General features: G+C 61.8%; 60 protein-coding genes (2 of these 60 running past the window's edge). 47 read left to right on the top strand and 13 right to left on the bottom strand.

What is annotated here, in order from left to right; all coding sequences use genetic code 11:
• The 8 genes from rpoB to PV760_RS00770 all read left to right on the top strand — a co-directional run.
• On the top strand, positions 1-3,346 hold the 3' portion of the coding sequence (rpoB, locus tag PV760_RS00805) for a DNA-directed RNA polymerase subunit beta (protein WP_026267008.1). It extends 161 nt beyond the left edge of the window; the window shows 3,346 of its 3,507 coding nt (coding positions 162-3,507); its start codon lies off the left edge, out of view; the stop codon is at positions 3,344-3,346.
• Between the two features lie 104 nt (positions 3,347-3,450).
• Positions 3,451-7,350 carry a DNA-directed RNA polymerase subunit beta' gene (locus tag PV760_RS00800; RefSeq protein WP_018776691.1) on the top strand — a complete coding sequence of 1,300 codons (3,900 nt, stop codon included), beginning with the start codon at positions 3,451-3,453 and terminating at the stop codon, positions 7,348-7,350.
• A gap of 413 nt (positions 7,351-7,763) precedes the next feature.
• On the top strand, positions 7,764-8,138 hold the full coding sequence (gene rpsL, locus PV760_RS00795) for a 30S ribosomal protein S12 (protein ID WP_009358312.1): 375 nt from the start codon (positions 7,764-7,766) through the stop codon (positions 8,136-8,138).
• Between the two features lies 1 nt (position 8,139).
• The gene (gene rpsG, locus PV760_RS00790; protein ID WP_003803829.1) at positions 8,140-8,610 is read left to right on the top strand and encodes a 30S ribosomal protein S7; all 471 of its coding nucleotides are present in this window, start codon (positions 8,140-8,142) and stop codon (positions 8,608-8,610) included.
• Positions 8,611-8,679: 69 nt separating this feature from the next.
• Positions 8,680-10,794 (top strand): elongation factor G, encoded by a 2,115-nt coding sequence (gene fusA / locus PV760_RS00785; protein WP_354626922.1) that lies wholly within the window; start codon positions 8,680-8,682, stop codon positions 10,792-10,794.
• A gap of 231 nt (positions 10,795-11,025) precedes the next feature.
• Positions 11,026-12,216 carry an elongation factor Tu gene (gene tuf, locus PV760_RS00780; RefSeq protein ID WP_018776689.1) on the top strand — a complete coding sequence of 397 codons (1,191 nt, stop codon included), beginning with the start codon at positions 11,026-11,028 and terminating at the stop codon, positions 12,214-12,216.
• Positions 12,217-12,372: 156 nt separating this feature from the next.
• Positions 12,373-16,569 carry a hypothetical protein gene (locus PV760_RS00775; RefSeq protein ID WP_354626921.1) on the top strand — a complete coding sequence of 1,399 codons (4,197 nt, stop codon included), beginning with the start codon at positions 12,373-12,375 and terminating at the stop codon, positions 16,567-16,569.
• A gap of 28 nt (positions 16,570-16,597) precedes the next feature.
• Positions 16,598-16,723, top strand: coding sequence for a hypothetical protein (locus PV760_RS00770; RefSeq protein WP_255520211.1), 126 nt, complete (start codon positions 16,598-16,600; stop codon positions 16,721-16,723).
• An 87-nt stretch (positions 16,724-16,810) separates the two neighbouring features.
• On the opposite strand, the gene PV760_RS00765 is transcribed toward PV760_RS00770, so the two are convergent.
• Positions 16,811-18,244, bottom strand: coding sequence for a GH1 family beta-glucosidase (locus PV760_RS00765; protein ID WP_018776686.1), 1,434 nt, complete (start codon positions 18,242-18,244; stop codon positions 16,811-16,813).
• A gap of 383 nt (positions 18,245-18,627) precedes the next feature.
• On the opposite strand from PV760_RS00765, the gene rpsJ reads away from it, so the two are divergent.
• The 28 genes from rpsJ (at position 18,628) to map (ending at position 37,137) form a co-directional block, all read left to right on the top strand.
• Entirely contained in the window at positions 18,628-18,936 is a 309-nt protein-coding gene (rpsJ, locus tag PV760_RS00760) for a 30S ribosomal protein S10 (protein WP_003803825.1), read from the top strand.
• Positions 18,937-18,953: 17 nt separating this feature from the next.
• Positions 18,954-19,604: a 50S ribosomal protein L3 gene (gene rplC, locus PV760_RS00755; RefSeq protein ID WP_018776685.1), complete on the top strand. Its 651-nt coding sequence runs from the start codon at positions 18,954-18,956 to the stop codon at positions 19,602-19,604.
• A gap of 4 nt (positions 19,605-19,608) precedes the next feature.
• Positions 19,609-20,226 carry a 50S ribosomal protein L4 gene (rplD, locus tag PV760_RS00750; protein ID WP_018776684.1) on the top strand — a complete coding sequence of 206 codons (618 nt, stop codon included), beginning with the start codon at positions 19,609-19,611 and terminating at the stop codon, positions 20,224-20,226.
• Complete coding sequence (gene rplW / locus PV760_RS00745; protein ID WP_011775593.1) at positions 20,223-20,528, top strand: 50S ribosomal protein L23; 306 nt, start codon at positions 20,223-20,225, stop codon at positions 20,526-20,528. Before rplD ends, rplW begins: the two co-directional genes overlap by 4 nt.
• 29 nt (positions 20,529-20,557) lie before the next feature.
• Positions 20,558-21,397: a 50S ribosomal protein L2 gene (gene rplB / locus PV760_RS00740; protein WP_011775592.1), complete on the top strand. Its 840-nt coding sequence runs from the start codon at positions 20,558-20,560 to the stop codon at positions 21,395-21,397.
• A gap of 12 nt (positions 21,398-21,409) precedes the next feature.
• Entirely contained in the window at positions 21,410-21,691 is a 282-nt protein-coding gene (gene rpsS / locus PV760_RS00735) for a 30S ribosomal protein S19 (RefSeq protein WP_011775591.1), read from the top strand.
• Positions 21,692-21,730: 39 nt separating this feature from the next.
• Entirely contained in the window at positions 21,731-22,096 is a 366-nt protein-coding gene (gene rplV / locus PV760_RS00730; protein WP_018776683.1) for a 50S ribosomal protein L22, read from the top strand.
• On the top strand, positions 22,097-22,918 hold the full coding sequence (rpsC, locus tag PV760_RS00725) for a 30S ribosomal protein S3 (protein WP_011775589.1): 822 nt from the start codon (positions 22,097-22,099) through the stop codon (positions 22,916-22,918).
• On the top strand, positions 22,919-23,335 hold the full coding sequence (rplP, locus tag PV760_RS00720; protein ID WP_003803795.1) for a 50S ribosomal protein L16: 417 nt from the start codon (positions 22,919-22,921) through the stop codon (positions 23,333-23,335).
• 2 nt (positions 23,336-23,337) lie between these two features.
• A complete protein-coding gene (rpmC, locus tag PV760_RS00715) occupies positions 23,338-23,658 on the top strand; it encodes a 50S ribosomal protein L29 (RefSeq protein ID WP_014922387.1) in 321 nt (106 codons plus the stop codon).
• The gene (gene rpsQ, locus PV760_RS00710; protein ID WP_011775587.1) at positions 23,655-23,951 is read left to right on the top strand and encodes a 30S ribosomal protein S17; all 297 of its coding nucleotides are present in this window, start codon (positions 23,655-23,657) and stop codon (positions 23,949-23,951) included. Before rpmC ends, rpsQ begins: the two co-directional genes overlap by 4 nt.
• Positions 23,952-24,304: 353 nt before the next feature.
• Positions 24,305-24,673: a 50S ribosomal protein L14 gene (rplN, locus tag PV760_RS00705; RefSeq protein ID WP_003803789.1), complete on the top strand. Its 369-nt coding sequence runs from the start codon at positions 24,305-24,307 to the stop codon at positions 24,671-24,673.
• Positions 24,674-24,676: 3 nt separating this feature from the next.
• Complete coding sequence (gene rplX, locus PV760_RS00700) at positions 24,677-25,036, top strand: 50S ribosomal protein L24 (RefSeq protein WP_018776682.1); 360 nt, start codon at positions 24,677-24,679, stop codon at positions 25,034-25,036.
• Positions 25,036-25,623, top strand: coding sequence for a 50S ribosomal protein L5 (rplE, locus tag PV760_RS00695; protein ID WP_018776681.1), 588 nt, complete (start codon positions 25,036-25,038; stop codon positions 25,621-25,623). The genes rplX and rplE overlap by 1 nt, the downstream gene beginning before the upstream one ends.
• A gap of 78 nt (positions 25,624-25,701) precedes the next feature.
• Positions 25,702-26,100 carry a 30S ribosomal protein S8 gene (gene rpsH, locus PV760_RS00690; protein WP_011775584.1) on the top strand — a complete coding sequence of 133 codons (399 nt, stop codon included), beginning with the start codon at positions 25,702-25,704 and terminating at the stop codon, positions 26,098-26,100.
• An 18-nt stretch (positions 26,101-26,118) separates the two neighbouring features.
• Positions 26,119-26,655: a 50S ribosomal protein L6 gene (gene rplF / locus PV760_RS00685; protein ID WP_018776680.1), complete on the top strand. Its 537-nt coding sequence runs from the start codon at positions 26,119-26,121 to the stop codon at positions 26,653-26,655.
• Positions 26,656-26,658: 3 nt separating this feature from the next.
• Positions 26,659-27,042 (top strand): 50S ribosomal protein L18, encoded by a 384-nt coding sequence (gene rplR, locus PV760_RS00680; protein WP_018776679.1) that lies wholly within the window; start codon positions 26,659-26,661, stop codon positions 27,040-27,042.
• A gap of 29 nt (positions 27,043-27,071) precedes the next feature.
• Positions 27,072-27,743 (top strand): 30S ribosomal protein S5, encoded by a 672-nt coding sequence (gene rpsE, locus PV760_RS00675; RefSeq protein WP_179128297.1) that lies wholly within the window; start codon positions 27,072-27,074, stop codon positions 27,741-27,743.
• Between the two features lie 2 nt (positions 27,744-27,745).
• Positions 27,746-27,952, top strand: a complete 207-nt coding sequence (gene rpmD, locus PV760_RS00670) for a 50S ribosomal protein L30 (protein ID WP_018776677.1) — start codon at positions 27,746-27,748, stop codon at positions 27,950-27,952.
• Positions 27,952-28,434: a 50S ribosomal protein L15 gene (rplO, locus tag PV760_RS00665; RefSeq protein ID WP_354626920.1), complete on the top strand. Its 483-nt coding sequence runs from the start codon at positions 27,952-27,954 to the stop codon at positions 28,432-28,434. Before rpmD ends, rplO begins: the two co-directional genes overlap by 1 nt.
• Positions 28,435-28,621: 187 nt before the next feature.
• Positions 28,622-29,932, top strand: a complete 1,311-nt coding sequence (secY, locus tag PV760_RS00660) for a preprotein translocase subunit SecY (RefSeq protein ID WP_039242402.1) — start codon at positions 28,622-28,624, stop codon at positions 29,930-29,932.
• Between the two features lie 5 nt (positions 29,933-29,937).
• On the top strand, positions 29,938-30,507 hold the full coding sequence (locus PV760_RS00655; protein ID WP_018776674.1) for an adenylate kinase: 570 nt from the start codon (positions 29,938-29,940) through the stop codon (positions 30,505-30,507).
• A 110-nt stretch (positions 30,508-30,617) separates the two neighbouring features.
• A complete protein-coding gene (locus tag PV760_RS00650) occupies positions 30,618-31,661 on the top strand; it encodes a 3-oxoacyl-ACP synthase III family protein (RefSeq protein WP_354626919.1) in 1,044 nt (347 codons plus the stop codon).
• Entirely contained in the window at positions 31,658-32,455 is a 798-nt protein-coding gene (locus tag PV760_RS00645) for a glycosyltransferase family 2 protein (RefSeq protein ID WP_502921414.1), read from the top strand. The genes PV760_RS00650 and PV760_RS00645 overlap by 4 nt, the downstream gene beginning before the upstream one ends.
• The gene (locus PV760_RS00640; protein WP_354626917.1) at positions 32,455-33,654 is read left to right on the top strand and encodes a cytochrome P450; all 1,200 of its coding nucleotides are present in this window, start codon (positions 32,455-32,457) and stop codon (positions 33,652-33,654) included. The genes PV760_RS00645 and PV760_RS00640 overlap by 1 nt, the downstream gene beginning before the upstream one ends.
• Positions 33,647-35,368 carry a class I adenylate-forming enzyme family protein gene (locus PV760_RS00635; RefSeq protein WP_354626916.1) on the top strand — a complete coding sequence of 574 codons (1,722 nt, stop codon included), beginning with the start codon at positions 33,647-33,649 and terminating at the stop codon, positions 35,366-35,368. The genes PV760_RS00640 and PV760_RS00635 overlap by 8 nt, the downstream gene beginning before the upstream one ends.
• Positions 35,365-36,276, top strand: coding sequence for an NAD-dependent epimerase/dehydratase family protein (locus PV760_RS00630; protein ID WP_354626915.1), 912 nt, complete (start codon positions 35,365-35,367; stop codon positions 36,274-36,276). Before PV760_RS00635 ends, PV760_RS00630 begins: the two co-directional genes overlap by 4 nt.
• 33 nt (positions 36,277-36,309) lie before the next feature.
• On the top strand, positions 36,310-37,137 hold the full coding sequence (gene map, locus PV760_RS00625; protein ID WP_018776668.1) for a type I methionyl aminopeptidase: 828 nt from the start codon (positions 36,310-36,312) through the stop codon (positions 37,135-37,137).
• Between the two features lie 63 nt (positions 37,138-37,200).
• On the opposite strand, the gene PV760_RS00620 is transcribed toward map, so the two are convergent.
• The 3 genes from PV760_RS00620 to PV760_RS00610 are packed head-to-tail and all read right to left on the bottom strand — an operon-like array spanning position 37,201 to position 40,428.
• Positions 37,201-38,547 (bottom strand): ABC transporter substrate-binding protein, encoded by a 1,347-nt coding sequence (locus PV760_RS00620; protein ID WP_018776667.1) that lies wholly within the window; start codon positions 38,545-38,547, stop codon positions 37,201-37,203.
• A 49-nt stretch (positions 38,548-38,596) separates the two neighbouring features.
• A complete protein-coding gene (locus tag PV760_RS00615; RefSeq protein ID WP_039242392.1) occupies positions 38,597-39,517 on the bottom strand; it encodes a carbohydrate ABC transporter permease in 921 nt (306 codons plus the stop codon).
• Positions 39,514-40,428 (bottom strand): carbohydrate ABC transporter permease, encoded by a 915-nt coding sequence (locus tag PV760_RS00610; RefSeq protein ID WP_018776665.1) that lies wholly within the window; start codon positions 40,426-40,428, stop codon positions 39,514-39,516. The genes PV760_RS00615 and PV760_RS00610 overlap by 4 nt, the downstream gene beginning before the upstream one ends.
• A 239-nt stretch (positions 40,429-40,667) precedes the next feature.
• Between PV760_RS00610 and PV760_RS00605 the strand changes: the two genes are divergently transcribed.
• The 8 genes from PV760_RS00605 to PV760_RS00570 all read left to right on the top strand — a co-directional run bounded on the left by PV760_RS00605 (position 40,668) and on the right by PV760_RS00570 (position 46,031).
• Positions 40,668-41,681, top strand: coding sequence for a P1 family peptidase (locus PV760_RS00605; protein WP_354626914.1), 1,014 nt, complete (start codon positions 40,668-40,670; stop codon positions 41,679-41,681).
• Between the two features lie 196 nt (positions 41,682-41,877).
• The gene (infA, locus tag PV760_RS00600; RefSeq protein ID WP_011775571.1) at positions 41,878-42,099 is read left to right on the top strand and encodes a translation initiation factor IF-1; all 222 of its coding nucleotides are present in this window, start codon (positions 41,878-41,880) and stop codon (positions 42,097-42,099) included.
• A gap of 72 nt (positions 42,100-42,171) precedes the next feature.
• The gene (rpmJ, locus tag PV760_RS00595; RefSeq protein ID WP_011775570.1) at positions 42,172-42,285 is read left to right on the top strand and encodes a 50S ribosomal protein L36; all 114 of its coding nucleotides are present in this window, start codon (positions 42,172-42,174) and stop codon (positions 42,283-42,285) included.
• Positions 42,286-42,481: 196 nt separating this feature from the next.
• Positions 42,482-42,859 carry a 30S ribosomal protein S13 gene (gene rpsM, locus PV760_RS00590; RefSeq protein ID WP_011775569.1) on the top strand — a complete coding sequence of 126 codons (378 nt, stop codon included), beginning with the start codon at positions 42,482-42,484 and terminating at the stop codon, positions 42,857-42,859.
• 51 nt (positions 42,860-42,910) lie between these two features.
• Complete coding sequence (gene rpsK, locus PV760_RS00585) at positions 42,911-43,312, top strand: 30S ribosomal protein S11 (RefSeq protein ID WP_014922380.1); 402 nt, start codon at positions 42,911-42,913, stop codon at positions 43,310-43,312.
• Positions 43,313-43,458: 146 nt separating this feature from the next.
• Positions 43,459-44,469, top strand: coding sequence for a DNA-directed RNA polymerase subunit alpha (locus PV760_RS00580; RefSeq protein ID WP_011775567.1), 1,011 nt, complete (start codon positions 43,459-43,461; stop codon positions 44,467-44,469).
• 66 nt (positions 44,470-44,535) lie between these two features.
• The gene (gene rplQ / locus PV760_RS00575; RefSeq protein WP_026267001.1) at positions 44,536-45,108 is read left to right on the top strand and encodes a 50S ribosomal protein L17; all 573 of its coding nucleotides are present in this window, start codon (positions 44,536-44,538) and stop codon (positions 45,106-45,108) included.
• A 32-nt stretch (positions 45,109-45,140) separates the two neighbouring features.
• On the top strand, positions 45,141-46,031 hold the full coding sequence (locus PV760_RS00570) for a tRNA pseudouridine synthase A (RefSeq protein WP_227453537.1): 891 nt from the start codon (positions 45,141-45,143) through the stop codon (positions 46,029-46,031).
• Between the two features lie 128 nt (positions 46,032-46,159).
• On the opposite strand, the gene PV760_RS00565 is transcribed toward PV760_RS00570, so the two are convergent.
• The 9 genes from PV760_RS00565 to PV760_RS00525 form a co-directional block, all read right to left on the bottom strand.
• A complete protein-coding gene (locus PV760_RS00565; protein ID WP_079580733.1) occupies positions 46,160-47,038 on the bottom strand; it encodes a type II secretion system F family protein in 879 nt (292 codons plus the stop codon).
• A 12-nt stretch (positions 47,039-47,050) separates the two neighbouring features.
• Positions 47,051-47,992, bottom strand: coding sequence for a type II secretion system F family protein (locus tag PV760_RS00560; protein WP_079580731.1), 942 nt, complete (start codon positions 47,990-47,992; stop codon positions 47,051-47,053).
• A 2-nt stretch (positions 47,993-47,994) separates the two neighbouring features.
• Positions 47,995-49,314, bottom strand: coding sequence for a TadA family conjugal transfer-associated ATPase (locus PV760_RS00555; RefSeq protein WP_227453729.1), 1,320 nt, complete (start codon positions 49,312-49,314; stop codon positions 47,995-47,997).
• A 119-nt stretch (positions 49,315-49,433) separates the two neighbouring features.
• Positions 49,434-50,633, bottom strand: coding sequence for a CpaE/TadZ family protein (locus PV760_RS00550; RefSeq protein WP_079580727.1), 1,200 nt, complete (start codon positions 50,631-50,633; stop codon positions 49,434-49,436).
• Positions 50,630-51,397, bottom strand: a complete 768-nt coding sequence (gene cpaB, locus PV760_RS00545; protein WP_079580725.1) for a Flp pilus assembly protein CpaB — start codon at positions 51,395-51,397, stop codon at positions 50,630-50,632. Before cpaB ends, PV760_RS00550 begins: the two co-directional genes overlap by 4 nt.
• Before the next feature lie 55 nt (positions 51,398-51,452).
• The gene (locus PV760_RS00540) at positions 51,453-52,490 is read right to left on the bottom strand and encodes a pilus assembly protein TadG-related protein (protein WP_110503836.1); all 1,038 of its coding nucleotides are present in this window, start codon (positions 52,488-52,490) and stop codon (positions 51,453-51,455) included.
• Entirely contained in the window at positions 52,478-52,876 is a 399-nt protein-coding gene (locus PV760_RS00535; protein WP_354626913.1) for a TadE/TadG family type IV pilus assembly protein, read from the bottom strand. Before PV760_RS00535 ends, PV760_RS00540 begins: the two co-directional genes overlap by 13 nt.
• Before the next feature lie 97 nt (positions 52,877-52,973).
• The gene (locus tag PV760_RS00530) at positions 52,974-53,159 is read right to left on the bottom strand and encodes a Flp family type IVb pilin (protein ID WP_110503837.1); all 186 of its coding nucleotides are present in this window, start codon (positions 53,157-53,159) and stop codon (positions 52,974-52,976) included.
• A 319-nt stretch (positions 53,160-53,478) separates the two neighbouring features.
• A complete protein-coding gene (locus PV760_RS00525) occupies positions 53,479-54,105 on the bottom strand; it encodes a prepilin peptidase (RefSeq protein ID WP_502921416.1) in 627 nt (208 codons plus the stop codon).
• Between the two features lie 305 nt (positions 54,106-54,410).
• On the opposite strand from PV760_RS00525, the gene rplM reads away from it, so the two are divergent.
• The 3 genes from rplM to glmM all read left to right on the top strand — a co-directional run.
• On the top strand, positions 54,411-54,854 hold the full coding sequence (gene rplM / locus PV760_RS00520; RefSeq protein WP_011775554.1) for a 50S ribosomal protein L13: 444 nt from the start codon (positions 54,411-54,413) through the stop codon (positions 54,852-54,854).
• Positions 54,855-54,893: 39 nt separating this feature from the next.
• Complete coding sequence (rpsI, locus tag PV760_RS00515; RefSeq protein WP_018776652.1) at positions 54,894-55,403, top strand: 30S ribosomal protein S9; 510 nt, start codon at positions 54,894-54,896, stop codon at positions 55,401-55,403.
• Positions 55,404-55,570: 167 nt separating this feature from the next.
• Positions 55,571-56,103 carry the 5' portion of a phosphoglucosamine mutase gene (gene glmM / locus PV760_RS00510; RefSeq protein ID WP_026266997.1) on the top strand. It continues 832 nt past the right edge of the window, so the window shows 533 of its 1,365 coding nt (coding positions 1-533); the start codon lies at positions 55,571-55,573; its stop codon lies beyond the right edge, outside the window.

Below are 56,103 nucleotides of genomic sequence, written 5' to 3'. Positions count from 1 at the left end.
CTGGCAGGCGCGGGTAGCGAAGGCTGTCGAGGAGGGCGACCTCAGCGTCGCCACCACCTCCGGACTTGCCGACATCTTCGAAGAGATCTCCCCTATCGAGGACTTCCAGGGCACCATGTCCCTGAGCTTCTCCGAGCCGGAGTTCGCTGACCCGAAGTACACCATGGCCGAATGCAAAGACCGTGACGCCACCTACTCGGCCCCGCTGTATGTCAAGGCCGAGTTCATGAACAACAACACGGGCGAAATCAAGCAGCAGACCGTGTTCATGGGCGACTTCCCCCTCATGACTGAGAAGGGAACGTTCGTCGTCAACGGCACCGAGCGTGTCGTTGTCTCCCAGTTGGTCCGTTCGCCGGGCGCCTACTTCGAGCGCACTGCAGACAAGACCAGTGACAAGGACATCTTCACTGCGAAGATCATCCCGTCCCGCGGTGCCTGGTTCGAACTCGAAATCGACAAGCGCGACCAGGTGGGCGTACGCCTTGACCGCAAGCGCAAGCAGTCGGTCACGGTTCTCCTGAAGGCCCTCGGCTGGACCGAAGGCCAGATCCTGGAAGAGTTCGGCCAGTACGACTCCATGCGCGCAACGCTGGAGAAGGACGCCACCGAGACCCGCGAAGACGCGCTTCTGGACATCTACCGCAAGCTGCGTCCGGGCGAGCCGCCCACAGTCGAGGCTGCCCAGTCCCTGCTGGACAACCTGTACTTCAACGCCAAGCGCTACGATCTTGCCAAGGTTGGCCGTTACAAGATCAACCGCAAGCTCGGCATCGACCGCTCCCTTGGTGACAAGGAAGCTTCGGTCCTGCACGTTGAAGACATCGTTGCCATGATCAAGTTCCTCGTTGCGCTCCACGCCGGCGAGAAGACCATCATGGGCAAGCGCGACGGCGAAGACCACGAGCTCCGCGTCGACATCGATGACATCGACCACTTCGGCAACCGTCGCATCCGCGCCGTCGGCGAACTGATCGAGAACCAGGTCCGCACCGGTCTTTCCCGTATGGAACGCGTCGTCCGCGAACGCATGACCACGCAGGACGTCGAGGCCATCACGCCGCAGACGCTGATCAACATCCGTCCCGTTGTGGCAGCCATCAAGGAGTTCTTCGGAACCTCCCAGCTGTCGCAGTTCATGGACCAGAACAACCCGCTCTCGGGTCTGACCCACAAGCGTCGTCTGTCGGCACTTGGCCCGGGTGGTCTGTCCCGTGACCGCGCAGGCATGGAAGTCCGTGACGTTCACCCGTCCCACTATGGACGTATGTGCCCCATCGAAACTCCTGAAGGCCCGAACATTGGTCTGATCGGTTCGTTGGCTTCCTACGGCCGCATCAACCCGTTCGGCTTCATCGAGACCCCTTACCGCTTGGTTTCCAACGGTGTTGTCTCGGACGAGGTCCAGTACCTCACGGCCGATGACGAAGCCGAGGTCCTGATCGCACAGGCCAACGCTCCGCTGGATGCCGACAAGAAGTTCTCCGAAGAGACCGTTCTTGTCCGTGCCCGTGGTGGTGGAGGCGAGCCCGTCCTGGTTCCCGCTGCAGACGTTCAGTTCATGGACGTTTCCCCGCGCCAGATGGTGTCCGTGGCAACGGCATTGATCCCGTTCCTCGAGCATGACGATGCCAACCGTGCACTCATGGGTGCCAACATGCAGCGCCAGGCTGTGCCGCTGGTCCGCTCCGAGGCTCCTTTCGTGGGCACCGGCATGGAACGTGCAGCAGCCGTCGACGCAGGTGACGTTGTCATCGCTAAGAAGGCCGGTGTGGTCACCGAGGTTTCCGCTGAACTCGTTGTCATGATCAACGACGACGGCACCGAGACCAACTACCGCATCAACAAGTTCGCCCGTTCCAACCAGGGCAACTGCTACAACCACCGTGTCCTGGTCAACGAAGGCCAGCGCCTGGAGGTTGGCGGCATCATCGCTGACGGTCCCGCAACGGACCAGGGTGAGCTTGCCCTCGGTAAGAACCTGCTCGTGGCATTCATGTCATGGGAAGGCCACAACTTCGAGGACGCCATCATCCTGTCCCAGCGCATTGTTGCTGAGGACGTCCTTTCCTCCATCCACATCGAGGAGCACGAAATCGATGCCCGCGACACCAAGCTTGGTGCCGAGGAAATCACCCGTGACATCCCGAACGTGTCCGAGGAAGTCCTGGCAGGCCTGGACGAGCGCGGCATCATCCACATCGGTGCCGAGGTTGAAGCAGGCGACATCCTGGTAGGCAAGGTCACCCCCAAGGGTGAAACCGAGCTGACCCCGGAAGAGCGGCTCCTCCGCGCCATCTTCGGTGAGAAGTCCCGCGAAGTCCGCGATACCTCGCTGAAGGTTCCCCACGGCGAGTCCGGTACGGTCATCGGCGTTCGCGTCTTCGACCGCGACAACGACGACGAGCTGCCCCCGGGCGTGAACCAGCTGGTCCGCGTCTACGTTGCAGCCAAGCGCAAGATCACCGACGGCGACAAGCTCGCCGGCCGTCACGGCAACAAGGGTGTTATCTCCAAGATCCTCCCGATCGAGGACATGCCCTTCCTTGCAGACGGTACCCCGGTGGACATCGTCCTGAACCCGCTTGGTGTTCCGGGTCGAATGAACGTTGGCCAGGTCCTGGAAACCCACCTCGGTTGGGTTGCCAAGACCGGTTGGAAGATCGAAGGCGAGCCGGAGTGGGTCAAGAACCTCCCGAACCTGCCCCGTGAAACCGGCCAGACCACCGTTGCCACCCCGGTGTTCGACGGCGCCCGCGAAGAAGAAATCACGGGCCTGCTTGACTCCACCAACGTGACCCGCGATGGCGACCGCCTGATCGACTCCTCCGGCAAGACCCGTCTGTTCGACGGCCGCTCCGGCGAGCCGTTCCCGGACCCGATCTCCGTCGGTTACATGTACATCCTGAAGCTCCACCACCTGGTGGACGACAAGATCCACGCGCGCTCTACCGGCCCGTACTCCATGATCACGCAGCAGCCGCTGGGTGGTAAGGCTCAGTTCGGTGGCCAGCGCTTCGGTGAAATGGAAGTGTGGGCGCTCGAAGCTTACGGTGCCGCCTACACGCTTCAGGAACTCCTCACGATCAAGTCGGATGACATCCATGGTCGTGTGAAGGTCTACGAAGCCATCGTCAAGGGCGAGAACATCCCTGAGCCTGGCGTTCCCGAGTCCTTCAAGGTCTTGATCAAGGAAATGCAGTCGTTGTGCCTGAACGTGGAAGTTCTTTCCACCGACGGAACCACGATCGAAATGCGTGACTCTGATGACGCAGTCTTCACGGCTGCGGAAGAACTGGGCATCGATCTGTCTCGCGCAGAGCCCAGTTCCGTAGAAGAGGTCTAGCAGCCGTTCCGGCGGGCACCACTTTGTGGCTGCCCGCCGGGACAGCTCCCTCTTCCCGTAACCAAGACTTCAGAATTTAGAGAACAAGAGAGAACAGGGACCATATGTCCAGCGAATCCTCCTTCGGCCTCATGCAGATCGGCCTCGCCACCGCGGAAGACATCCGTGGCTGGTCTTACGGTGAGGTCAAGAAGCCGGAAACCATCAACTACCGCACGCTCAAGCCTGAGAAGGACGGCCTCTTCTGCGAGAAGATCTTCGGCCCGTCCCGCGACTGGGAATGCTACTGCGGCAAGTACAAGCGCGTGCGCTTCAAGGGCATCATTTGCGAGCGTTGTGGCGTTGAAGTCACCCGCGCCAAGGTGCGTCGTGAGCGCATGGGCCACATCGAACTGGCCGCGCCTGTAACCCACATCTGGTACTTCAAGGGCGTTCCCTCGCGCTTGGGCTACCTCTTGGACCTGGCACCGAAGGACCTTGAGAAGGTCATCTACTTCGCTGCCTACATGATCACCAGCGTTGACACCGAAAGCCGTCACGCCGAACTGCCGAACCTCCAGGTTGAGCACGACCTCGAGAAGAAGCAGATGATCGACAACCGCGACAGCGACATCGCCACGATCGCCCGCGACCTTGAAGACGAGCTTGCCCGTCTCGAAGGCGAAGGCGCCAAGGCTGCCGACAAGAAGAAGGCCCGCGACTCTGCCGACCGCCAGATGGCGAACGTCCGTAAGCGTGCCGACGCCGACATCGAGCGCCTTGAGCAGGTCTGGGACCGCTTCAAGAACCTCAAGGTCGCCGACCTTGAAGGCGACGAGGGCCTGTACCGCGAACTGCGCGACCGTTACGGTCTGTACTTCGAGGGCTCCATGGGCGCCGAGGCAATCAAGAAGCGCCTCGAAACCTTTGACATGCAGGCTGAGGCCGAGTCCCTGCGCGACACCATCCAGAACGGCAAGGGCCAGCGCAAGACGCGTGCCCTGAAGCGCCTGAAGGTTGTCAACGCATTCCTGACCACCAACAACAGCCCCCTGGGCATGGTTCTGGACGCCGTCCCGGTGATCCCGCCGGAACTGCGCCCGATGGTCCAGCTGGATGGTGGCCGCTTCGCGACCTCCGACCTCAACGACCTCTACCGTCGTGTGATCAACCGCAACAACCGCCTCAAGCGACTGCTTGACCTGGGTGCTCCGGAGATCATCGTCAACAACGAGAAGCGCATGCTTCAGGAAGCTGTTGACAGCCTCTTCGACAACGGCCGTCGTGGCCGCCCCGTCACGGGTCCGGGCAACCGTCCCCTGAAGTCCCTGAGCGACATGCTCAAGGGCAAGCAGGGCCGCTTCCGCCAGAACCTGCTCGGCAAGCGCGTCGACTACTCCGGCCGTTCGGTCATCGTTGTCGGTCCGCAGCTGAAGCTGCACCAGTGTGGTCTGCCCAAGCAGATGGCCCTGGAGCTCTTCAAGCCGTTCGTGATGAAGCGCCTGGTTGACCTCAACCACGCCCAGAACATCAAGTCGGCGAAGCGCATGGTTGAGCGTTACCGTCCGCAGGTCTGGGACGTGCTGGAAGAGATCATCACCGAACACCCGGTGCTGCTCAACCGTGCACCTACCCTGCACCGCCTCGGCATCCAGGCCTTCGAACCGCAGCTTGTGGAAGGCAAGGCAATCCAGCTTCACCCGCTGGTTTGTGGCGCCTTCAACGCTGACTTCGACGGCGACCAGATGGCAGTCCACCTGCCGCTGAGCCCGGAAGCCCAGGCCGAAGCACGCATCCTGATGCTGTCCTCGAACAACATCCTGAAGCCGTCCGATGGCCGCCCGGTGACCCTGCCTTCGCAGGATATGATCATCGGTCTTTACCACCTGACCACCAAGCGTGTCGGTTCTGCCGGCGAAGGCCGTATCTTCTCCTCGGTTTCGGAAGCAATCATGGCGTACGACGCCCGTGAGCTGCACCTGAACTCCCAGGTCAAGATCCGCCTGGACGACTTCGTGCCGTACGCAGGTTGGGAAGCTCCGGAAGGTTGGGAGCCCGGTCAGCCGGCTCTCGTCGAAACCTCCCTCGGCCAGGTCATCTTCAACCAGACGCTGCCTGAGGATTACCCCTGGGTTGAGGCTGTTGCCGACAAGGGCGAACTGTCCCGGATCGTCAACGACCTTGCAGAGCGCTACCCGAAGGTTGTTACGGCGGCAACGCTGGATAACCTGAAGGATGCCGGTTTCTACTGGGCCACCCGTTCGGGTGTCACTGTGGCAATCTCCGACATCGAGGTGCCGACTTCCAAGCCCGCCATCCTGGCTGGTTACGAGAACATGGCTGCCAAGATCCAGGGCCAGTACGACAAGGGCCTGATCGACGACGACGAGCGTCGCCAGGAACTGATCGAGATCTGGAACAAGGCAACCAACGAGATCGCCCAGGCGATGCGCGACAGCCTGTCCCCGATGAACACCATCAACCGCATGGTGTCCTCCGGTGCACGTGGTAACTGGATGCAGGTCCGCCAGATCGCGGGTATCCGTGGTCTTGTGGCCAACCCGAAGGGTGAGATCATTCCTCGCCCGATCAAGTCCTCCTACCGCGAGGGCCTGTCGGTTCTGGAATACTTCATCGCCACGCACGGTGCCCGTAAGGGTCTGGCCGATACCGCTCTGCGTACCGCCAACTCGGGTTACCTGACCCGTCGTCTGGTGGACGTTTCGCAGGACGTCATCGTCCGTGAAGAGGACTGTGGCACTGAGCGCGGTCTGGTCACCCCGATCGCCGTGCCGGATTCCAACGGTGAGCTCGTCCTGGACGAGAACGTCGAGAACAGCGCCTACGCACGTACGCTGGCTGTCGACGTCGTCGATGCCCAGGGCAACGTCCTGGCTGCCGGCGGCACCGACTGCGGCGACGTCGTCATCGACCAGCTGCTGGCTGCAGGCATCACCGAGGTCAAGGTCCGCTCCGTACTCACCTGTGAGTCCAAGGTCGGCACCTGCGCGCTCTGCTACGGCCGTTCGTTGGCCACCGGCAAGACCGTTGACATCGGCGAGGCTGTTGGCATCATCGCCGCGCAGTCCATCGGTGAACCCGGTACCCAGCTGACCATGCGTACGTTCCACACCGGTGGTGCTGTTTCCGCCGGTGGTGGCGACGACATCACCCAGGGTCTGCCCCGTATCCAGGAGCTCTTCGAAGCCCGTACTCCGAAGGGTGTCGCACCGATTGCTGAAGCAGCCGGCCGCATCACCATCGAAGAGTCCGAGCGCCAGATGCGCCTGGTCATCACTCCGGACGATGGTTCCGAAGAGATCGCCTACCCGGTGCTGCGCCGTTCCCGCCTCCTCATCGAGGATGGCGAGCACGTCAGCGTCGGCCAGAAGCTGATCAACGGTCCGGTGGACCCGAAGCAGGTTCTGCGCATCATGGGCCCGCGTGCCGCACAGAAGTTCCTCGTGGACGAAGTGCAGGGCGTTTACCGCAGCCAGGGTATTGGTATCCACGACAAGCACGTCGAGGTTATCGTCCGCCAGATGCTGCGCCGCGTGACCGTCATCGAGTCCGGCGACTCCGACTTGCTCCCCGGTGAGCTTGCAGAGCGCGCCCGCTTCGAAGACGAGAACCGCCGCGTCGTGTCCGAGGGCAAGTCCCCGGCTTCGGGTCGTCCGGAACTCATGGGTATCACCAAGGCTTCCTTGGCTACCGAGTCCTGGCTGTCGGCAGCTTCCTTCCAGGAGACCACCCGCGTCCTGACGCAGGCGGCCATGGAAGGCAAGAGCGATCCTCTGCTCGGCCTGAAGGAAAACGTCATCATCGGTAAGCTCATCCCGGCTGGTACGGGTCTGCCCCGCTACACAGAGGTCACTGTGGAGCCGACGGAAGAAGCAAAGGCAAGCCTGTTCACGGGCCCCAGCGCTTTCACCGACTTCTCCTATGACGCCCTGGGTGGCGACGGCGCTCCCGAGTTCCACGCCATCCCGCTGGATGACTACGATCTCGGCAACGACTTCCGCTAGAGGCGGCAGTCGGCGTTATCACGGTCAGGCCCCGCACTTTCGAGTGCGGGGCCTGGCCCGTTAACGTCGCTTTTCCCCGGGTACCCGGGGGAGCGGGGCGACGACGGCGGCAGTCACCTGCCGCCGTCGTCCTCCATACACCCGATTAAGGCTCCAGATCAAGCCGTGCTAGACTTTCTGTAATTGTTCTGTGTGGCAGTGGATGAAGGCCGCCGCAGCATCATTTTGGTTTTGTTCTCATGGTGCTGGGTGGAGCCTGTTTCCGGGTTGCGGGCAACATGCGCAACGAATGCCGCACTTTTGCACGCCTACCGGAGTTTCGGCCGGCTGCACGAGCAACGCCAAAGTTCCCACGTTTACACCGGCTGGCGCCTGTGTGTGGGGGCAGAGATCAAACAACGGAGAACACGAAAGTGCCTACGATTAACCAGCTGGTCCGCAAGGGCCGCACGCCGAAGGTCTCCAAGACCAAGGCTCCCGCGCTGAAGGGCAGCCCGATGCGTCGCGGTGTTTGCACCCGCGTTTACACCACCACCCCCAAGAAGCCGAACTCGGCTCTCCGTAAGGTGGCACGTGTGCGCCTCAACGGTGGCGTGGAAGTTACCGCTTACATCCCCGGTGTTGGCCACAACCTCCAGGAGCACTCCATCGTGCTCGTCCGTGGTGGTCGTGTGAAGGACCTTCCGGGTGTCCGCTACAAGATCGTCCGCGGCGCACTCGACACCCAGGGTGTCAAGAACCGCAAGCAGGCCCGCAGCCGTTACGGCGCAAAGATGGAGAAGAAGTAATATGCCTCGCAAGGGTCCGGCCCCGAAGCGGCCGCTAGTTTCCGATCCCGTTTACGGCTCCCCGTTGGTCACTCAGCTGATCAACAAGGTTCTGGTTGACGGCAAGAAGTCCACCGCAGAGCGCATCGTTTACGGCGCACTCGAAGGTGCACGTGCCAAGTCCGGCGGCGACCCCGTTGCCGCTCTCAAGAAGGCCATGGACAACGTCAAGCCTTCCCTCGAGGTGCGTTCACGCCGCGTTGGTGGCGCCACCTACCAGGTTCCGGTTGAGGTCAAGCCGGGCCGCTCCACCGCCCTCGCTCTGCGTTGGCTCGTGGGCTACTCCAAGGCCCGCCGGGAGAAGACCATGACCGAGCGCCTCCAGAACGAAATCCTGGATGCCTCCAACGGTCTCGGTGCCGCTGTCAAGCGTCGCGAAGACACCCACAAGATGGCCGAGTCGAACAAGGCCTTCGCACACTACCGCTGGTAAAACTTCCCGAACGCCGCCGGCTCCACCGAGCCGGCGGCGGACGTGTAGTCCATCCGAAAGGGAGACCCCGTGGCACAGGACGTGCTTACCGACCTTAACAAGGTCCGCAATATCGGCATCATGGCCCACATCGATGCCGGCAAGACCACCACTACCGAGCGCATCCTGTTCTACACGGGTGTGAACCACAAGATCGGCGAGACGCACGACGGCGCCTCGACGACTGACTGGATGGAACAGGAAAAGGAACGCGGCATCACCATCACGTCTGCCGCCGTGACTTGCTTCTGGAACCAGAACCAGATCAACATCATCGATACCCCGGGCCACGTGGACTTCACGGTCGAGGTTGAGCGCTCCCTGCGTGTCCTCGACGGCGCAGTCGCAGTGTTCGACGGCAAGGAAGGCGTGGAGCCGCAGTCCGAGACTGTTTGGCGCCAGGCTGACAAGTACAACGTTCCGCGTATCTGCTTCGTCAACAAGATGGACAAGCTGGGTGCCGACTTCTACTTCACCGTAGACACCATCATTTCCCGCCTTGGTGCCAAGCCGCTCGTCATGCAGCTGCCGATCGGTGCCGAGAACGACTTCATCGGTGTGGTTGACCTCCTCGAAATGCGCGCCCTGGTTTGGCCTGGCGACGCAAAGGGTGACGTCACCATGGGCGCTTACTACGAAGTGCAGGAAATCCCGGCGGACCTCCAGGCCAAGGCCGAAGAGTACCGCGCACAGCTCGTTGAGACTGTGGCCGAGGCTTCCGAAGAACTCATGGAGAAGTACCTCGAAGGTGAAGAACTCACCCTTGAGGAACTCAAGGCCGGCATCCGCAAGATGACCATCAACTCCGAGCTCTACCCCGTGTTCTGTGGCTCTGCCTTCAAGAACCGCGGTGTACAGCCGATGCTTGACGCTGTTGTCGACTACCTGCCGAACCCGCTCGACGTCCCGCCGATGATCGGTCACGATCCCCGCGACGAAGAGAAGGAACTGACCCGCAAGCCGTCTGCAGACGAGCCGTTCTCGGCCCTCGCCTTCAAGATTGCTGCGCACCCGTTCTTCGGCCAGCTGACCTTCGTCCGCGTGTACTCCGGTCACGTTGAGGCCGGCGCCCAGGTGGTTAACTCCACCAAGGGCAAGAAGGAACGTATCGGCAAGCTGTTCCAGATGCACGCCAACAAGGAAATGCCTGTTGAAGGCGCTACCGCGGGCCACATCTACGCAGCCATCGGTCTGAAGGACACCACCACGGGTGACACCCTGTGTGATGCCAACAACCAGATCGTCCTCGAGTCCATGAGCTTCCCGGAGCCCGTGATCTCGGTTGCCATCGAGCCCAACACCAAGGGTGACCAGGAGAAGCTCTCCACGGCCATCCAGAAGCTCTCCGCCGAGGACCCGACCTTCCAGGTCTCCCTCAACGAAGACACGGGCCAGACCATCATCGCCGGCATGGGCGAGCTCCACCTGGACATCCTGGTGGACCGCATGCGCCGCGAATTCAAGGTCGAGGCAAACGTCGGCAAGCCGCAGGTTGCTTACCGCGAAACCATCAAGCGCGCAGTCGAGCGTCATGACTACACGCACAAGAAGCAGACCGGTGGTTCGGGTCAGTTCGCAAAGATCCAGATTGCGATCGAACCGATGGACACCTCTTCGGGCGAACTGTACGAGTTCGAGAACAAGGTCACTGGTGGCCGCGTTCCGCGCGAATACATCCCGTCTGTCGACGCCGGTATCCAGGATGCACTGAACGACGGCGTCCTGGCCGGTTACCCGGTTGTCGGCATCAAGGCCACGCTGATCGACGGCGCGTCCCACGATGTTGACTCCTCGGAAATGGCGTTCAAGATCGCCGGACGTATGGCTTTCAAGGAAGCCGCACGGAAGGCGAACCCTGTTCTGCTTGAACCGCTGATGGATGTTGAGGTCCGCACACCTGAGGAATACATGGGTGATGTTATTGGTGACCTGAACGCCCGCCGTGGCCAGATGCAGTCCATGGAGGACGCAGCAGGTGTGAAGGTTATCCGTGCACACGTTCCGCTGTCCGGCATGTTCGGCTACATCGGTGACCTGCGGTCCAAGACCCAGGGTCGCGCCGTGTACTCCATGACGTTCAACAGCTACGCGGAGGTCCCGAAGGCAGTAGCCGACGAGATCATCCAGAAAACCCGCGGCGAGTAATCTCCCGGTAACGGATGCAATTCCGGTATCGGGAAGGCATCTAAGCGCTTGAGGCGGGGCTGTGGCGAGAGCCGCAGCCCGGCCCCTGCGCAAACAGGCTCTAGGAACTATCATTGGTTCCTGAATCTGCAATTTCACCAAAACCAAGCCCCCAAGTAGACTTGCTAAAGTTTCTGCCGCGAAAAGCGCGGCCGAGGAGCACTTCACTTGAAATCGTTCTAGGAGGAACCTGTGGCAAAGGCAAAGTTCGAGCGGACTAAGCCGCACGTCAACATCGGCACCATTGGTCACGTTGACCACGGTAAGACGACGCTGACTGCCGCCATTTCCAAGGTGCTGTACGACCAGTACCCGGATCTCAACGAGCAGCGCGACTTCGCGTCGATCGACTCCGCTCCGGAAGAGCGCCAGCGCGGTATTACCATCAACATCTCCCACGTGGAGTACCAGACCGAGAAGCGCCACTACGCACACGTAGACGCCCCCGGTCACGCTGACTACATCAAGAACATGATCACCGGTGCTGCCCAGATGGACGGCGCAATCCTCGTGGTTGCTGCAACCGATGGTCCGATGGCTCAGACCCGTGAGCACGTTCTGCTCGCCCGCCAGGTTGGTGTTCCCTACCTGCTGGTCGCACTGAACAAGTCCGACATGGTTGATGACGAAGAACTCCTCGACCTCGTCGAAATGGAAGTTCGTGAGCTCCTGAGCTCGCAGGGCTTCGATGGCGATGAGGCTCCGGTTGTTCGCGTTTCCGGTCTCAAGGCTCTGGAAGGCGACCCGGTTTGGGTCAAGTCCGTCCAGGACCTGATGGCAGCTGTCGACGAGTCCGTTCCGGACCCCGTACGTGACCGCGACAAGCCGTTCCTGATGCCGATCGAAGACGTCTTCACGATCACCGGTCGTGGAACCGTTGTTACGGGCCGCGCCGAGCGTGGAACCCTCGCCATCAACTCCGAGGTCGAGATCGTTGGCATCCGCCCGATCCAGAAGACCACGGTTACCGGTATCGAGATGTTCCACAAGCAGCTCGACGAAGCATGGGCCGGCGAGAACTGTGGCCTCCTGCTCCGCGGTCTCAAGCGCGACGATGTCGAGCGTGGCCAGGTTGTCGTCAAGCCGGGTTCCATCACCCCGCACACCGACTTCGAGGCAAACGTCTACATCCTTTCCAAGGACGAAGGCGGACGTCACAACCCGTTCTACTCCAACTACCGCCCGCAGTTCTACTTCCGTACCACGGACGTAACCGGCGTTATCACCCTGCCGGAAGGCACGGAAATGGTTATGCCTGGCGACAACACCGAGATGACCGTTGCGCTCATCCAGCCGATCGCTATGGAAGAGGGCCTCGGCTTCGCTATCCGCGAAGGCGGCCGCACCGTTGGTTCGGGACGTGTCACCAAGATCATCAAGTAGTCACTGCTTGTAGATCGGTGATCTCCCGGCCCAGCCGGTAGTTTGCTCGGGAGAACCCCACCGCTTCTGTGGTGGGGTTCTTCTTTGCTATTATTTATCTATCGAATGGATAAAACACTGGTTGACGCCCTATGCCGGTGATACCGAGGAGTCGCAATGAACGCCCTGCTGATCGTGATGCTTCTTGCCATAGCCGGAGTGGTCGGCAATGCATTGGGCCGGAGCCAAGGGCGCCGGGCGGCGCTTCGCGATGGCGCCCGCCCCGGGATGCCGAGCGCCCAGTACCAGGCGGGCTACCTGGCCGGACATATGGCAGGTTGGCGTGACGCCGAGGCCAAGCGCCAAGGGAGCAGTGCACAGCCACCGGCACAGCCTGCGCCTGCCGCCGTCCTGCCCACGAGCCAGGGGACTGTTGCACCCCAGCGCGTCCCTGTGCCGTTCCCACCCGGGCGCCCTTCATATGCAGGGCCAGCGCCCGTACATCAGCGGCCGGCCCAGCCGGCAGGAGCCCCGGTGCAGGGGCCGCCACCGGTGCAGGGTCCGCCCCCGGTGCAGGGACCACCGCCGGTGCGGGAGTCGCCTGCAGAGGTGGCGGCGAGGAAAGCCCGCCGCGACCAACAGAACATCAACATCACCCTCTATGTCGCCAGCCTCCTGTTGGTGGCCGCGGGGGCCCTGTTTGTAGGAACCAGCCTTCCGGAACTGTTCCGTTTCGCGGGGATCTGGTTCATCACGGCGTTGTTCTACGTCTCGGGATTGGTTATCCATGCGAAGATCCCGCGACTGCGGCCGGCGGCCACGGCCTTCGTAGGGACCGGACTCGCCCTCATTCCCGTTACCGGCCTTGCCATGTACAACTTCGTTCTGCACAACGGCCCCGCTGCCTGGCTGGCCACCTCCTTGCTGGGGACCGCGGTCTATGCGTATACGGCCGTCAAGCTGGACAACAAGATCCTGGCCTACTTGTCGATCAGTTTCGTTGTCTCCACAGCATGGTCGGGAGTCTCCATCCTTGGCGGTGCGCTGGTGTGGTATTTCACTGCGCTCATCGGTGTTGCCATCGTCCTGACATTGGGTGCGTTGCTTCGTCCACGTTGGATTCCTCCGCTTTACGTGCGCCCCCTGATGGTGCTGCACCCCTATGTTGTTCCGCTGGTGGCCTTGGCAGTGACCTGCACGCCGCACCTTTTGTCCCACGGTGAGTATGCCCTGGTGATGCTGATGTGTGGTTGCTACTTCACAGTGATGGTCCTGGTGCCCCGCGCCCGGTACAGGCTTCAACACTTCTATGCGGCCAGGGCGGCGCTGACACTGTCCCTCCTGGGTCTGGTGTGGGATGCCACAGCCGACGTCAGCGCAGTGCTGCTGGCGGCGGTGCTCTGCCTCGGCGTCCAGTCACTGGGGGTTGCGTTCGGTGGCGCCATGCTGGCTCCCCGCCTGCGATGGAATGACGCGGTGTCGTGCTGGGGCCTGCAACTGGCGGCCGCTGCCGTACTGACGGCGGCTCTGGGCTTCGGCAACTTCGATCTCCCCGTCCAGATGCCCCTGTACGTGAGCATGCTGACCTCCATGGTGTTGGGTTGGAGGCTTGCCAGGGGTCCGGTGCCCGCCGCCGCTGTCCTTTTTGCGCCAGCTGCCGTCGCGGGGACCGGCCTCGTCTTCGCAGTCCTGTTGGGGGCACTGCCGGTTGCCGTGCTCTTGGCAGCGGCTGGTTCCTACTGGCTTCTGACCGCTTTGCTTCGACCAGCAGCCAACCGTCAGCACTTGGTCCTGGCTGGCCGGATAGCACTGACCGCGGCCGTCCCCAGCACTGTGGCAGCCATCTTTGAACACAGCCAGGAAAGGGCTGCCTACACCCTGCTGGCGCTCATTTCTGCGGCGGCCGTTCAGGAACTTGGCAGTGCAATAATGAGGCGGCGCGGTGTCCGGCTTGTGGCACCGCAGGCAACTGCAGCTGTGTTCGGGGGCGTAGCGATGGCCACGCTCCTGCTGCTGCCCTTCGTTGACCACGCCGCGGGGCGTCCGAGTGTTTCGGTGGCGGTTCTTTTGGTCCTGGCCGCGGGGCTGGCCTCCGGAATGCTGCTTTTGCCCTCGGGAGAGGGCGTCGGAACCGGCCGGGAGACGTGGACGCCAACCGTCGGGGAGGTGCTGGCCCCCGTCACTGCCATCGTTGCCGGTGCCGTAGCCGCCGCTGCTGTATCGCTCACATTGGCGAACTGGGTGCTCCTGGTAACAACCGCATACTTCGGCGTTACCGCGCTGCGGGTCAGATCGGCGAATCCTCGCCAAGGGTACTGGTGGCTTGCACGCGCTGCCGGAACCTTGCTGATGGCCTCTGCCTATGTGGACGCGCTGCGTGGTGGGTGGAACCTGCAGATCGCGGGGGAGACCCCTGGCGTTCCGCTTGTCTTAGCAGTTGCTGCAGCATTGCAGTTGGCTTTCCCCCTGACAGGCCGGTTCCAGCAAAGGTTCCCTCGGGCTTCCGTGGTGGACGCAGCGGTGACGGTCGCGGTCATGGCGGGAGCCACCACCGCATTGTCGTTTGCTGTGGCAGCGGGTAGGTGGTTGCCCAGGGACAGTTGGCAAGCAGGGGTGGCAGCCGTCGCCACCGCTTTCGCTGCGGCGGCGTGCACCGTGGCCCTGCGTGGTCGCGCTGGCGCCTGGATTTTTGCTCCGGCAGCGTTGGCACTGCTTTTGCCGCTTCGGCTCGGGCACGTCCGCGACGTCGAGATCCTCCTGGGCATCTTTGCCGGCTGCAGCGCCGTCATGATGGGCCTGGCCCGGGATTCCCGCATACGTGGCGCCTATCTGCTGGGGCTTCGGATTCTCGGGGCGTCCCTCATCACCGTAGTGGTGGCGGACGCTACGGACTCGTCGGCTGCTGTGACCATCGTGCTGGCCCTGCTTCTGCTGCTCCAGCACCTTGTGACCTTGTATCTGCGTCACTGCCACGTTGATGTTGCCTTCCAACAACCCACGACGTGGGCCGCCTTGGGTGCGCAACTGTTGCTTCCTTTGGCCTACTTGGCGTCCGGGAATTACGACGGCGGCGGCCGTTGGGTGGTCATGGCCTGCTTGGTCATCGTCCCGGCAGCGGTGGCTATCGCCTGGCGGTTCCTTGGGCTCCGTGGCGCCCAATACCTGGGTGCCGCTGCTGTCGGGGTCCTGGTACTGGTTTCGGGGCCGGCGATTCGATTCCCTTCTTATACGTGGCTGGCCCAGCCGCTCATGAATGGGTCGCAGGTGCCCGTGGCCTTGTTCGGACTGGCTGCTTGCCTGGTTGTCTTCCGGATTGCCTTCCCGCCGCGGATCCAAAAGTCTGGTTCGACGACCCTGATCGCGGCGGAGCGCTGGTTCTGGTTGGCGTCGTCGCTGGCCTTCGTTCTCGTCGGCGGTGTGCTGACCTTGCGCATTGACTACGCCCTGACCGGGTTGTCGGTGCTGACACTGGCCGGCGTCCTGTTCGCTGCCTCCCACGTGGAACGCCTGCCTCGTCTCTACGCTGCGGCCGCACCAGCGGCCCTGTTAGGCGCGGTACCCGCCGTCGAGGGCTTGCTCCGCAACCTGCCGTCGGACGTGTGGTCCCACTACGCCGTCTGGCTCCTGGGCGCCGGAGGTACGGCAGCCGGCTTGTACGCGGCGAAGGTCTTTGGCCCGCCTTCGATTCGCCGTCAGCTATGGCGCCAGAGATCCCTGGCCGGCACCGCGGTCGCCGGCCTGGCGACCGCGGCGGTGGCGGGTATGATCCACGACGAGACTGCCCTGATGGCCTTCGTAGTGGTGTTGGCTGCGGGCGCAGTGGTGGTGGCTGAAGTTCCCCGAGGGAAATGGCTGGCCGGAGAACTTGCCGGGGTGATAGCCGTGGCTGCCCTGCAGCGGGCCTTGCTGTTCGTTGGTGGTGCCAGCCCCGACTGGTTCTGGACTGCCCAGTGGTACGTCGTGGCAGCTGCTGTTTTGGCAGGACTGCGCTACATCAGGGGACAGCGCGGGGAAGGCCTGCTGCGCCTGTGCATCGGAGCCGGGATCCTGTCCCTGACATCCGCGGGCACCATCTTTGGTGGAAGCTCCGGGCAGCAACTTTATGTACTTGTGGCACACGTGGTGCTGCTCGCCGTGGGGCTTGTCGTAGCCGAGCGCCTGCTGGTGGCTTGGGGGGCCATCGGCGTGGTGCTGAGCATCATGTGGGCGCTTCGCACCTATGCCTTCGCAATGCTGGCCCTGGTAGCCGTGGGCCTCATTGTGCTTGCGGTGTGGCGCTTGAACCGTAAGCCGCCCGCTGGTCCCCAGGGCCCGGCCGCCGACAATGGTTCGGATGACACGGCGTCCTCGCGGGGCTATGGTGGCGTCCGATAGGGTTGGATTCTACGAAGAGGAGCACGGTGTGGAATTCCTGATTTTCCTGGCAGTGATAGCGGCCATCGGCGGTGGGGTGCTGTGGGGGCGCAAGAACTTCCGGCAAGAGATCGAGCGTGCCAAGCGCATCCGGCGCGCCAACAAGAACCAGTAGCTTCGGGCGGTGACGCCGGCTGCCTGTCCAGCGCCCGCGGTCAAACCCGGTCGCGATTTAACCCGATAGCGATTTAACCCGGCTGCGCTACTCGTTGCGGCTACGCGCGCGAGCCAGCGCCCTGAGCCAGTAGAACGATTCCTTCGGAGTCCGTTCCAGGGTTTCAAAGTCCACGTGGACCAGGCCGAACCTCTGCGAGTAGCCCGCTGCCCACTCGAAGTTGTCCAGGAGCGTCCACACGTAATAACCGCGCAGATCCACGCCTTCCGCAGCGCCGCCGGGACCCGTCGCGGTGACGGCGTGGCCCAGATGCTCAGCCAGATACGCGATGCGGTTGGTGTCCGGGACAGGTCCGTCGACATGGGCGGGCTCCGGGAAACTCGCGCCGCCCTCCGTGATGAAAATTGGTGGCAGGGCCTCCCCGTACCGCTGCTTCATCTCCTGGAGAACCGTGGCGAGTTGTTCCGGGGCCTCGGGCCAGCCGAAGCCGGTGGTCTCGTACTCTTGGTAGGCGGCAAGGTGGAAAGGGATATTGGCCATCTCTTCTGCCTGCCCGGTAGGGATCTCGGCAGGCCCCCGCCCGGAAGCCACCTTGATGGGGTAGTAGTAGTTCAAGCCGTAGAAATCCAAGGGCTGGTTTATTGTCTCGAGGTCACCGTCGAGCACGGGACCCAGTGAGCGGAACCAAGGCCACAGGGGAAGCGAAGGCTTGGGGTATTGGCCAAGAAGGACCGCGTCGGCGTAAATGCGGTTCAGTATCAGGTCCAGGGCCTCAGCCATCAGACGGTCCGAGAGTCGGTTGCTGGCCGGCCGCACGGGGGAGTGCATATTGGACAGGCCGATCTTGCCCTTAGCCCCCTCTGCCCTGAGTGCTTTGACTGCCAGGCCATGGCCCAGCAGCTGATGATGGGCTGCAGGCAGGCTGTCGAACAGGAGCTGGCGGCCCGGGGCGTGCGCACCCAATGCGTAACCCTGCAGGGTAACGGAAACGGGCTCGTTCACTGTGACCCAGTGGTCCACCCGGTCGCCGAACCGGCGTGCGGCCACAGCGGCATACTCGGCGAGCCTCTGGGCAGTGTCCCTGTTCATCCAGCCGCCCTCATGTTCAAGGGCCAACGGGGTGTCCCAGTGGTACAGGGTGACCATGGGTGAAATGCCGGCGGCCAGGAGCTTGTCCAACAAGCGGTCGTAGAAGTCCAGGCCGCGCTGGTTGACCGCGCCTCGACCGTCGGGTTGGATCCTCGGCCATGACAATGACAAACGGTAGGAATCGACGCCCAGCTCCTGCATCAGGGCTATGTCTTCATCCGCGCGGTTGTAATGGTCGCACGCCACGGTGGGGGAGCCGCCGTCGACGATTGCTCCTGGCTTTTCCGCGAAAGCGTCCCACCCGGACGGGCCGCGTCCATCAGCCGTGAGGGAACCCTCAATCTGGAAGGCGGCCGCCGCTACCCCTAATGTGAAACCAGGCCGCAGGCGTGCAGCGAGATCTTCCACTGAGCCTGAATCCTGGACGGACATGCCACCATCATCCCCAGTTGGCGGGGGCCGGGCAATGCCCAATGCGGGCCGATTGGCCTTTGCTCCGGATTTCCGCCATACTGGATGAGTTGTTCAAGCGCTTCTTCGTGTCCCGATCCGGATAATGCCGGGTGTCAGGGTCCAGGTTGAAGCCCAAACATAACCCTGAACCCCATGGAATGCGGTCGAGTCTGCGTGGAAATCGCGACACGCCCGACCGCGGGGGTCGGTGCGCCGGCAGGTTGAGGAACCCGGGAATATCCGGATTCAGCTTGTGCGGCGGGTGGTGGTAAAACCTCAAACGCCTCGGCGGCCACATCAACAGGTAAGTAAACAGAGCAGCCCTAACTAGAGCAGCACTAGCTGAAAGAGAGTCAGGCGACATGGCGGGACAAAAAATCCGCATCCGGCTGAAGTCATATGACCACGAGGTCATTGATGTTTCAGCGCGGAAGATCGTTGAGACGGTCACGCGCGCAGGCGCAACGGTAGTCGGCCCGGTGCCGCTGCCCACGGAGAAGAACGTTTACTGCGTTATTCGCTCTCCTCACAAGTACAAGGACAGCCGTGAGCACTTCGAAATGCGTACTCACAAGCGTCTGATCGACATCATCGACCCCACGCCGAAGGCCGTTGACTCGCTTATGCGTCTCGACCTGCCTGCAGACGTGAACATCGAAATCAAGCTCTAGGGAGGTGCTGAGAGACTATGACCGCAACCCGTAACGTAAAGGGCCTGCTGGGCACGAAGCTCGGCATGACCCAGGTCTGGGACGAGAACAACAAGCTCATCCCGGTAACTGTCGTCCAGGCTGACTCCAACGTCATCACGCAGCTGCGCAACGCAGATGTCGATGGCTATGTCGCCGTCCAGATCGGCTACGGCCAGATCGACCCCCGCAAGGTCACCAAGCCGCTGGCTGGTCACTTTGAAAAGGCTGGCGTTACCCCTCGCCGCCACGTCGTCGAACTGCGTACCGCAGACGCCGCATCCTACGAGCTGGGCCAGGAGCTCTCTGTTGAGATCTTCGAAGCCGGCCAGAAGATCGACGTCGTCGGCACCTCCAAGGGTAAGGGCTTCGCCGGTGTTATGAAGCGTCACGGCTTCCACGGCGTTGGCGCTTCCCACGGTGCCCACAAGAACCACCGTAAGCCTGGCTCCATCGGTGGCGCATCCACCCCGAGCCGCGTCTTCAAGGGCCTGAAAATGGCCGGCCGCATGGGCGCCGAGCGTCACACCACGCTGAACCTCACGGTTCACGCTGTTGACGTTGAGAAGTCGCTGCTCCTTATCAAGGGTGCCGTCCCCGGTGCCCGCGGCCAGGTCGTACTCGTACGCACCGCCGTGAAGGGAGCCTAGTTCAATGACTAGCACTGTCAAGGTAGACCTGCCTGCAGAGATCTTCGACGTCCAGACCAACGTGCCGCTGCTGCACCAGGTCGTCGTCGCACAGCTCGCTGCTGCTCGCCAGGGTACTCACAAGACGAAGACCCGCGCCGAGGTTTCCGGTGCAGGTCGCAAGCCGTTCAAGCAGAAGGGCACCGGCCGCGCCCGTCAGGGTTCCATCCGTGCTCCTCACATGACCGGCGGTGGCGTTGTCCACGGTCCGACACCTCGTGACTACAGCCAGCGCACCCCCAAGAAGATGAAGGCTGCTGCACTCCGCGGCGCCCTGTCTGACCGCGCCCGCAACGGACGCATCCACGTCATCGCTGAACTGGTAGCCGGCACCAAGCCGTCCGCCAAGGACGCACTGGCTTCGCTGCGCTCTGTCACTGAGCGCAAGAACCTGCTCGTCGTTATCGAGCGCGCCAATGATGTTGCTGCACTTTCCGTGCGCAACCTCCAGGATGTTCACGTTCTGTACGCAGACCAGCTGAACACCTACGACGTGCTCATCTCCGACGACGTGGTCTTCACAAAGGCTGCTTTCGAGGCGTTCGTCGCTGACAAGGCAAAGAACGAGGAGGCCTCCAAGTGAGCGTAACCACCATCAAGGATCCGCGCGACGTCGTGCTTGCACCCGTCGTTTCGGAAAAGAGCTACGGTCTGATCGACGAAGGCAAGTACACCTTCCTGGTGGACCCTCGCTCGAACAAGACCGAGATCAAGCTGGCCGTAGAGAAGATCTTCTCGGTCAAAGTTGACTCGATCAACACCATCAACCGTGCCGGTAAGCGCAAGCGCACCAAATTCGGCTGGGGACAGCGCAAGAGCACCAAGCGTGCGATTGTCACCCTCAAAGAAGGCACAATCGACATCTTCGGCGGTCCGCTCGCGTAGCGGAGACCACTTTAACGAGGAAATAAATTATGGGAATCCGTAAATACAAGCCGACTACCCCGGGCCGTCGCGGCTCGAGCGTAGCCGACTTTGCTGAAATCACGCGATCGACTCCGGAAAAGTCGTTGCTGCGTCCGCTGCACAAGACCGGCGGCCGTAACAACTCCGGTAAGATCACCACCCGTCACAAGGGTGGTGGGCACAAGCGCCAGTACCGTCTGATCGACTTCCGTCGTCACGACAAGGACGGCATCAACGCCCGCGTTGCCGAAATCGAGTACGACCCGAACCGCACGGCTCGCATCGCACTCCTGCACTACGTTGATGGCACCAAGCGTTACATCATCGCCCCCAACAAGCTGTCCCAGGGTGACTTCGTCGAGGCTGGCCCCGACGCTGACATCAAGCCGGGCAACAACCTGCCGCTGCGCAACATCCCGGTTGGTACCGTAATCCACGCAGTTGAACTGCGTCCGGGTGGCGGCGCCAAGATGGCACGTTCCGCAGGTGCTTCGGTACAGCTCGTTGCCAAGGAAGGCCGTTTCGCCCAGCTGCGTCTGCCCTCCGGTGAAATCCGCAACGTTGACGTGCGCTGCCGCGCAACCGTCGGCGAGGTCGGCAACGCCGAGCAGTCGAACATCAACTGGGGCAAGGCCGGCCGCATGCGCTGGAAGGGCGTTCGCCCGACCGTCCGTGGTGTAGCCATGAACCCGGTTGACCACCCGCACGGTGGTGGTGAAGGTAAGACTTCCGGTGGACGTCACCCGGTTAACCCGAACGGCAAGCCTGAGGGCCGTACCCGCCGTCCGAACAAAGAGAGCGACAAGCTTATTGTTCGTCGCCGCCGTACTGGCAAGAACAAGCGATAGGAGCCTGGACACATGCCACGCAGCCTGAAAAAAGGTCCTTTCGTTGACCAGCACCTCTTTGTGAAGGTCGCACGGGAAAACGATAAGGGCACCAAGAACGTCATCAAGACCTGGTCCCGTCGTTCGATGATCATCCCCGACATGCTCGGGCACACGATCGCCGTACACGACGGACGCAAGCACATCCCGGTGTTTGTCACAGAGTCGATGGTCGGGCACAAGCTCGGCGAATTCGCTCCCACGCGGACATTCCGCGGCCATGTTAAGGACGACCGTAAGGGCAAGCGCCGCTAAGGCGCCTGACTTTACGTCTTAGACGAGAGAAGGAAAGCAATGGAAGCCAAGGCTATTGCGCGTCACATCCGCGTAACGCCTATGAAGGCCCGGCGCGTCGTCAACCTTGTTCGTGGTAAGCAAGCGAATGAGGCTCTGGCAATTCTGAAGTTTGCCCCCCAGGCAGCTTCGGAGCCGGTATTCAAGGTACTTCAGTCGGCAATGGCCAACGCACGTGTCCTCGCGGACCGTGACGGCGTTGCATTCGACGACAGCGACCTGTTCATCAGCGAAGCATTCGTTGATGAAGGCCCGACCATGAAGCGGTTCCAGCCGCGTGCCCAAGGCCGCGCCTACCGCATCAGGAAGCGGACCAGCCACATCACGTTGGTCGTGGCAACCCCCGAGAAAGAGGAGGCTCGCTAAGTGGGACAGAAAGTAAACCCGCACGGGTTCCGACTCGGCATCACCACCGACCACGTTTCGCACTGGTTCGCTGACAGCACCAAGCCCGGACAGCGCTACAAGGACTTCGTCCGCGAGGACATCAAGATCCGTCAGCTCATGTCCACCGGCATGGAGCGCGCCGGCATCGCCAAGGTCGAGATCGAGCGCACCCGTGACCGTGTCCGCGTGGATATCCACACGGCACGCCCGGGCATCGTCATCGGTCGCCGCGGCGCCGAAGCAGACCGCATCCGCGGCGAGCTCGAAAAGCTCACGGGCAAGCAGGTCCAGCTGAACATCCTCGAGGTCAAGAACCCCGAGATGGAAGCACAGCTTGTTGCCCAGGGCATCGCTGAGCAGCTGACTTCCCGCGTGGCTTTCCGCCGTGCGATGAAGAAGGCAATGCAGTCCGCACAGCGTGCGGGTGCCAAGGGCATCCGTGTTGCTTGCTCGGGTCGTCTGGGTGGCGCAGAAATGTCCCGCTCGGAGTTCTACCGCGAAGGCCGTGTGCCCCTGCACACCCTCCGCGCGAACATCGACTACGGCTTCTACGAAGCCAAGACCACCTTCGGCCGCATCGGTGTGAAGGTTTGGATCTACAAGGGTGACGTAACCGCCAAGGAACTGGCTCAGCAGGCAGCTGCTGCTCCGTCCCGTGGCCGTGCAGGAGACCGTCCGGGCCGCCCGGGTGGCGACCGCCGTCGTCGTAACGACCGTCCGGCAGCTGAGGCAGCACCTGCTGCCGTTGAAGCACCGGCCGCTGAAGCTGCTGCCCCCGCAGCAGAAGGAGGACAGGCTTAAATGCTTATCCCACGTCGAGTCAAGCACCGTAAGCAGCACCACCCGGGTCGTTCCGGCGCTGCTACGGGCGGCACCAAGGTCAGCTTCGGTGAGTACGGTATCCAGGCCCTGAGCCCGGCATACGTAACCAACCGTCAGATCGAGTCCGCTCGTATCGCGATGACCCGCCACATCAAGCGTGGCGGCAAGGTCTGGATCAACATCTACCCGGACCGTCCGCTGACGAAGAAGCCTGCTGAAACCCGTATGGGTTCCGGTAAGGGTTCTCCGGAATGGTGGGTCGCAAACGTCAAGCCGGGCCGGGTTCTCTTCGAACTCTCCGGTGTCAATGAAGAGGTAGCTCGCGAGGCCCTGCGCCTGGCAATCCACAAGCTGCCGTTGAAGGCACGCATTGTGCGTCGCGAAGGTGGTGAATAGAAATGGCAGTAGGGTCGAAGGATCTCGCACCCGCACAGCTGGACGGTTTCGACAACGAGCGTCTCGTTGAAGAACTCCGCAAGTCCAAGGAAGAGCTGTTCAACCTGCGTTTCCAGTCCGCCACCGGACAGCTGGAGAACCACGGTCGCCTGCGCGCGGTAAAGAAGGACATCGCACGCATCTACACCGTTCTCCGTGAGCGCGAGCTGGGCATTCGTGCCGAGGTTGCCGCACCGGTTGTGGAAGCCAAGGAAGAAAAGAAGTCCAAGAAGGCTGCCAAGGCTGAAAAGGCCGAGGTTGAAGCTGGAGAGGACGCCAAGTGAGCGAGAAGGAAACTGTGACGGAAGCAGCAGCCAGCGCTGAACAGCGCGGTTACCGTAAGACGCGTCGCGGCTACGTTGTCTCTGACAAGATGGAAAAGACCATCGTTGTTCAGGTTGAAGACCGCGTAAAGCACGCTCTGTACGGCAAGGTTATTCGCCGCACCTCGAAGATCAAGGCTCACGACGAAGAGAACACCGCCGGCATCGGCGACCTCGTTCTCATCTCTGAGACCCGCCCGCTGTCCGCTACCAAGCGGTGGCGTCTGGTGGAGATCCTCGAAAAGGCCAAGTAAATCCGACGCCGGGCACGCCTGGCAGAGATTCACTGGAAAGGTCCGCATTCCCTATGGAATGCGGGCCTTTCCGCTTTCCCGGCCGGTTCGGTTACTGGCCCTGAACGTGCTAGGATATTGAGTTTGTATGGCGCCACTTGTGCGTCGTCCACTACCTCGTAAACAATCGTGCCGCTGCATACTGCCCCGCGCAGAGTTTTCTGCAAGGGAAGCTGATGCTTGTGGCACGGGCGTTTAGGCCTGTTCTGGCAAAATCCAGGCAGGTCAAGAGACACCCCGATCAACCGTTCCGCAAGGCTCATTCCGTATGCATGATTTCGGTCTGAGAACCGGCGCGACGCAAGGAGTAGAAATTGATTCAGCAGGAGTCGCGACTCAAGGTCGCCGACAACACGGGTGCTAAGGAAATCCTTACCATTCGCGTTCTCGGTGGATCCGGTCGTCGCTACGCAGGCATCGGCGACGTCATCGTCGCCACCGTCAAGGACGCTATCCCTGGCGGCAACGTAAAGAAGGGTGACGTCGTCAAGGCTGTCATCGTTCGTACCAAGAAGGAACGCCGCCGTGCGGATGGTTCCTACATCAAGTTTGACGAAAACGCAGCTGTGATCCTGAAGAACGACGGTGACCCCCGCGGTACCCGTATCTTCGGCCCGGTTGGTCGTGAACTTCGCGACAAGAAGTTCATGAAGATCGTTTCGCTGGCCCCGGAGGTGCTTTAGTCCATGGCTAAGATCAAGAAGGGTGACCTCGTTCAGGTCATCACCGGCGCCAAGCAGGAACGCGGCGGCGACCGCGGCAAGCAGGGCAAGGTCCTGCGCGTATTCCCGGCCACCAACCGCGTGCTGGTAGAGGGAATCAACCGCGTCACCAAGCACACCAAGGTCGGTCAGTCGCAGCGCGGCACCAAGACCGGTGGCATCGAGGTCGTTGAGGCCCCGATCCACGTTTCCAACGTTGCTCTGGTTGACCCGTCGACCAAGAAGCCGACCCGTGTTGGTTTCCGTCTCGACACCGTTGAGAAGGATGGCGCTACCAAGACCGTCCGTATCCGCGTGTCCAAGGCCACCGGGAAGGACATCTGATGAGTGAAACACTGTCTGAGACCACTGTCGCAAACAAGATCGTTCCGCGTCTGAAGACGAAGTACGCAGAGACCATCAAGAAGTCGCTGCAGGACGAATTCAACTACGCGAACGTGAACCAGGTTCCCCGCCTGGTGAAGGTTGTTGTGAACATGGGTGTTGGAGATGCCGCCAAGGACTCCAAGCTGATCGACGGCGCTGTCCGCGACCTCACCCTCATCACCGGCCAGAAGCCGCAGGTAACCAAGGCCCGCAAGTCGATCGCACAGTTCAAGCTGCGCGAAGGCATGCCGATCGGTGCACACGCAACTCTGCGTGGAGACCGCATGTGGGAATTCGTGGATCGTCTGGTTTCGCTGGCTCTGCCGCGTATCCGTGACTTCCGCGGCCTCAACGGCAAGCAGTTCGACGGTAACGGCAACTACACCTTCGGTCTGACCGAGCAGGTTATGTTCCACGAAATCGACCAGGACTCCATCGACCGCGTACGCGGCATGGACATCACGGTTGTCACCACCGCCAAGACCGACGACGAAGGCCGCGCGCTGCTCAAGGCGCTTGGTTTCCCGTTCAAGACCGAAAACTAACTACGTGACAGGTCCGACCGCGCAGGCTCGTAAGGGCAAGCGCAGCGGAAACCGGTACGAGGAAGGGCTATAGCCCAAATGACTATGACAGATCCTGTCGCAGACATGCTCACGCGTCTGCGCAATGCAAACTCGGCATACCACGACACCGTGTCCATGCCGTACAGCAAACTGAAGGCACGCGTTGCCGACATCCTGAAGGCTGAAGGCTACATTGCCGGCTGGAAGGAAGAGGACGCCGAGGTTGGCAAGAAGCTGACCATCGACCTGAAGTTCGGTCCGAACCGCGAGCGTTCCATCGCTGGCGTCCGCCGCATCTCCAAGCCGGGTCTCCGCGTTTACGCGAAGTCCACCAACCTGCCTCACGTGCTGGGTGGCCTGGGTATCGCAATCCTGTCCACCTCTTCCGGCCTCCTGACTGACAAGCAGGCCGGCAAGAAGGGCGTGGGCGGCGAAGTCCTCGCGTACGTCTGGTAACGGGAAAGGAAGAGAATAATGTCACGTATTGGACGTCTCCCCATCACCGTTCCTGCCGGAGTTGAGGTCAAGCTCGATGGCTCCGTCATCAGCGTCAAGGGTTCCAAAGGCGAGCTGAGCCACACTGTGGCCAGCCCGATCGAGGTCTCCCTGGAAGAGAACACTCTCACGGTCACCCGCCCGAACGACGAGCGCAACTCGCGTTCGCTGCACGGCCTGACCCGCACCCTGATCGCCAACATGATCCAGGGCGTTACCGAGGGCTACGAGAAGAAGCTTGAAATCGTTGGTACCGGTTACCGCGTTCAGGCAAAGGGTTCTGACCTGGAGTTCGCTCTGGGCTACAGCCACCCGGTTAACGTCTCTGCACCCGAAGGCATCACCTTCGTAGTAGAGGGTCCGACCAAGCTCTCTGTTGCGGGTATCAACAAGCAGCAGGTCGGCGAGGTTGCTGCCAACATTCGCAAGCTGCGCAAGCCCGACCCCTACAAGGGCAAGGGTGTCCGTTACGCCGGCGAAGTCATCCGCCGCAAGGTCGGAAAGGCTGGTAAGTAAACCATGGCCATCGCAATTAACAAGAAGCGTACGAACAAGAGCAAGTCGGCTGCACGCAACCGTCGCCAGCTTCGTATCCGCAAGCGCATCACCGGTACGGCTGCACGTCCTCGTCTGGTCGTCAACCGTTCGGCACGCCACATGTTCGTCCAGGTTGTCGATGACAGCAAGGGTGTAACCGTGGCTTACGCTTCCACTCTGGAAGCTGACCTTCGTGCACTTGACGGAGACAAGACTGCCAAGGCCAAGCGCGTCGGCGAGCTCGTTGCCAAGCGTGCAAAGGCTGCAGGCGTCGAAGCTGTTGTCTTCGACCGTGGCGGTAACAAGTACCACGGCCGCATCGCCGCCGTCGCTGACGGTGCTCGCGAAGGTGGGCTGGCACTGTGACCGTTGAAAATAACGAAAAGGACATTCAGGTGACTGAAGCTGTAGCTGCTGAAGCAACTGAGACCGCACCCGCTACCGATGACCGCCGCGGCGGACGTCGCGGCGAGCGTGGCGACCGTGGCCAGGGCCGCGGCGACCGTGGTGGCCGTGGTGGCCGCGACGGCGGTCGTGAAGCCGAGAAGAGCCAGTTCGTAGAGCGCGTTGTCACCATCAACCGCGTTGCCAAGGTCGTCAAGGGTGGTCGTCGCTTCAGCTTCACCGCACTCGTCGTCGTCGGTGACGGCAACGGCATGGTCGGCGTTGGCTACGGCAAGGCCAAGGAAGTTCCCGCTGCTATCGCAAAGGGCGTAGAAGAGGCCAAGAAGTCCTTCTTCCGCGTTCCCCGCGTTGGCAACACCATCCCGCACCGTGTGCAGGGTGAGGCTGCTGCAGGCGTTGTCCTGCTGCGTCCGGCTTCCGCCGGTACCGGTGTTATCGCCGGTGGTCCGGTCCGCGCGGTGTTGGAGTGCGTGGGTATCCACGACATCCTCTCCAAGTCGCTCGGTTCTTCCAACGCGATCAACATCGTTCACGCGACCGTTGCCGCTCTGAAGCAGCTCGAAGAGCCCGCTTCCGTGGCTGCCCGCCGTGGCCTGCCGCTGGACGAGGTTGCTCCTGCTGCTCTGGTGCGCGCGCTCCAGAACCAGAAGGCAGGTGTTTAGTCATGGCTAAGAACCTGACTCCCTCCGACGCCAAGTTGGAGATCACCCAGATCAAGGGCGTCATCGGCGCCAAGCAGAACCAGATCGCCACCCTTCGGTCCCTCGGCCTGAAGCGCATCGGACACACCGTTGTCCGTACCGCTGACGCCGTGACCGTTGGCATGCTGAACACGGTTCCGCACCTCGTGAATGTAGAGGAGGCGAAGTAATGGCAGAGAACAAGACCGCCGCAGAGGCTGCTGAGAAGCAGAACACTCTGAAGGTCCACCACCTGCGTCCCGCCCCGGGTGCCAAGACAGCCAAGACCCGTGTTGGTCGTGGTGAAGGCTCCAAGGGTAAGACCGCTGGTCGCGGTACCAAGGGTACGAAGGCCCGCTACCAGGTAAAGGCTGGCTTTGCCGGCGGCCAGCTGCCGCTGCACATGCGCCTGCCGAAGCTGCGCGGCTTCAAGAACCCGTTCCGGGTTGAATTCCAGGTTGTAAACCTGGAGAAGCTCAACGAGCTCTTCCCGGAAGGTGGCACCGTCACCGTTGAGTCCCTGATAGAGAAGGGTGCCGTTCGCAAGAACCAGCCCGTAAAGGTGCTCGGCACCGGCGACATCACCGTCAAGGTTGACGTCACCGTGCACGCATTCTCTTCCAGCGCTGCGGAAAAGATTGCCGCAGCAGGCGGATCCACCACCGCCCTCTAAGGGTTTGTGGGGCATCAGCCCGCTGTAACAAAGAATCCCGGTATGCGGGGCTTCGGCCCCGGATACCGGGATTTTTTTGGTGGTTGTGGACTCTCGATTATTCCGACGGCGTCACAAGCAGTTAGACTCGGTTGTTGGGTTTCATTGAGCCCGACCACATCCTTGTACTTTCTACTCAGGAGGACGCTTGCTAAGCGCATTCGGCCGGGCGTTTCGGACGCCTGATTTGCGACGCAAGTTGTTGTTCACGCTGGGAATCATCACAATCTTCCGCTTGGGAGCTTTCATCCCCTCGCCTGGTGTGAACTACCAGAATGTCCAGCAATGCTTGAACAACGGTGACACCTCGCAGGGCATCTACCAGCTGGTGAACTTGTTCAGCGGCGGCGCGTTGCTGCAGGTCTCGATCTTTGCCTTGGGCATCATGCCCTACATCACGGCGAGCATCATCGTGCAGTTGCTCCGGGTGGTTATTCCCCGGTTCCAGCAGCTGTACGAAGAGGGCTCATCGGGGCAGTCCAAGCTGACGCAGTACACCCGGTACCTCACCATCGCACTGGGCCTGCTGAACGCCACAACCCTGGTCTCCTTGGCCCGCTCGGGTCAGTTGCTGCCCGGCTGCAACCTGCCGATCATCCCCGATGAGAGCATCATCACCACCCTTCTGCTCATCATCACGCTGACAGCGGGCACGGGCCTGATCATGTGGATGGGCGAGCTCGTCACCGAGCGCGGCGTCGGCAACGGCATGTCGCTGCTGATCTTCACCTCCATCGCAGCCGGCTTCCCCCGCTCACTTGGCTCCATCTGGGAGACCAAGGGCCCGGGAACCTTCTTCATCGTTCTTGCCATCGGCCTGCTTACGGTGGCCCTGGTGGTCTTCGTGGAGCAGTCGCAGCGCCGTGTTCCGGTGCAGTATGCCAAGCGCATGATTGGTCGTCGCACCGTGGGCGGCACCAGCACCTACATTCCCATCAAGGTGAACATGGCCGGCGTCGTGCCCGTCATCTTCGCTTCCTCCATGCTGTACCTGCCCGGCTTGATTTCGCAGTTCAACCAGCCGAAGCCAGGGGAGCAGATGGCCCCGTGGGTTGAGTGGATCAACAACAACCTCACCCGTGGCGACCATCCCATCTACATGGCGCTTTACTTCGCCATGATCGTGTTCTTCACCTACTTCTACGTAGCCATCACCTTCAACCCTGAAGAAGTGTCGGACAACATGAAGAAGTACGGCGGGTTCATTCCGGGCATCCGGGCGGGTAAACCGACCGCGGACTACCTGCAGTACGTGCTTTCCAGGATTACTTTGCCTGGAGCCCTCTACCTGGGCTTCGTGGCGTTGATTCCGCTGGTTGCACTCGTCCTGATCAATGCCAACCAGAACTTCCCGTTCGGTGGCACGTCAATCCTGATCATGGTGGGTGTCGGCCTGGAAACCGTCAAGCAGATTGATGCGCAGCTACAACAACGTCACTACGAAGGGCTTTTGCGATGACGAGAATGCTGATCATTGGACCTCCCGGTTCGGGCAAGGGTACGCAGGCTGAGCGGATTTCGGAGCGCCTCGGCGTAGTCGCCATCTCCACCGGCGACATCTTCCGTGCCAACGTCAAGGGTGAAACGCCCTTGGGTATCGAAGCCAAGAAGTACATGGACGCCGGTGACTTCGTTCCGGACAGCGTCACGAACAACATGGTTCGCGATCGACTGAGCCAGAGCGATGTCGAGAACGGCTTCCTGCTCGACGGCTACCCGCGCACGACCGCGCAGGTTGACTACCTCGACCAGATCCTCGCTGAGGGTGAGCAGGAGCTCGACGTCGTGCTCCAGCTGACCGCGGATGACGAAGAACTGGTTGCACGCCTCCTGGGCCGTGCCAAGGAAACGGGACGTTCGGACGACAACGAGGCCGTGATCCGTCACCGTCTTGACCTCTACCACGAGCAGACCGAAGCCGTTGTGGCCAAGTACGCTGAGCGCGGCATCCTTACTCAGGTGGATGGCATCGGCGGTATCGATGAAGTTACCGACCGCGTGCTCACAGCCATCGAGTCGGCCAAGGCTGTCTAGCGTTTTTCCACATAGCCGGGGAACCGGAGCTGGAGTGAAGGGTGTGTCCCGTACCATGGGTGCGGGACACACCCTTTTTCGTTGAAGCGGCACATTCTTGGGGGAAGCGCATGCAGACAGCTCTGTCAGGACGTAGCCGGATTTCGGGGCTTGAGGTCTACCTGCCACCGACGCGGCTGGATACGGCCGCCGTCGAACGCCGCATTGCCGAATCCAGCCCTGGCTTCCGCGTGCCGACGGGTCTGATCGGCCGGGTCACGGGAATCCGCTCCAGGAGTGTCATGTCCCCGACGGAGCAGGCGTCGGATCTGGCCGCCAACGCCGCTGCCAAGGTCCTGGCGGAATGCGGATTGCAGGCACCTGACGTGGACCTGCTGGTCTTTGCCTCTGCCAGCCAGGACATGGTTGAACCCGCTACGGGACACATGGTGGCAGCGAAACTGGGACTTTCATGCCCTGTGATGGACGTCAAGAACGCCTGCAACAGTTTCCTCAACGGTATGGAGGTTGCCGACGCTCTGATCGCCGGAGGGCGCTATGGGAGGGTTCTGGTGGTCACGGGGGAGTCGCCTTCCCGGGCGGTGCGGTGGTCGGTGCCGGACTTCCCGACGTTCGCCTCCAGCTTCCCCGGGTACACCATGAGCGACGGCGGCGCAGCAGTGTTGCTGGAGGCCGCGGTTGATCCCGCCGCAGCTGCAGACGGGGCGGCCGGAATCCTGGCCATGGGCTTCACCGCGCGAAGCAGCCATTGGTCCGTGGGTACCTTGGCGGCGGGAGGGTCGGCCTTCCCCCGTGATCCAGAGGCCAGCTACTTCAACATGGACGGGGAAAAGCTCAAGGACGCCTTCCTGGGCCTCGGCTCCGACATCCTTGATGCGACTCTCGCGGAGATGCACCTCGCGTGGACGGACTTCGCTGTCGTCTGCGTACACCAGGTCAGCGCACCGTACCGGCAAATATTCGCCGAAGGTGCCGGTGTGCCTGCGGAACTGCTGGTTCATTCCGTTGAGGACTTCGGCAACCTCGCCTCCGTCAGCCTTCCATTGCAACTGAAGCTTGCCGTGGACAGTGGCAGGGCCGGACCCGGGGACCTGGTGGCATTGGTCGGTTTGGGCGGCGGCGTGAGCCTGGGAATGGCGGTGGTGCGGCTGTGAGCCCGCAAGAGGTTCGCAACAGGCTTGCGAGTGCGGCTTCCACAAAGTCCTTATGCGTGGCCATGCCGATGCTCAATGAAGAGAAGCTGGTACGGCAGGCACTGGACTCGCTGGCGGCGCAGACGTTTCAGGATTTCACGGTAGTGGTGGTGGACAACGGTTCCACGGATCTCAGCTGCGCCATCGTGACTGAGTTCGCGTCAGCGCACCCGAGGATGGATATCCGGTTGGTTCACGACAGCGAGAAGGGCACGGGCGCGGCAGCTGATACCGGCATGCGCTTCGGCGTGGAGCACGGTGCGCGCTGGCTGGCCCGCACCGATGCCGATTGCCTGGCCGCACCGGACTGGACAGAGCGGATCATGGCTGCATTCGATGACGGCCTGGAGCTGGTTGCTGGACAGCTGAATCCCAGGGAGGACGAGGGCATAACTGCCCGGGAGCGGATCATGATGTTGTTGGCCGTCGAGGTGGCGTCGTTCTTCGGCCGGATCCGCCCGGGAAACAAGGGCGAGGGATACTTGGGTCCGTACCAGATGCTTCCTGGTTGCAACATGGCCATCACCGCAGACATGTATCACCGTTCAGGGGGTTTCCCCAGGACCAGGATCGAAGATCTCCATGAGGACCGAGCCTTGTCCAACCGGGTGCGTAAATTGACGCGTAACTACGCCCTTCGACGCGATGTTGTGGTGTTCGGTTCCTCCCGCCGGGTCAAAGCGTGGGGGCTGAAGAACACTCTCGCCTGGTACGCGGACCACCGGTACCGCCCCGAACACGTGGATATCCGGTGATGCGGGGCCTTGCAGCGATCAACCCGCAGAGTACGGCGGAACGTTGGGAGCGCCGCGTCCATCTGGGAGCCCACCCCGTGTTGTATCCCGTGATCCGCGGCCTGGGTGCCATGCGTCCTGTGGTTCGTATCCCGGGGCTCGGTGTGCTGGTCAGTGAAGCGGGACTGGTTCGGGAGGTGCTGATGAGCCAGGACGCCTACGTCAAGAACGGCCCATCAGGCTCGGGTGCGCTGTGGACCCCCGTTGTGGGGCCCAAGGCCTTGGTGAACATGGATGGTGAGGAACACAGGCTGCTGCGGCGGCGCCTGGGTGACCTTTTCACTCCCCGCTCCGTGGAGGGCATCGTGGAACCGGCAGCGGCAGCTCTGAAGGCGCGCCTGCACGGTGATTTGGACGCGAACGGCCGCGTGGATCTGGTGGACTGCGTCAAAGAACTGGCCGGCGGGGTCATCTCGCGCCTGCTGGGGGTTCCCGACGATGCCCCGGGGAGGCTGGCGGACAGGGAGCTTTTCGACCTCGGCTCCTCCATCTCGTCGCTTGTCCGCCTGGGCCGGCCGACGCTGACGGCGGGCCAAGTGGCCAAGGGAAAATCCGCCGTCGCGGTTTTGGCTGGACCGGTCCGGACGGCGTACAGGGAAAGCGACCCGGGTACCTTCCCCGGCAGACTGCGTGAGCTCGGTATGGCAGAGGACGAAGCCATGGGCATCATCAGTGCGTTCGTGATGGTGGGCACCGAGACGCTGGTGTCGTTTGTGCCAAGGCTGGTGGCGTTGCTTGCTGACAGTGGACGGCTCAGTGAACTGGCCGCGGACAGGTCCGTTGTTCCGGCCGCCGTCAACGAGGCCCTGCGCTTCACGGTTCCTTCGCCCATGATGCTGCGGGACGCAGTGGTTGATGGATCCATAGGCGGTACGAAGGTCTTCGCCGGGGACAGGATGCTGCTCTCAACCATCCACGCAGCCAAGAGCCTGGGTGGATTTGATCCGGCACAGGCAACACCACAGCAGGCACGTCAACTGTGGTTCGGTGCCGGACCGCATTTCTGTATCGGCATGCCGCTTGCCATGGCGGAAATCAACACGACGCTTGAGATGCTCCTGGACATGTACGCCCAGCGGCCGTGGTTGATCGCTGCCCGCCAGGTCAGCAGGGGAGTGCTGATTCCCGGGTATCGGAAGTTGGAGTTGGCCCATGCCTGACGAGACACCCGGCCTACCCCTGATGGCAGAGGATCTGATCACCGCCGTCTATGCCGTGGCGGACCGTGTTCCGGACCGTCCCGCCATCACGGCACCAGGCAAAAGCCGGCTACCGTGGGCACGGCGGAGAAACGACGGCGTCCGGCCCGGTCGTACCATCACGTACCGCGAGTTGGTGGATGGCATTGAGGCCACGGCCCGGCGTTTGCAGGATGACGGACTCGGGACAGGGGAGCGGATGCTCTTCTCGGTCCGTCCCAGTCCCGAAGCGTTCATTCTGGCACTTGGAGCCGTCAGGGCGGGCGGCTCCGTAGTGTTCATCGATCCCGGCATAGGGCCTTCGCTCTTCCGGGACCGGGCAGAACTCGCTGCGCCGCGCTGGGCCGCGTCGGAGTCACTCCTGTATGCCGTCAGCGCCAGGAGCCCGCTCCGTCCCATCGCACGCGGCCGCGGCCTGCTGCTCCCGGACTACGGGGCCATGGATGTCCGCCACTACTACTCCGGGCCGTGGCTCCCCGGCGTCCCCCGCGGCGCTTCGCCGGTAAAAGGGCTTGCGGCAACACTCCCGCAGGGGCAAGAGTCCGCCAGACCCACAGAAACGGTGACCGAACAGGAAGCGGTGATCATCTTCACCTCCGGTACCACCGGCTCACCCAAAGGGGTCATCCACACGAGGGGTTCCCTGGCCGCAGGTTTCGGGCAATTATCGACGCGTTGCAGCTTCGGTGAGGGGGACCGGATCCACTCCGAGCAGCTCATGATGGGCCTTCCGGCCTTGATCGCCGGCGCCCACTGGACGATGCCCGGTTATGGTTTCTCGGCTCACATCGACCCGCTTCGCCTGGCCGGCGAGTTGGGTGCCGTGGCCGGCAAAGAAACGTCGTACGACGCCGCCACGCACCTTTTCCTGGTGCCCTCCCAACTGGCGCCCATCCTGGACGCCATCGAAGACGGTTCCATCACTCTGCCCGCGACACTGAGAACAGTGATGCTGGGGGCCGCCCCCATCCTTGCTCCCTTCCTTGAACGGGCAATGAAGCTCCTGCCCGGGGTCGGGTTCAAACTCATCTACGGCATGACCGAGGTGCTGCCCATCGCCATTGCCGATGGCCGGGAGAAACTGGCCTTCGCGTCCGGCGCCGAAGCCGGGTTCACTGCGCCCGATGGCAGCGGTGAGGGCGACTTCCTCGGGGAGCCGCTGCCCGCCGTCGGGATCCGCGTAGCAGCCGACCACGAACTGTTCGCCCGTGGGCCGAACATGTGCCGTGGCTACTTGGGCGAGGACCCCATGGTGGAGCACGCCACTGGCGACCTCGTCCGGCTGGACCACGGAGGAACCGGTGCGCCCAGGCTGGTCATGATCGGACGCAAGAAGGACATGATCATCCGGGGTAAGACAAACATCTACCCCGCGTTGTATGAGCCGGTCATCGCAGCTGTGCAAGGGGTCCGGGCTGCCGTCATGGTGGGGGTACCGGACACTATTGGAGACGAGGCGGTATGGCTGGCGGTGGTCCCTGAACCGGACCAATCCGCTGTTGAGCTGAAGTCCCGGCTGGCCAGGGAACTGCCCATGCTCATCGACGAGTCCGCCCTTCCGGACCATATCGAAGTCCTGGAATCCATCCCATCGTCCGGCAGGCACAGGAAGCCGGACCGGGTGGCCCTGCGCGGGATGTTTGCCGCACGCCGGGACCCCGGGGAGGCCACGTGAGGATTGCAGTGACAGGCGCGACGGGGTTCGTTGGAGGAGCCGTGGCGGATGCGGCGGAAGCCCGTGGCTGGGACGTCGTCCGCTATGCCCGCCGCCAGGGAGAGGGCTTGGAGTACTGGGACCTGGCGGGGCTGCCGCCTGCCCGGCTTCCGCACGTGGATGCGGTTGTCCACGCCGGTGCCCACGTGGCCGACTGGGGAGACGCTGCCGTTTTTCACCGGGCAAACGTCGAGGGGACAAGGGCGGTCGCCGAAGCGTTCGCCGGGACACGCCTGGTCCATATCTCAAGCTCCAGCGTCTATCCGTGGTGGGAACCATGCGTGGATCGCCCCGAAGATGAGGTTGCTGCGCGACACCTGAATGCCTATGGACGCAGCAAGGCGCTCGCCGACGTCGAAGCCAGGAAACACGGCGATGCCGTGGCACTGCGTCCCCACGCCGTGTACGGCCCGGGTGACCGGACGCTGTTGCCCCGCCTCGTCAGCAACATTCGTGCAGGGCGGCTGCTCAGCATCGGGCACCCCGGGGTGAAACATCAACTGACCCATGTCGACAACCTGACACGGGCCGTCCTGGCCGCCTGCCAGTCGACGGTGCGCGGTGCGGTGAACGTGGGGGATGCCCAGCCTGTGGAGCTGGGGGCTGTATTGCGGCAGGTACTCGATGTTTCAGGACGCAGCGATGTCCCCGTCACCTACCTTCCGGAGCCCGCGGCCATGGCGCTCGCGGCCGTTTCGGAAGCAGCTTCGCGGGCTACGGGCCGTGCTCCGAAGCTGACCCGCTACGCCGTCAGCCAGGTAGGAAAGCAGCGGACGTACCGTTTGGACCGGCTGCGGGACGAGCTGGGAATCGAGTCAATTTCGACCACGGTCTCGGATGCGGGAAAATGGTTGGAGCACGGGGCCTGATCGGTCCCAACAGCAAACCTTCCAGAGGAGAACATGGCGTTCGGTCAGCCCCGCATTGAATATAAGAACAACGAGCAGATGCGTACGATGCAGCAGGCCGGGCTTGTCCTGAGCCGGGCACTGGACGCTGCCGTTGCGGCTGCCAAGCCCGGCGTCACCACCAAGGACCTGGACGACGTCTTTGCAGCTGTCCTCAATGACGCAGGAGCCAAGTCCAACTTCCTCGGATACCACGGGTTCCCGGCGACCATCTGCGCCTCCGTCAACGAGGAAGTGGTCCACGGCATCCCCGGTGGACGTGTCCTCCAAGACGGTGACATCATCTCCATCGACGGCGGCTGCATCGTGGATGGCTGGCACTCCGACTCGGCGCGGACGGTCATCGTGGGCACCGCGGATCCCGAGGACCAGCGGCTGTCGGACGTCACCGAGGCCGCCATGTGGCGGGGTATCGCTGCCTTGGCCAAGGGCAAGTTCGTGGGAGACATCGGAAACGCCATCGATGACTACGTCTCCTCGGTCCCGGGCAAGCCGCTGGGCATCCTGGAGGACTACGTCGGCCATGGCATCGGTTCCGAAATGCACATGGCACCTGATGTCCTGAACTACCGGACCAGCCACCGTGGTCCGAAGATCCGCCCGGGCTTGTGCCTTGCGATTGAGCCAATGCTGGTTCGCGGCGACATCGAAACGGCCACCCTCGACGACGACTGGACCGTGGTTACCACTGACGGCAAGCGTTCCTGCCAGTGGGAGCACTCCGTAGCAGTGCATGAAAAGGGCATCTGGGTGCTGTCCGCCCCCGATGGAGGCGCAGAGCAATTGGCGCCCCTCGGCGTCGTGCCTGTCCCCATCCCGTAACTGCTCCAAAAGGAAGAGCGCGGCTACCGAAGTAGCCGCGCTCTTTTGTTCTTTCCAGAGGGGTCAGGACTTCAGCTTCGGCTTGACGTCCTTGGTGTAGATGCCCTCAAGCGTCTTCTTCAGCTCGGTCATGGTCGCCTGGACATCGCCCTGCTGCGTGAGGATTTTGGCTGCTGACTTGGCCATTTCCTGATCGGCGCCCGGCAGGAACACGCGGGCGTTGTCCTGGACCTTGGTAGCAGCGAGCTGGTCCATGGCTGTCTTGATCTGCGGAGTGGCCGCGAGAACAGAGGACATGTCTGCCGAGAGCCTGGTGGGCATGTAGCCGGTGGCGGCTGAAAACGCGGCAGTGTTCTCCGGCTCGGTCATGAATTTAAGGAAGGTTGCCGCGGCCAGCTGCTCCTCCTTGGTGATGCCGCTGGGAATGCCGAGACCCGCACCGCCGGTAGGGCAGACGCTGCTCGGGACCTCGGGACCGCCGGGAAGGAACCCGACACCCACGTTGAACTTGGCTGCTTTCAGGACCCCCAGGAGCGAACCCGTGGAAGAAATGGTGGACGAGGTGATTCCGGCGGCAAAGTCGTCAGCGGCCTCCTTGGATGAAACACCGGCCCATCCATCCTTGTAGATGGAGTCCTGGGCCCACTGAAGCGCGGCCACGGATTCCTTGGAGTCGCAGGTGATGTCCCAGCCCTTGGACCAGGCACCGCCCCAACCCCACAGGTTGTTCTGCAGCGTCCACCCGGCATAGCCCGCCAGGGCCGGGTAGATGTAGGCGTACTGCGCTCCGGAGGTGGCCTTGAGTTTGGGAGCCCACTCCGCGAACTCCTGCCACGTGGCCGGTGCGCGGTCCGGCAGGCCTGCTGCCTTGAAGTGGTCCTTGTTGTAGTAGAACAAGGGGGTGGAACGGCCGTACGGAAGGGCCCATTGCTTGTTGTCGTACTTGTAGTCGTCGACCAGCGATTTCTGGAAGTCGTCGATCTTGATGTCCAGCTGCTTCACCAGGCCATCGATGGGGATGATGCTGCCGTTGGAGAAGTAGCGGAACCACCAAACGTCGGAGAGCACAACCAGCCCGGGCAGACCGGTTTTGGCTGCCTGGGACGTCTGGAACTTCTGCGCGATCTCTTCATAGTTGGCGCCCGCGGTGACCAGGTTGACCTTGATATCGGGGAACTTGGCGTGGAACTTCTCGATGATCGCCTTTTCCACATCCTGCGACTTGCCGGGGTGGTTTGTCCAGAAGTCGATGGAGGCGGCCGGCTTGACGCCACTGAAGTCGATAGTGGCGGTGTCGACGGCGTCTGCCGTGCCCGCCGTCGACGGTCCGCCGCATGCGGCGAGGGCCGCTGCTCCGGCTCCGAGGCCTGCCAATCCCAGGAAATGGCGGCGGTCAAGGTTGGTGCGCATGATGCTTCCTCTCAATTACTGACTTTGATGCGAATGGTGTGGTGGAGAATCAACCGGTGACACTGCCTTGGGTCAGACCGGCAACGATGTAGCGCTGGAGTGCTGCGAACACCAGCAGGATGGGGACGATCACCAGTACCGCGCCGGCCATGAGGATTCCCCAGCCGGCTCCGTTGCCTTCGGAGTTCTGGAGGAGGGTGAGTCCTACCGGAAGCGTCATGGTTTCGGGCCGGTCCGTGATGATGAGCGGCCAGATGTAGTCGTTCCATTCGCTGACCACGGTCACCAGCGCCACTGTGGCGATCGACGGGACGGACACGGGAACGATGATCTGCCACAGCCTGCGCCAGTGTCCGGCGCCGTCAATCTCCGCCGCTTCAAGGATCGACGGCGGCAGCGTCAGGAAGTGCTGGCGCAGGAGGAACGTGCCGAACGCCGTGCCGAGCCCGGGAAGGATGATGCCCCACAGGGTGTTCTTTCCGCCCATGCCCGCGATCAGGATGTAGTTGGGCAGGATCGACACCTGCGCGGGGACCATAAGGGCCACAAGAATCAGCACGAAGATCACGTTTTTGAACGGGAAGCGCACGAATACCAAGGCATAGGCGGTGAGGATTGCCAGAACCACTTTGACCGACGAGCCCACGATGGTGACGATCAGGCTGTTGGCGAAGAACTGTGCGAACGGAACGGTGGTCATGGCCGTGACGTAGTTCTGCAGGTTCAGTGACTGGGGAAGGATCCGAAGGTCCATGGTGACGATTTCGCCGGGTTGCTTGAAGGAACTCAGGAGCATCCACAGCAGCGGCAGGAAGACCACCAGCGTTGCGACGATCAGGGGAACATAGCCAGTGGCCACGGTCTGGAGGAGATTGGACCTGGACAGGGGGTTGGGCCTGGCGGGCGGACCCTCCGGTGAAGCAGTCTGTTGGGGTTCTTCACGCACGACGACAGGTGCTGGGGCGCTCATGAATAGTGGACCTTTCGCTCAACGAACCGCAGTTGGAGGACGGTGATGACCAGCAGGATGGCGAAGAGGATCACCGAAATTGCGGCCGAATAGCCTGCCCGGTTGTATGCCCCGAAGGCCTGCAGGTACGCCTCGTAGATCAGCGTGCTGGTGCCGTTGCCCAGAGGGGTCATGATGCGGATGAGGTCGAAGGCCTGCAGGGAGCTGAGCATGGTGGTGATGAGCAGGAAGAACGTGGTGGGGGAGAGCAGCGGCAAAGAGATGTTGAAGAACCGCCGGAAACTGTTGGCACCATCCAGTGCCGCGGCCTCCATCACGTCGCGGGGAAGGGACTGCAACCCTGCCAGGAAGACCACGGCGCAGTAGCCCAGGTTCTTCCACACGTAGACGATGATGACCATCACCAGGGACAGCTGCGGATCGTTGATCCATTGCGGGCTCTGTTGCCCGAGTCCGCGCAGGATCCAGGCCAGCACTCCGTAACCGGGATCGAAGATGAACAGCCACACCAGGCCGACGCCCACTCCGGAGAGTACGTAGGGCGCGAACACCGCTGACCGGGCGAAGGTGGTTCCACGGACTTTCGAATTGAGCGCGAGGGCCACCAGTAGTCCAAGGATCATGGAGCCGCCTACGGTGAACACCGTGAAGATGGCCGTGGTTCCGAGGACCTTGGACGCATCCTCACTGGTGAAGAACGTGACGTAGTTCTGGAGCCCGACAACGGTGGCCGAGGCCGAGCCCAAGGTCCAGTCCAGTGTGGAGTAGTAGATGTTGTTGATAAGGGGCCAGTAAGTAAACGTGCCGATCAGGATCAGGTTGGGCAAGGCCATGGCAAGGAACACCACGAAGTCCTTGCGGCTGCGACCGGACCAGCGTCGTCTTGCGGGCACGGCGGTGCTGTTGTTCATCAAAGGGACAGTCATGTATTACTCACGGTTTCGGCGGAATGCGGGGCGCCTGCTCCCTGCCAGGGGCGGCGAAGACAGGCCTAGCTCACCACATTGACGCCGCGTGCCCGGGCCAAAACGGTCCTTCGTAGCGAGAGTTGTCTTACACTTCCGGACCCGTTTACCGGGCGTTACTCACGAGTTCGTATTTGAGGTTCGACTCCCGTTTCATTACCGGCCCGGGGGTGGAGAATGGACCCATGACGGCGATCACCGATGTCCCGGGTATCCGGGTTGGGCACATGCAGAAGAACGACGGCGGGTGGCTGAGCGGCGTAACAGTCGTCCTTCCGCCACCGGGAACCGTGGGTTCCATTGACGTCCGCGGCGGGGGCCCTGGCACACACGAGACCGACGCACTGGACCCAACCACCTTGGTGTCCACGGTCGATGCCGTGGTCTTGACCGGCGGCAGTGCTTTCGGTTTGGCTTCGGCCACGGGTGCCCAACTCTGGTGTGAGGAACAGGGCCGCGGCTTCGCCGTCCCTGGAACTGTCGTGCCGATCGTTCCCGCTGCTGCCATCTTCGACCTCGGGCGCGGTGGCGACGTGCGCGCCCGACCCGATGCCGACATGGGTTACCGGGCAGCTGCGGCAGCGTTCGCCTCAGGCGACCATGCCGCCGTCGAACGTGGAAACGTCGGCGCGGGGACCGGTGCCGTTGTTGCCCGCGGACAGTACAAAGGCGGTGTGGGCAGCTCCTCGATCACTCTCGACGGCGGCGTGATCGTAGGTGCGCTGGCGGTGGTTAACGCGCTGGGTTCGCCCCAGTTTGGTCCTGCGGACCTGCAGCCCTCTGCGCGCTCGGTCGTTGCTCCCATAGACGCGCGCGGCCGGGCTCCAGTCCCGCAGGCCGAGGATAAGCCAGCGCGGGTCGAACCCCAGGGACTCAACACCACGCTCGTGGTGATCGCTACTAATGCGGTGCTGGATGTGGCTGAGTGCAAGCGGACTGCCTCGTCCGGGCATGCCGGGCTGGCGCGGGCCCTGGATCCTTCCCACACCCTCGCGGACGGAGACACCATTTTCGCCCTGGCCACAGGCGCCGTCGCTCTTGACCGCAGCACCGAACAAGCGCGGCAGGTATCGTTGATCACCCTCCAAAGCGCGGCGGCCGAGGCGGTCCGGTTGGCCATTCTGGACGGCGTCCTGGCGGCCGAAAGCATCACGACGGCGGCCGGTCACTTCCCGGCTTATCGCCAAGCGGGGGAGTGACGGCGGGGGACACGTGCGCTACCATTGTCGGATTTAACTTTCCAGCCTGATTGGCGTAGAGTTATTTGTTGGTTGTCTGTGCAGCCGCGCCCTTTTTGGTGTCGTGGTTCCAAGGCGGTCAAGCAAACAAAAAAACGTCCGCTGGATCTTCGGTGCCTCATCGGAGGACGGTGGCAAACAACAGTTAGCGGAGGATATGGCCAAGAAGGACGGGGTCATTGAGATCGAGGGCGTTGTGACTGAGGCGCTGCCCAATGCGATGTTTCGCGTTGAGCTCACCAACAAGCACGTCGTTCTCGCACACATCTCTGGGAAGATGCGTCAGCACTACATCAGGATTCTCCCAGAGGACCGGGTAGTGGTGGAGCTGAGCCCATACGACCTCACACGTGGTCGTATCGTCTACCGCTACAAGTAAATTGCTGGGCGGCAGGGCAATAGTGCCCAAGCCGCTCCAGCAGATCAACTGCAAAACACGCAAAGGAACGCCATGAAGGTCAAGCCGAGCGTCAAGCAGATCTGCGACAAGTGCAAAGTGATCCGCCGTAACGGCCGGGTCATGGTGATCTGCGAGAACCCGCGCCACAAGCAGCGCCAGGGCTAATTCCCCTTCCGGGAATCAGCGCCCGCAAGGGCAAACCTGGGTTGCTAGCCCACGCAAGTAAATAAAGGCAGCACAAGCTGTGCCAGGACTGCATTACAGAGCCTGGTCAGCGAACCCCCGGTCGGAGGCTGGGGCCGCACGGAACGTGCGGGTGTACTGCCTACGACCTCCGGTTTATTCAAGGAGTACCGCCACTATGGCTCGTCTCGCTGGCGTAGACATTCCCCGCGAAAAGCGGTTGGAAATTGCGCTTACTTACATCTACGGCGTGGGCAAGACCCGTGCACACGAAACCCTGGCTGCCACCGGCATCAGCGCTGACGTTCGCGTCAAGGACCTGACTGACGCCGAACTGGTTCAGCTGCGTGACTACATTGAAGGCAACTACAAGGTTGAGGGTGACCTTCGCCGCGAGGTAGCCGCTGACATCCGCCGCAAGGTTGAGATCGGCAGCTACGAAGGCCTGCGCCACCGCAAGGGCCTGCCCGTACGCGGACAGCGTACGAAGACCAACGCTCGTACCCGCAAGGGCCCGAAGCGCACCGTCGCCGGCAAGAAGAAGGCCGGACGTTAATCCCTCGGGATTGACCTGGTTTTCCCCCGATAACTTTCTGTAGGAGAAACAATGCCCCCGAAGACTCGTGGAGCGGTTCGTAAGCCGCGTCGCAAGGATAAGAAGAATATTGCGCTTGGCCAGGCGCACATCAAGAGCACCTTTAACAACACCATCGTGTCCATCACGGACCCGAACGGTGCTGTTATCTCATGGGCTTCCGCCGGTGAGGTTGGCTTCAAGGGCTCCCGTAAGTCCACCCCGTTCGCTGCCCAGATGGCTGCCGAAGCTGCTGCAAAGCGCGCCCAGGAGCACGGTCTGCGCAAGGTTGACGTCTTCGTCAAGGGACCGGGATCCGGACGCGAAACCGCAATCCGTTCACTTCAGGCCGCTGGCCTCGAGGTTGGCTCCATCCAGGATGTCACCCCCAGCGCCCACAACGGTTGCCGCCCCCCGAAGCGCCGCCGCGTCTAATTAGGTCTTCCCTGCCTGACTGGCCGGGCCTGCTATGGAAGTTTTCCTTCCATCAGCATGGCCCGGCTGGTCAGGCTGGAAACCGAAGCCGATTTCCACCACCTGTGTTGCGTCATATAGCGGATGCTCGCCGAAAGGAAACCTAAGTGCTCATTGCACAGCGCCCCACCCTGTCTGAAGAAGTTGTATCCGAGAACCGCTCCCGTTTCATCATTGAACCGCTGGAGCCGGGCTTCGGTTACACCCTCGGAAACTCCCTCCGCCGTACCCTGCTCTCCTCCATCCCCGGTGCCGCTGTAACCAGCATCCGGATCGATGGCGTGCTGCACGAGTTCACCACGGTTCCCGGTGTCAAGGAAGATGTCACTGAGATCATCCTGAACATCAAGAACCTTTCGGTTTCCTCCGAGCACGATGAGCCGGTTGTTGCATACCTGCGCAAGCAGGGCCCCGGAGTCGTCACCGCCGCGGACATTGCTCCGCCGGCCGGCGTCGAATTCCACAACCCGGATCTGCACATTGCCACTCTGAACTCGAAGGGCAAGTTCGAACTCGAACTGACCATCGAGCGCGGCCGTGGCTACGTTTCGGCAGCTCAGAACAAGTCCGGCGACTCCGAGATCGGCCGTATTCCGGTTGACTCGATCTACTCGCCGGTCATGAAGGTAACTTTCCGCGTGGAAGCTACCCGTGTTGAGCAGCGCACCGACTTCGACAAGCTCATTGTCGACGTCGAGACCAAGCAGGCAATCGCTCCCCGCGATGCTGTTGCTTCCGCAGGCACCACCCTGGTGGAACTGTTCGGTCTGGCTCGTGAGCTGAACACCGCAGCTGAAGGTATCGAGATTGGCCCGTCGCCGACGGACGCTGCCCTGGCAGCCGACATGGCTCTGCCGATCGAGGATCTGGACCTCACCGTCCGTTCCTACAACTGCCTCAAGCGTGAGGGCATCCACACCGTGGGTGAACTCGTTGCCCGCTCCGAGGCTGACCTGATGGACATCCGTAACTTCGGTGCGAAGTCCATCGACGAGGTCAAGGCAAAGCTCGTCGAACTGGGTCTGTCCCTCAAGGACTCCCCTCCCGGTTTCGATCTCGCAGCCCGCGCCGCAGCCATCGAAGAGGACGACGCCGCGTTCAGCGACGACGAGCTCTAAACAGCAGATCTTGGCCGCCGGGTCCAGCAATGGACCTGACCGGCTTACACAACAGGAGAAATAACTATGCCTACCCCCACTAAGGGTCCGCGCCTCGGAGGCGGCCCGGCTCACGAGCGTCTGATGCTCGCGAACCTGGCAGCTGCTCTGTTTGAGCACAAGCGCATCACCACCACGGTCACCAAGGCCAAGCGCCTCAAGCCGTACGCAGAGCGTCTGGTCACCTTCGCCAAGCGTGGCGACCTCGCTTCCCGCCGCCGCGTTCTCGGCCTGATCAGCGACAAGGGCGTTGTCCACGAGCTGTTCACCGACATCGCCGGCGCCGTTGCCAACCGCGATGGTGGCTACACCCGCATCACCAAGATCGGCAACCGCAAGGGCGACAACGCTCCCATGGCTGTCATCGAGCTCGTTCTCGAGCCGGTTTCCCCGAAGCAGGCCGTTGTTGCTGAAGCAACCGCTGCTGCTGCCAAGGCTGCTCCGGCTGCCGAGGAAGAGGTCGTAGAGACCGAAGCCGTCGAAACCGAAGCTGCTGAGTCTGAAGAGGCTCCTGCCGCTGAAGTTGCTGAGACCGAAGAGGCTCCGGAAGCTGAAGCTGCTGAAACCGAAGAGGCTCCGGCCGCTGAGGACAAGAAGTAATTCACTGAATTCTTCACAGTAGACTTAAGTCTATGAACGAACGAAAACCCGCTGCCCCCGTTATGGGGGGCGGCGGGTTTTTGCGTGTCCGGCTGGATCTTTCCTACGACGGCGGCCCGTTCAGCGGCTGGGCATTGCAGCCGGGGCTGCGTACCGTGCAGGGTTCTTTGGAAGAAGCACTGGCGCTGTTGTTGCAACGACCCGTCCGCGTTACTGTTGCCGGCCGCACCGATGCCGGCGTCCACGCCCGCGGCCAGGTAGTACATCTCGATGTCACCGAAGCCGAGTGGCTCTCACTGCCGCGTGGCCACGAACTTGATCCCGCCGTCGCCCTTTTGCGTCGCCTCCGCGGAGCCTTGAGCCGTATCCTCGGCGACCTCACCGGTGCAGTGGAAGTGCACGACGCCGGTCTGGCGCCGGAGGGTTTCGATGCGCGCTTCTCGGCGTTGTGGCGCAGGTACAGTTACCGGATTGCCGACGGTCCGGGGAGATGGGACCCGGTGCTCCGTGGGATCACGCTGTGGCACAAGGCGCCCTTGGATGTTGCCTTGATGAACCAGGGTTCCCGGTCCTTGTTGGGGCTCCAGGATTTTCGTTCCTACTGCAAACCCCGGGAAGGTGCCACCACCATCCGTGAGCTGCAGAAGTTCTCGTTTGATCGCGGAAGCGACGGCGTCATCGTGGCTACCGTTCAGGCTGACGCTTTCTGCCACAACATGGTGCGTTCGTTGGTTGGTTCGGCTCTGCGGGTGGGGGAGGGGCTGGAAACTCCTGAATGGCTGCACTCGCGGCTGTTGGAGCGCCGACGCGATGCCAAGTCGGTGCTCGCCGCGCCTCATCCGTTGGTCCTCGAAGAAGTGGCCTACCCGTCGGACAGCGAGCTGCTCGCCAGGGCTGAATTGACGCGGGCCCGGCGGGAGTAGGCTTCCTGTCCTCGCCCGGCCCGGACGTTGGAGGACCCCCTCCCGGCTCTGGGTACCGGAAGGGGGCCGTTGTGGCACTCCGTGGTCTGGGATCCGCGAAGTGCCGGTCTATTTCCCGCAGGACATAATCAGCCAAATGCCTGGATGATCCTGATGGCCGCGGGACCCAGAAGGACTATGAACAGCACCGGGAAGATGCAGAAGAGCAAGGGGAAGAGCACCTTGACGGGTAGCTTCATCGCCCGCTCTTCGGCGCTCTGCCGTCGCCTGACGCGTGCCTTCTTGGCCTGTGCTCGAAGTACGTTGGCGATGCCGATCCCGTATTTGTCGGCTTGGATCACTGCAAGGACGAAGCTACGGATGTCCGGGACGGCGCATCGTTCGGCCAGGGCATCATAGGACTCCTGCCGTGGGCGTCCCACCTGGATGTCTTGCAGAGTGCGCATCAGCTCCTGGGCCAGGGGACCGGCCCCTTGTACGGACGCCCGTTCCATGGCCGATTCGAACCCGAGGCCGGCCTCGACCGAAATCAGCATTTGATCGAGGGTGTTCGGGAACTCAAGTTTGATGGCCTCCTGCCGTTTGATCCCTGTGTTGTAAATCAAGAGATCGGGGAGGAAGTACAGAAAGATGGTCAGGAAGAGGCCAAGACCGACCATTCCTGGACCGGGGCTGAGGAGGAACAGGAAGACGCCGCCGACTGCTCCGGCCAGTGCCAGGGCCGGCTTTAGAGACATGAGCTTAGGCAGGGGCATCGACATCGGGCGCCCAGCCAGGGCAAGCCAGTGATCCAGCTTGGCCTCGTAGCTTCCAGGAGTCAGCTTCCTGGCAACACCCAGAAGGAGCGGCGGGCGCCGAAGACTCGCACCGCCACTTTGAGTGAAGCCGGAACCGAGGTTGTCCTGAATGGCAACGATGCCCTTCCGGTCAATGCTGAGCAATGACCAGGCAAAATAGGCCAGTGGAAGAACGATAAGGGCGATAATCAGCCATGCAGAGGGAGTCATGAGCTTTCTCTCCTAGAACTTGATCTTCACGGTGCGGCTCATCCAGAAGCCTCCGACGGCGAACAGGATCACGCTGAGAACTATCAGGGCAATCCCAAGGGGGTGGCCGGTGAAGACTTTCAGGTACCCGGGGTTTAGTGCTGACATCAAGATCCCTACTGCCACAGGGAGGATCATCAGAACCACGGCTGACATCTTTCCTTCAGCGCTCAAAGCACGCACGTGCCCCTTGATCTCGCTGCGTTCACGGATGGTTCCTTCAACTTGCTCCAGAACCTCGGCAAGGTCACCGCCCACTTCACGGTTGATCTGGATGGCTTGGCCAATCCAACGGAAATCTTCGCTGTCCATCCGCGCAGCGCAGTCCTCTATCGCCTGGCGTGCGTCTTTGCCGACTCTTACTTCGTTGACGATCCGGCTTAGCTCCTCTGATGTCGGAGCCTGGGATTCCTGGCCCGCGGCCTGCATGGACCTCATGATGCCGTGCCCCACTCGCAGGCCCCCGATCAACATCTGGATGGTGTCGGTCAGTTGTCCCTCGAACTTGGCGCGACGTTTCTGCGTTTTGGTAACCAGCACGAATTTCGCCAGGAACGGTACCGATAGTGCCAGGAGGATACCCACGAAGACGTTGACGACAAGGCTGCCCAGGACTGCTGTCACTACTGCACAGGCAACAACCATGACCATGAAGTCTGCCGGAGCCTGTTTGACTCCGGCGAGGTAAAGAACCTCCCGATTGAACGGTCCGCCCGAGCGTCCCAAGGCAGTGTCCATGAAGCGTACGGCGGTCTCGGAGACAAGGCCTACGGCTGAACTGTCGTTTGGAGTTTCCAGGCGCCGCCGCTCGAGGGGAATACTGTCGCGGCGTGGTTTCAGGACAATCACGACCAGAATGAGGAGTGCAACTACACATAGCGTGACGGCGAGGATAAACAGTCCTGGTGATTCCACGGTTACCGCCTCCCTGTAGGCATTGGGGCGACGCCGAAGGCCGCGGGCGATACCTGGATCCCAAGTTCAGCGAACCGGTCCAGGAAACGAGGACGAATGCCCGTCGGGATGGCCTTGCCCAAGAACCGGCCTTGAGGGTCCAAACCGGCTGAGTAGTCGAAGAGGAAGACATCCTGCAAAGTCACGACGTCTCCTTCCATGCCCTGCACCTCAGTGACGTGGGTAATACGGCGACTTCCATCGCGCAGGCGTGTGACCTGAACAATGAGATCCACTGCCGATGAAGCTTGTTCGCGGATCGCCCGGAGCGGAAGATCCATTCCGGCCATGAGCACCAGCGTCTCCAGGCGGGCGATCGCGTCGCGGGGAGAGTTCGCATGCACGGTGGATAGCGATCCATCATGGCCGGTGTTCATGGCCTGCAGCATGTCCAAAGACTCACCGCCGCGAACCTCGCCCACGATGATCCGGTCCGGACGCATGCGAAGGGAGTTCCGAACCAGGTCCCGAATGGTTATGGCACCCTTGCCTTCGATGTTCGGTGGCCGGCTCTCCAACCGGACCACGTGTCGCTGCTGCAGCTGCAGTTCGACCGCGTCCTCGATCGTGACGATGCGGTCAGATTCGGGGATGAAGGATGACAGCACGTTGAGCAGTGTGGTCTTGCCGGTGCCTGTGCCACCAGAGACGATGACATTGAGCCGGGCCCGGACGCACGCACTCAGCAGCTCTGCCATCTCCGGGCTCATCGATCCCCAGTCGATCAGGTTGCGAACAGTCAACGGAACATGGCTGAATTTCCTGATGGTCAGGGAGGGTCCGTTGACCGCCAGTGGAGGGATGATCGCGTTGACACGGGATCCGTCTTCCAGCCTGGCGTCCACCAACGGCGAAGATTCATCGATGCGGCGTCCTACCTTGGAGACGATTCGTTCGATTACCTTCCGTAGATGATCATCCGAGCTGAACTGGAGTTCAGTGAGAGCCAGATGACCGTGACGCTCCACGTAGATCTGGTCGAACCTGTTCACCATGACTTCCGTCACGGAGGGGTCTTCCAACAGCCTCTGAAGAGGGCCGTAACCCATCACTTCGTCGGAGATCTCCCGGATGAGTCGACGCCGTTCCTCTGGCGTAAGGGGTACTTGCTCGTCGTCGATGACCGCTGAAAGTTCCTCCACAGCGAAGGAGCGGAGGTCTTCTTCCGAAGATGAAGTGTCGCCCAAGCGGCTTCCTATGCGTTCAAAAAGGGAAGCTGCGGCACGTTTCTTGAGTCCCGCCAATGCATCCACGGCCGGGGCCGTTGGGGCACCACCCAACATCGGAGTCGAGGTCGAAGGGCGGGCGGCCCAGTCGGCCCCGTCGACCACTGCCGGCGGCTGCGAATCACCCGGGGCAAGGGTGGAAAGCGGATTGTTTTTCGAAAGCCTCTCTGAGAGTTTCATGACACAACCACCCTCCGGTGCAGCTTGTTCTGGGGAGTGGATTCCAGGCGGGGGTCGAAGCGCTGGACCAGCTTCTTCAGCCCTTTTAGAGCCGAATCCCTCGCCGTTCCCTGCAGCACTGGAATACCGCGATTGGTTGAATAAGGGAGCGTCCTGGATCGCGGTATGACAGTATCCACAGGGACTCCGATGGTGGCTTCGACATCCTGGACAGAGAGTCCACTCTTTCGGTCCGCAAAGTTCAGCACGGTGTGCCGGCCCTGTGGCAGAAGCTGGAGTTCTTTCAGGACGCTGAAACACTTCCGCAGGCCCCTGATGCTCGGCACATCCATCCCGCAGACCCAGACGCCGTCGGTGGCCAACTCCAGGGTTGCCAGGCAGTGTTCGCCGAGGCCCGGTGCAGTATCCACAACGACATACTTGAACTCCGTGGCCAGCTGGTTGAGCAGGCGGGTGACGTGTTCGGCAGTGATGTAGTCCGAGTCGGAAGGCCTCTGGGGTGCGCAGAGGGCATAGATCCCGGCCGGGTGGACGGTCAAAAACGCTTTAAGGACCATGGAGTCCTGTGCCGCCGCTCCATGCACAGCTTCAGTGATGGAGTGCTCCGGTTCAAGCAGCAGACCTGAAGCGACGTCCCCGAACTGCAGGTCCAGATCCACGATCACCACGCTCATTGGTGCGATGTTTCCCAGCCCGATGGCCAGGTTGGTGGCAACAGTGGTCTTGCCAACTCCGCCCTTCGGTGACATCACCGCAATGATCCGTCCCCGCTCCTGCCCGGATTCGGCGGCGGGCTGCATTCCTCGCCGCCGGCTTGCTGCGGCCAAGCACGCGCGCTCCAGAAGTACCCGGAGCTCGTTCACGTCTGCCTCAGGTGCTACAACATCCCTGACACCTGCGTGCATTGCTTTGAGCACAACGTCGGCAGTCGGGTCGGCAACCATGAGAAGGCTGATTTCCGGGTACTGAAGGTCGAGCACAGTGGCCAGTTTGAAGGCGTCGTCGGGATTGACTCCTGGGCCGAGAATCATGACCTCGGGAGGTGCCCCTGTGAGTTGCTTGAAGATTTCGTCGGTGCCGGTTTGGAGGACTGCGGGTGACAATGTTTGAAGGTCACCGTGCAGGGCCCCAGTGATTGCCTGGCGCACACGGGTCTCGAAATCGCGTACTGCAGTGATGGCTACGAAGCGGCTCATTGGACCAGCCCTCCGAACGTGGTTGTTGGTGGATCGCTCTTGACGGTTTTCTCTGTCTGCTTGGAGAGCCAGAGGGTGCCAAATTCTGCGCCAAAGACCATCTTGGCTGCGTTGGCGTCGCTTAGTGCCACGGTGACGTATGCCGACCCATTGGGAAGCGCTACGGCCTTTTCACTTCCGGCCGACTTTTCGGCATCGGGGGCAGCCTGCTGGACCGCCGTGACCAGAACGTCGTGGTACAGGAGCTCAGTGAAATCCTTCCATCCGGTCAAACCGGCCGGCACGTTGGCTCCTGCCGGTACAGCATCGTCGAGTTTGAACGATGCGAAGACCGTCACAGTGTCGCCGGCCTCGACCCGCCCTCCGAGCATGCGCTCAGGGGCAAGGACAAAAGTGGCTTCCTGCAAACCCTCCGGTACCGGAACAGTTCCCGGGACCAGCTCTTTGGGGCTGACCAGCTTGACCCCCAGAAGCTGTTCACCCGGCTGAAGGTCAGCCGAGGTCACCTTTCCTTTTTGATCGGTGAGGGTGTTGATGGTTCCCGGTGCCACCGCGGACTGAGGCAAAGTTTCGGTTTTGAGCTTGGACTGGATGTCCTCTGCCTTGGTGCCGGCAGGAATGCGTTCCTTGACGACAAGTACACTGACGGGATCAAGCCCTTGCTGTGCCCGTTTGTCTGCTCCCTGTACGTAGGTGACCAGTAGAACGATGCCTGTGACTGCCAACAGCAATGCGGCAATGCCTCCCAGTAGGCGTGTTTTCACTTTGTAACTCCCTTCGAGTTCTCGTGAGATTGGTGGCGAGGCGCTCATCGAGTGCCTATTTGGTGAGCGTGACCACCGACGCTCCATAGTTGGGAATGCCACCGGAGACTTGTGAACCTTCTTCGAGTGACACGAAACGGGAGAAAAATCCCTGTAGGGCCCTGCAGTTGTTGTTACAGCTGGGCGCTGCGGGGTCCAGCTTCTGGCCCCCGTCGAACTTGTACCCGGTCACCTGGAACGCTGCGAAACCAATGAGGGTGTATTTGGTCTTGTTGCCGTTTTGCGCTGCCGTCTTGAAAAGCGGGATTAGTGCGGGTTCATCCATAATGTGCGCAAGCACGGTGTTACAGGTGGCGGCATTGGGAAAATGGTTGCCGGGCTGGCCCTGCACCACAGCGCCGATGTTGATGTCTGTTGAACATGCCGAAGTGGTCTCCAGCCAGCCAAAACCGCCAGGCTGGTAGCCATTTTGCGCTACGCACCCACCCACAGCGGGTGCGTTGGTGTCGTAGCGAAGGGTGACGTGGGTGGGAACAGGATCGCCTGAGAACGTGCCGGTTGAGTTCAGCGAGGCAAGTTGGGCGGGCGATAGGTACTTCTTGAACACGCACTCGCTGACGGTCCAGGGGAGGGTCGTCGCTGACGACGGAGCTCCCCACGAGGCTTCGGCGGAAGCGTCAACCGAAGCAGTGTCGAAGCCCATGGACTGTGCGAAGAACAGCGAGAGGCTGTTTTGCCCGGCAGTGTCCCTCGCGTTGGTCACGACCCGGACGGTGGTGGCAGCGGGAAAGGTGACGACAGCGCCGCTGGTGTTGTCGTTGGCATTGCTGTTGGCGAACTGATTTCCTGTGGAAGTGCTGCTTCCACAGCTGCCTCCAGCACAGTCGGTTGCGATGGCCAGTGCCGCAGCATCGGCACCGTTCTGCAGTTGCGCCTTCTCCGCATAGATCGCCCCGACGTCCACTGCCAAAGCAGCAAATCCCAGAAGAACCACCATGAGGACTGCGACGATGACCGAGGACGCGCCGCGTTCATCGCCTTCACGCCTGCCAGTCTGAAGGATGCGCTGCCCGGCGTTGCTCAGCCACCGCATCTCATCACCGCCACTCCCGACAGGTTGAGAGGAAAGAGGCCAATTCCATCCAGGAAACCGGTCATCGATGGCAGGGTAACGCTGGTGGTGACTTTTACGCTGGACCCCGGAGCGCAACTTGAAGCATCGTTGGTGACGGTCACTCCCAGGCCATCCAATGCCGGCGCCGCAGATAGTGCCGCTCCGGAAACGTTCAAACTGCCGTCCTGATAGTGCACCGCTGCATAACGGGCTCCTTCACGCGCGGCCTGCGTCAGCGAAACCTGGACATTGTAGGCACGTCCAAACTCGATGATGCCGAACAGGATCAGCAGCAATAGTGGAAGGATGATGGCCAATTCCACGGCTGCTGCGCCACGCTCATTCGTCTTGGATTTCACGTCCATCTCCCGGTCCCAGATCCCAACAGAGTGTGCTCTTAAAGCAACGGGTTGGTCGTGGTTGCCAGATGGCAGCCGCGACCAACCGCGCCACGGTGTCGAGCTAGAGGAGGCCACCGAAGAGAGTGGCGACCTCACCGCCGAGAATCACGGCGGCAGCACCGACCACGACTGCGATTGCCGCGACCATCAGGCCGTATTCAACCATCGTCGCGCCCTTCTCTTCCTTGGTGAAGCGGTCCTTGACGCCGGCGATGAAAGCAATGGTGTTGATCATGAAAGCAGACATTGGAAAATCCTTCCCAGAAATGAATATGTTTTGGAAAATTGATTGGATATTACTGAGGCGTACTGATTGCTCGAAATCCGAAGGGTCTGTGCTTATTATCCGTTCGAATTTGATGACACAAGAATTGCCCACTCGCACCAAAAGCCACAATGCGTAGCCGTACTCGATTTATTCGGGCTGCCAATACTTGCCGGATGGGGGCATGGGGGCGAAGTACTCAGTTCCGGCGCGCGGACAGCCGGAAACTACTTGGTTGCGGCAGGAGCCTTATGCCTTGGAGAACGTCCTGTAGGCGAGGTAAGGGCGTACTAACCCAGGATCAGTTCAGGGCGAGGATGATGCCCAGGGTAGCGATGACCATCGCGGGCCCGTGGGCTGTTTCTGCGGGCTTTTTCGCCGAACGCAGGCGCAGCATGAGCACTGTGAGCACGCCGCCCACGATGAATCCCAGAAGTCCGCCAAAGAGTACTTGCTGCCAACCCAAGTAGCCTAAGTACATTCCAAGGGGCGCTGCGAGCTTCACATCGCCCATTCCGAGGCTTCCCGGCGAAATAAGTCCCAGGATCAGGTAGCCAAGGAAGAGTATGAGCCCTCCAGCAAGGGCGCGAAGCAGCACGGGCCACCCTGCAGTGAGTGCGGCGGACGCCAAAAGAAGTGCCAAGCCCCCGCCCAACAAGAGCAGAACAAGCGGATTCGGCAGCAAACGGAGTGTGAAATCAATACGTGAAAGTTGCACCCCAATAAGGGCCAGGAAAAGAAAAGCCGGCAATTCGGCCACCAATCCAAACCGCCACGCAAGCAGAGCGAAGAGCAGCGCGGTGACCACCGCCGTCGTGATCCGTATCTTCAGGGAGGGGAGGCCGCCGAGTCGCGGCAGCGTCCGCGCGATCAGCAACTCGGCCGCCGGACTCAGAAGGAGGCCGGCGAGAGCCAGCAGAAGCGGCATGGCAAGTCCGTCAGTCACGTGCACTCCCTCATTAACACAGGTTCACCCCTGCGTGCTCACCCCATTTTGACCCGGGCGCCCCGTTGAAGGTATTGTTTAGAGTCGTTGTGCGTGTCCTATCTCGATGACACATGCCTACAGGGGGATCCAGTTGCAGGATCGCTAACTCCATGGGCATTTCGAGATCCTGGGATAACTGGTACATAGAGCCCTCACCTCTGCTCCGGTAGCGCATACATAGTAGGTACACGCCTCACTGCGTGTCGCCTAAAACATGAACGCCAGAACAAGAACGAGGCAAAACCGTGCGTACGTACACCCCGAAGCCCGGCGATATCAACCGCCAGTGGCACGTCATTGACGCCACCGACGTTGTCCTTGGTCGTCTTGCCAGCCAGACCGCAACACTGCTGCGCGGAAAGCACAAGCCGACCTTTGCGTCCCACATGGACATGGGCGACTTCGTCATCATCATCAACGCTGAAAAGGTTGCCCTCACCGGCGCCAAGCTGGAGCAGAAGCGCGCATACCGCCACTCCGGTTACCCGGGCGGCCTGACCTCCGTCAACTACGCCGAGCTGTTGGAATCCAACCCGGTTCGCGCTGTTGAGAAGGCCATCAAGGGCATGCTCCCCAAGAACTCCCTCGCAGCTCAGCAGCTGGGCAAGCTCAAGGTCTACGCAGGCCCCGAGCACCCCCACGCTGCACAGCAGCCGAAGACTTTCGAAATCACCCAGGTCGCCCAGTAGTCCTGGCCACCAACTAAACTTTTTATTACAAGGAGAACCGTGGCTCAGAACGAAGAACTGACCGCCGAAGCCGTCGAGGCTGAGGAAACCCTCACCAGCTACACCTCTGAAAGCAGCGCCGCTGCTGAAGATGCTCCCAAGAAGGAGCGCCCGGCACTGACCGTTGCCGGCGCAGCTGTTGGCCGCCGCAAGGAAGCCGTTGCACGCGTTCGCGTTGTTCCGGGTTCCGGCAAGTGGACCATCAACGGCCGCACGCTGGACAACTACTTCCCGAACAAGCTGCACCAGCAGGACGTCAACGAGCCCTTCAAGATCCTTGATCTCGAAGGCGCCTACGACGTCATCGCCCGTATCCACGGCGGTGGCATCTCCGGCCAGGCCGGTGCCCTGCGTCTCGGTGTTGCCCGCTCGCTGAACGAGATCGACGTCGACAACAACCGCGCCACCCTGAAGAAGGCCGGTTACTTGAGCCGTGACGCCCGCGTCATCGAGCGCAAGAAGGCTGGTCTCAAGAAGGCACGCAAGGCCCAGCAGTACTCCAAGCGTTAATTCGCCTCACCCCATTACAGGGGTATCGGAAGCCCGTTCCGCCGTTTCGGTGGGACGGGCTTCCGTCGTCTAACGCTGCCGTCACTGCGCACGCGCGTGGACCGGGTCAAGGCGCTCCGGTGGCCCGATGAACAGGTGGTGCCGTGGCGTCGTCTAAACTTGACCCGATGTCTAGATTATTTGGAACAGATGGCGTGCGCGGTCTCGCGAACGGATTACTCACCGCTGAACTGGCTATGCAGCTCGCGCAAGCGGCCGCCGTCGTACTCGGCCACGACCGCGCGACAGACGGAAAGCGGCCCCGCGCCGTGGTAGCCAGGGACCCCAGGGCCAGCGGTGAATTCCTCGCCGCCGCCGTGGAGGCCGGGCTTTCCAGCTCCGGTATCGACGTTTACGACGCTGGTGTCCTCCCCACCCCGGCCGCGGCCTACCTGGTGGCAGATCTCGACGCCGACTTCGGCGTCATGCTGTCCGCTTCCCACAACCCTGCGCCGGACAACGGAATCAAGTTCTTCGCCCGGGGCGGCCAAAAGCTTCCCGACGACGTCGAGGACGCCATCGAAGCGCAGCTTGGCAAAGAGCCGCAGCGGCCCGTAGGCGCCGACGTCGGACGCATCCAGCGCTTCTCGGACGCGGAAGACCGGTACATCGTGCACCTGCTCGGCACGCTCCCGAAGCGCCTGGACGGCCTGAAGGTGGT

It is taken from the genome of Paenarthrobacter sp. CC6 (assembly GCF_040560085.1).
Taxonomy (GTDB): domain Bacteria; phylum Actinomycetota; class Actinomycetes; order Actinomycetales; family Micrococcaceae; genus Arthrobacter; species Arthrobacter nicotinovorans.
This window is presented reverse-complemented; position numbering and strand designations above follow the sequence as displayed.

What these genes read in the sequence shown, in the direction of transcription:
- rplF (WP_018776680.1), top strand. Translation starts at nt 26,119, where the DNA reads ATGTCACGTATTGGACGTCTCCCCATCACCGTTCCTGCCGGAGTTGAG.
- PV760_RS00775 (WP_354626921.1), top strand. Translation starts at nt 12,373, where the DNA reads ATGAACGCCCTGCTGATCGTGATGCTTCTTGCCATAGCCGGAGTGGTC.
- rplD (WP_018776684.1), top strand. Translation starts at nt 19,609, where the DNA reads ATGACTAGCACTGTCAAGGTAGACCTGCCTGCAGAGATCTTCGACGTC.
- PV760_RS00655 (WP_018776674.1), top strand. Translation starts at nt 29,938, where the DNA reads ATGCTGATCATTGGACCTCCCGGTTCGGGCAAGGGTACGCAGGCTGAG.
- rplC (WP_018776685.1), top strand. Translation starts at nt 18,954, where the DNA reads ATGACCGCAACCCGTAACGTAAAGGGCCTGCTGGGCACGAAGCTCGGC.
- PV760_RS00605 (WP_354626914.1), top strand. Translation starts at nt 40,668, where the DNA reads ATGACGGCGATCACCGATGTCCCGGGTATCCGGGTTGGGCACATGCAG.
- rplE (WP_018776681.1), top strand. Translation starts at nt 25,036, where the DNA reads ATGAGTGAAACACTGTCTGAGACCACTGTCGCAAACAAGATCGTTCCG.
- rpsH (WP_011775584.1), top strand. Translation starts at nt 25,702, where the DNA reads ATGACTATGACAGATCCTGTCGCAGACATGCTCACGCGTCTGCGCAAT.
- PV760_RS00800 (WP_018776691.1), top strand. Translation starts at nt 3,451, where the DNA reads ATGTCCAGCGAATCCTCCTTCGGCCTCATGCAGATCGGCCTCGCCACC.
- map (WP_018776668.1), top strand. Translation starts at nt 36,310, where the DNA reads ATGGCGTTCGGTCAGCCCCGCATTGAATATAAGAACAACGAGCAGATG.
- rpsG (WP_003803829.1), top strand. Translation starts at nt 8,140, where the DNA reads ATGCCTCGCAAGGGTCCGGCCCCGAAGCGGCCGCTAGTTTCCGATCCC.
- infA (WP_011775571.1), top strand. Translation starts at nt 41,878, where the DNA reads ATGGCCAAGAAGGACGGGGTCATTGAGATCGAGGGCGTTGTGACTGAG.
- rplX (WP_018776682.1), top strand. Translation starts at nt 24,677, where the DNA reads ATGGCTAAGATCAAGAAGGGTGACCTCGTTCAGGTCATCACCGGCGCC.
- PV760_RS00570 (WP_227453537.1), top strand. Translation starts at nt 45,141, where the DNA reads ATGAACGAACGAAAACCCGCTGCCCCCGTTATGGGGGGCGGCGGGTTT.
- PV760_RS00525 (WP_502921416.1), bottom strand. Translation starts at nt 54,105, where the DNA reads ATGCCGCTTCTGCTGGCTCTCGCCGGCCTCCTTCTGAGTCCGGCGGCC.
- rplB (WP_011775592.1), top strand. Translation starts at nt 20,558, where the DNA reads ATGGGAATCCGTAAATACAAGCCGACTACCCCGGGCCGTCGCGGCTCG.
- rplQ (WP_026267001.1), top strand. Translation starts at nt 44,536, where the DNA reads ATGCCTACCCCCACTAAGGGTCCGCGCCTCGGAGGCGGCCCGGCTCAC.
- PV760_RS00650 (WP_354626919.1), top strand. Translation starts at nt 30,618, where the DNA reads ATGCAGACAGCTCTGTCAGGACGTAGCCGGATTTCGGGGCTTGAGGTC.
- rpmD (WP_018776677.1), top strand. Translation starts at nt 27,746, where the DNA reads ATGGCTAAGAACCTGACTCCCTCCGACGCCAAGTTGGAGATCACCCAG.
- PV760_RS00610 (WP_018776665.1), bottom strand. Translation starts at nt 40,428, where the DNA reads ATGAACAACAGCACCGCCGTGCCCGCAAGACGACGCTGGTCCGGTCGC.
- PV760_RS00635 (WP_354626916.1), top strand. Translation starts at nt 33,647, where the DNA reads ATGCCTGACGAGACACCCGGCCTACCCCTGATGGCAGAGGATCTGATC.
- PV760_RS00615 (WP_039242392.1), bottom strand. Translation starts at nt 39,517, where the DNA reads ATGAGCGCCCCAGCACCTGTCGTCGTGCGTGAAGAACCCCAACAGACT.
- PV760_RS00620 (WP_018776667.1), bottom strand. Translation starts at nt 38,547, where the DNA reads ATGCGCACCAACCTTGACCGCCGCCATTTCCTGGGATTGGCAGGCCTC.
- rplO (WP_354626920.1), top strand. Translation starts at nt 27,952, where the DNA reads ATGGCAGAGAACAAGACCGCCGCAGAGGCTGCTGAGAAGCAGAACACT.
- rpsJ (WP_003803825.1), top strand. Translation starts at nt 18,628, where the DNA reads ATGGCGGGACAAAAAATCCGCATCCGGCTGAAGTCATATGACCACGAG.
- rplP (WP_003803795.1), top strand. Translation starts at nt 22,919, where the DNA reads ATGCTTATCCCACGTCGAGTCAAGCACCGTAAGCAGCACCACCCGGGT.
- PV760_RS00565 (WP_079580733.1), bottom strand. Translation starts at nt 47,038, where the DNA reads ATGACTCCCTCTGCATGGCTGATTATCGCCCTTATCGTTCTTCCACTG.
- rpsS (WP_011775591.1), top strand. Translation starts at nt 21,410, where the DNA reads ATGCCACGCAGCCTGAAAAAAGGTCCTTTCGTTGACCAGCACCTCTTT.
- rplR (WP_018776679.1), top strand. Translation starts at nt 26,659, where the DNA reads ATGGCCATCGCAATTAACAAGAAGCGTACGAACAAGAGCAAGTCGGCT.
- PV760_RS00640 (WP_354626917.1), top strand. Translation starts at nt 32,455, where the DNA reads ATGCGGGGCCTTGCAGCGATCAACCCGCAGAGTACGGCGGAACGTTGG.
- PV760_RS00555 (WP_227453729.1), bottom strand. Translation starts at nt 49,314, where the DNA reads ATGTTGGGTGGTGCCCCAACGGCCCCGGCCGTGGATGCATTGGCGGGA.
- PV760_RS00550 (WP_079580727.1), bottom strand. Translation starts at nt 50,633, where the DNA reads ATGAGCCGCTTCGTAGCCATCACTGCAGTACGCGATTTCGAGACCCGT.
- rplV (WP_018776683.1), top strand. Translation starts at nt 21,731, where the DNA reads ATGGAAGCCAAGGCTATTGCGCGTCACATCCGCGTAACGCCTATGAAG.
- rpsM (WP_011775569.1), top strand. Translation starts at nt 42,482, where the DNA reads ATGGCTCGTCTCGCTGGCGTAGACATTCCCCGCGAAAAGCGGTTGGAA.
- PV760_RS00535 (WP_354626913.1), bottom strand. Translation starts at nt 52,876, where the DNA reads ATGGACGTGAAATCCAAGACGAATGAGCGTGGCGCAGCAGCCGTGGAA.
- PV760_RS00540 (WP_110503836.1), bottom strand. Translation starts at nt 52,490, where the DNA reads ATGCGGTGGCTGAGCAACGCCGGGCAGCGCATCCTTCAGACTGGCAGG.
- rpmC (WP_014922387.1), top strand. Translation starts at nt 23,338, where the DNA reads ATGGCAGTAGGGTCGAAGGATCTCGCACCCGCACAGCTGGACGGTTTC.
- PV760_RS00530 (WP_110503837.1), bottom strand. Translation starts at nt 53,159, where the DNA reads ATGTCTGCTTTCATGATCAACACCATTGCTTTCATCGCCGGCGTCAAG.
- rpsK (WP_014922380.1), top strand. Translation starts at nt 42,911, where the DNA reads ATGCCCCCGAAGACTCGTGGAGCGGTTCGTAAGCCGCGTCGCAAGGAT.
- PV760_RS00765 (WP_018776686.1), bottom strand. Translation starts at nt 18,244, where the DNA reads ATGTCCGTCCAGGATTCAGGCTCAGTGGAAGATCTCGCTGCACGCCTG.
- rpmJ (WP_011775570.1), top strand. Translation starts at nt 42,172, where the DNA reads ATGAAGGTCAAGCCGAGCGTCAAGCAGATCTGCGACAAGTGCAAAGTG.